The organism is Brevibacillus sp. AG (assembly GCF_028369215.1).
Taxonomy (GTDB): Bacteria; Bacillota; Bacilli; order Brevibacillales; family Brevibacillaceae; genus Brevibacillus; species Brevibacillus porteri.
Map to the genome: position 1 here is coordinate 1 of NZ_JAQMYO010000007.1, position 57,671 is coordinate 57,671.

The 57,671-nt window shown below is 47.4% G+C and carries 58 protein-coding genes (1 of these 58 running past the window's edge); 15 read left to right on the plus strand and 43 right to left on the minus strand.

Annotated elements, in window-relative coordinates; translation table 11 throughout:
- Positions 1 to 45 precede the first annotated feature (45 nt).
- Positions 46 to 1,320, minus strand: coding sequence for a cation:dicarboxylate symporter family transporter (locus tag POF51_RS18740; RefSeq protein WP_069845751.1), 1,275 nt, complete (start codon positions 1,318 to 1,320; stop codon positions 46 to 48).
- Positions 1,321 to 1,583: 263 nt separating this feature from the next.
- Here POF51_RS18740 and ytvI point away from each other — a divergent pair, with 263 nt between their 5' ends.
- Both ytvI and POF51_RS18750 read left to right on the plus strand, forming a co-directional pair.
- The gene (gene ytvI, locus POF51_RS18745; protein ID WP_069845753.1) at positions 1,584 to 2,615 is read left to right on the plus strand and encodes a sporulation integral membrane protein YtvI; all 1,032 of its coding nucleotides are present in this window, start codon (positions 1,584 to 1,586) and stop codon (positions 2,613 to 2,615) included.
- Between the two features lie 92 nt (positions 2,616 to 2,707).
- Positions 2,708 to 3,934 carry a pyridoxal-phosphate-dependent aminotransferase family protein gene (locus tag POF51_RS18750; protein ID WP_069845755.1) on the plus strand — a complete coding sequence of 409 codons (1,227 nt, stop codon included), beginning with the start codon at positions 2,708 to 2,710 and terminating at the stop codon, positions 3,932 to 3,934.
- 66 nt (positions 3,935 to 4,000) lie between these two features.
- Here POF51_RS18750 and POF51_RS18755 read toward each other — a convergent pair whose 3' ends face one another.
- From POF51_RS18755 to POF51_RS18875, 25 genes are all read right to left on the minus strand, one after another.
- A complete protein-coding gene (locus POF51_RS18755) occupies positions 4,001 to 4,237 on the minus strand; it encodes a DUF4275 family protein (protein ID WP_271755888.1) in 237 nt (78 codons plus the stop codon).
- A gap of 27 nt (positions 4,238 to 4,264) precedes the next feature.
- Positions 4,265 to 5,284 carry an ATP-grasp domain-containing protein gene (locus tag POF51_RS18760; RefSeq protein ID WP_069845757.1) on the minus strand — a complete coding sequence of 340 codons (1,020 nt, stop codon included), beginning with the start codon at positions 5,282 to 5,284 and terminating at the stop codon, positions 4,265 to 4,267.
- Positions 5,285 to 5,399: 115 nt separating this feature from the next.
- Entirely contained in the window at positions 5,400 to 6,095 is a 696-nt protein-coding gene (locus tag POF51_RS18765; protein WP_017250924.1) for a TerC family protein, read from the minus strand.
- Between the two features lie 55 nt (positions 6,096 to 6,150).
- Complete coding sequence (locus POF51_RS18770; protein ID WP_069845759.1) at positions 6,151 to 7,389, minus strand: TerD family protein; 1,239 nt, start codon at positions 7,387 to 7,389, stop codon at positions 6,151 to 6,153.
- Positions 7,390 to 7,459: 70 nt separating this feature from the next.
- Positions 7,460 to 8,044, minus strand: a complete 585-nt coding sequence (locus POF51_RS18775) for a TerD family protein (RefSeq protein WP_069845761.1) — start codon at positions 8,042 to 8,044, stop codon at positions 7,460 to 7,462.
- A gap of 36 nt (positions 8,045 to 8,080) precedes the next feature.
- Positions 8,081 to 8,662 carry a TerD family protein gene (locus tag POF51_RS18780; RefSeq protein WP_017250921.1) on the minus strand — a complete coding sequence of 194 codons (582 nt, stop codon included), beginning with the start codon at positions 8,660 to 8,662 and terminating at the stop codon, positions 8,081 to 8,083.
- Between the two features lie 45 nt (positions 8,663 to 8,707).
- The gene (locus tag POF51_RS18785) at positions 8,708 to 9,316 is read right to left on the minus strand and encodes a TerD family protein (RefSeq protein ID WP_017250920.1); all 609 of its coding nucleotides are present in this window, start codon (positions 9,314 to 9,316) and stop codon (positions 8,708 to 8,710) included.
- 160 nt (positions 9,317 to 9,476) lie between these two features.
- A complete protein-coding gene (locus POF51_RS18790) occupies positions 9,477 to 10,283 on the minus strand; it encodes an HAD family hydrolase (protein ID WP_017250919.1) in 807 nt (268 codons plus the stop codon).
- On the minus strand, positions 10,280 to 11,377 hold the full coding sequence (locus tag POF51_RS18795) for a cysteine protease StiP family protein (protein WP_069846574.1): 1,098 nt from the start codon (positions 11,375 to 11,377) through the stop codon (positions 10,280 to 10,282). Before POF51_RS18795 ends, POF51_RS18790 begins: the two co-directional genes overlap by 4 nt.
- Before the next feature lie 60 nt (positions 11,378 to 11,437).
- On the minus strand, positions 11,438 to 12,814 hold the full coding sequence (locus POF51_RS18800; RefSeq protein WP_271755892.1) for a phosphoribosyltransferase family protein: 1,377 nt from the start codon (positions 12,812 to 12,814) through the stop codon (positions 11,438 to 11,440).
- Positions 12,747 to 13,952: an HpcH/HpaI aldolase/citrate lyase family protein gene (locus tag POF51_RS18805; protein ID WP_069845763.1), complete on the minus strand. Its 1,206-nt coding sequence runs from the start codon at positions 13,950 to 13,952 to the stop codon at positions 12,747 to 12,749. The genes POF51_RS18800 and POF51_RS18805 overlap by 68 nt, the downstream gene beginning before the upstream one ends.
- 348 nt (positions 13,953 to 14,300) lie before the next feature.
- Positions 14,301 to 14,756 (minus strand): tellurite resistance TerB family protein, encoded by a 456-nt coding sequence (locus POF51_RS18810; protein WP_069845765.1) that lies wholly within the window; start codon positions 14,754 to 14,756, stop codon positions 14,301 to 14,303.
- A gap of 459 nt (positions 14,757 to 15,215) precedes the next feature.
- Complete coding sequence (locus tag POF51_RS18815; protein WP_271755893.1) at positions 15,216 to 16,511, minus strand: (Fe-S)-binding protein; 1,296 nt, start codon at positions 16,509 to 16,511, stop codon at positions 15,216 to 15,218.
- On the minus strand, positions 16,504 to 17,919 hold the full coding sequence (locus POF51_RS18820; protein WP_069845768.1) for an FAD-binding oxidoreductase: 1,416 nt from the start codon (positions 17,917 to 17,919) through the stop codon (positions 16,504 to 16,506). Before POF51_RS18820 ends, POF51_RS18815 begins: the two co-directional genes overlap by 8 nt.
- A gap of 27 nt (positions 17,920 to 17,946) precedes the next feature.
- Complete coding sequence (gene murQ / locus POF51_RS18825; RefSeq protein ID WP_069845770.1) at positions 17,947 to 18,855, minus strand: N-acetylmuramic acid 6-phosphate etherase; 909 nt, start codon at positions 18,853 to 18,855, stop codon at positions 17,947 to 17,949.
- A 44-nt stretch (positions 18,856 to 18,899) separates the two neighbouring features.
- Complete coding sequence (locus POF51_RS18830) at positions 18,900 to 19,868, minus strand: ABC transporter ATP-binding protein (RefSeq protein ID WP_271755894.1); 969 nt, start codon at positions 19,866 to 19,868, stop codon at positions 18,900 to 18,902.
- Positions 19,865 to 20,839: an ABC transporter ATP-binding protein gene (locus POF51_RS18835; RefSeq protein ID WP_026043275.1), complete on the minus strand. Its 975-nt coding sequence runs from the start codon at positions 20,837 to 20,839 to the stop codon at positions 19,865 to 19,867. Before POF51_RS18835 ends, POF51_RS18830 begins: the two co-directional genes overlap by 4 nt.
- Positions 20,840 to 20,857: 18 nt before the next feature.
- Entirely contained in the window at positions 20,858 to 22,078 is a 1,221-nt protein-coding gene (locus tag POF51_RS18840; RefSeq protein ID WP_069845772.1) for a serine hydrolase domain-containing protein, read from the minus strand.
- Positions 22,079 to 22,103: 25 nt separating this feature from the next.
- Positions 22,104 to 22,937, minus strand: coding sequence for an ABC transporter permease (locus POF51_RS18845; RefSeq protein WP_069845774.1), 834 nt, complete (start codon positions 22,935 to 22,937; stop codon positions 22,104 to 22,106).
- Between the two features lie 15 nt (positions 22,938 to 22,952).
- Positions 22,953 to 23,894, minus strand: coding sequence for an ABC transporter permease (locus POF51_RS18850; RefSeq protein WP_017250910.1), 942 nt, complete (start codon positions 23,892 to 23,894; stop codon positions 22,953 to 22,955).
- A gap of 72 nt (positions 23,895 to 23,966) precedes the next feature.
- Positions 23,967 to 25,502 carry an ABC transporter substrate-binding protein gene (locus POF51_RS18855; protein WP_271755895.1) on the minus strand — a complete coding sequence of 512 codons (1,536 nt, stop codon included), beginning with the start codon at positions 25,500 to 25,502 and terminating at the stop codon, positions 23,967 to 23,969.
- Between the two features lie 27 nt (positions 25,503 to 25,529).
- Positions 25,530 to 26,750, minus strand: coding sequence for an anhydro-N-acetylmuramic acid kinase (locus POF51_RS18860; RefSeq protein WP_069845778.1), 1,221 nt, complete (start codon positions 26,748 to 26,750; stop codon positions 25,530 to 25,532).
- A 315-nt stretch (positions 26,751 to 27,065) separates the two neighbouring features.
- Positions 27,066 to 27,443 (minus strand): VOC family protein, encoded by a 378-nt coding sequence (locus POF51_RS18865; RefSeq protein WP_017250907.1) that lies wholly within the window; start codon positions 27,441 to 27,443, stop codon positions 27,066 to 27,068.
- Positions 27,444 to 27,454: 11 nt separating this feature from the next.
- Complete coding sequence (locus POF51_RS18870; RefSeq protein WP_069845780.1) at positions 27,455 to 27,814, minus strand: MmcQ/YjbR family DNA-binding protein; 360 nt, start codon at positions 27,812 to 27,814, stop codon at positions 27,455 to 27,457.
- A gap of 79 nt (positions 27,815 to 27,893) precedes the next feature.
- Positions 27,894 to 28,727, minus strand: coding sequence for an AraC family transcriptional regulator (locus POF51_RS18875; protein WP_069845782.1), 834 nt, complete (start codon positions 28,725 to 28,727; stop codon positions 27,894 to 27,896).
- A gap of 166 nt (positions 28,728 to 28,893) precedes the next feature.
- Here POF51_RS18875 and POF51_RS18880 point away from each other — a divergent pair, with 166 nt between their 5' ends.
- The gene (locus POF51_RS18880; RefSeq protein WP_069845784.1) at positions 28,894 to 29,667 is read left to right on the plus strand and encodes a YheC/YheD family protein; all 774 of its coding nucleotides are present in this window, start codon (positions 28,894 to 28,896) and stop codon (positions 29,665 to 29,667) included.
- A gap of 36 nt (positions 29,668 to 29,703) precedes the next feature.
- On the opposite strand, the gene mscL is transcribed toward POF51_RS18880, so the two are convergent.
- Genes mscL through POF51_RS18895 form a run of 3 tightly spaced genes read right to left on the minus strand, consistent with a single transcriptional unit; the run spans position 29,704 to position 31,963 of the window.
- Entirely contained in the window at positions 29,704 to 30,165 is a 462-nt protein-coding gene (mscL, locus tag POF51_RS18885) for a large-conductance mechanosensitive channel protein MscL (RefSeq protein WP_017250903.1), read from the minus strand.
- Between the two features lie 12 nt (positions 30,166 to 30,177).
- A complete protein-coding gene (locus POF51_RS18890; protein WP_069845786.1) occupies positions 30,178 to 31,110 on the minus strand; it encodes a nucleoside hydrolase in 933 nt (310 codons plus the stop codon).
- Positions 31,111 to 31,114: 4 nt separating this feature from the next.
- The gene (locus POF51_RS18895; RefSeq protein WP_069845788.1) at positions 31,115 to 31,963 is read right to left on the minus strand and encodes a nucleoside hydrolase; all 849 of its coding nucleotides are present in this window, start codon (positions 31,961 to 31,963) and stop codon (positions 31,115 to 31,117) included.
- A 216-nt stretch (positions 31,964 to 32,179) separates the two neighbouring features.
- Between POF51_RS18895 and POF51_RS18900 the strand changes: the two genes are divergently transcribed.
- Positions 32,180 to 32,521: a hypothetical protein gene (locus tag POF51_RS18900; RefSeq protein WP_069845790.1), complete on the plus strand. Its 342-nt coding sequence runs from the start codon at positions 32,180 to 32,182 to the stop codon at positions 32,519 to 32,521.
- Positions 32,522 to 32,890: 369 nt separating this feature from the next.
- Here POF51_RS18900 and POF51_RS18905 read toward each other — a convergent pair whose 3' ends face one another.
- Genes POF51_RS18905 through POF51_RS18920 form a run of 4 tightly spaced genes read right to left on the minus strand, consistent with a single transcriptional unit; the run spans position 32,891 to position 36,688 of the window.
- Positions 32,891 to 33,106: a hypothetical protein gene (locus POF51_RS18905; RefSeq protein WP_017250899.1), complete on the minus strand. Its 216-nt coding sequence runs from the start codon at positions 33,104 to 33,106 to the stop codon at positions 32,891 to 32,893.
- A gap of 52 nt (positions 33,107 to 33,158) precedes the next feature.
- Complete coding sequence (locus POF51_RS18910; protein ID WP_069845792.1) at positions 33,159 to 34,370, minus strand: ABC transporter permease; 1,212 nt, start codon at positions 34,368 to 34,370, stop codon at positions 33,159 to 33,161.
- Complete coding sequence (locus POF51_RS18915) at positions 34,357 to 35,088, minus strand: ABC transporter ATP-binding protein (RefSeq protein WP_069845794.1); 732 nt, start codon at positions 35,086 to 35,088, stop codon at positions 34,357 to 34,359. The genes POF51_RS18910 and POF51_RS18915 overlap by 14 nt, the downstream gene beginning before the upstream one ends.
- A gap of 4 nt (positions 35,089 to 35,092) precedes the next feature.
- Positions 35,093 to 36,688 carry an efflux RND transporter periplasmic adaptor subunit gene (locus POF51_RS18920; protein WP_069845796.1) on the minus strand — a complete coding sequence of 532 codons (1,596 nt, stop codon included), beginning with the start codon at positions 36,686 to 36,688 and terminating at the stop codon, positions 35,093 to 35,095.
- 232 nt (positions 36,689 to 36,920) lie between these two features.
- Between POF51_RS18920 and POF51_RS18925 the strand changes: the two genes are divergently transcribed.
- Entirely contained in the window at positions 36,921 to 37,895 is a 975-nt protein-coding gene (locus tag POF51_RS18925) for an ABC transporter substrate-binding protein (protein WP_069845798.1), read from the plus strand.
- A gap of 80 nt (positions 37,896 to 37,975) precedes the next feature.
- Here POF51_RS18925 and POF51_RS18930 read toward each other — a convergent pair whose 3' ends face one another.
- Together POF51_RS18930 and POF51_RS18935 are read right to left on the minus strand one after the other, a co-directional pair.
- Positions 37,976 to 39,409 (minus strand): HAMP domain-containing sensor histidine kinase, encoded by a 1,434-nt coding sequence (locus POF51_RS18930; protein WP_069845800.1) that lies wholly within the window; start codon positions 39,407 to 39,409, stop codon positions 37,976 to 37,978.
- Positions 39,375 to 40,058, minus strand: coding sequence for a response regulator transcription factor (locus POF51_RS18935; protein ID WP_069845802.1), 684 nt, complete (start codon positions 40,056 to 40,058; stop codon positions 39,375 to 39,377). Before POF51_RS18935 ends, POF51_RS18930 begins: the two co-directional genes overlap by 35 nt.
- 137 nt (positions 40,059 to 40,195) lie before the next feature.
- Here POF51_RS18935 and bluB point away from each other — a divergent pair, with 137 nt between their 5' ends.
- Complete coding sequence (bluB, locus tag POF51_RS18940; protein WP_007727497.1) at positions 40,196 to 40,849, plus strand: 5,6-dimethylbenzimidazole synthase; 654 nt, start codon at positions 40,196 to 40,198, stop codon at positions 40,847 to 40,849.
- An 80-nt stretch (positions 40,850 to 40,929) separates the two neighbouring features.
- A complete protein-coding gene (locus POF51_RS18945) occupies positions 40,930 to 41,511 on the plus strand; it encodes a Crp/Fnr family transcriptional regulator (protein ID WP_069846580.1) in 582 nt (193 codons plus the stop codon).
- A 16-nt stretch (positions 41,512 to 41,527) separates the two neighbouring features.
- Here the strand turns inward: POF51_RS18945 and POF51_RS18950 are convergent, their stop codons facing one another.
- Both POF51_RS18950 and hrpB read right to left on the minus strand, forming a co-directional pair.
- Complete coding sequence (locus tag POF51_RS18950) at positions 41,528 to 42,214, minus strand: DUF4386 domain-containing protein (RefSeq protein ID WP_069845804.1); 687 nt, start codon at positions 42,212 to 42,214, stop codon at positions 41,528 to 41,530.
- 265 nt (positions 42,215 to 42,479) lie between these two features.
- On the minus strand, positions 42,480 to 44,984 hold the full coding sequence (hrpB, locus tag POF51_RS18955; RefSeq protein ID WP_271755896.1) for an ATP-dependent helicase HrpB: 2,505 nt from the start codon (positions 44,982 to 44,984) through the stop codon (positions 42,480 to 42,482).
- A 138-nt stretch (positions 44,985 to 45,122) separates the two neighbouring features.
- Here hrpB and POF51_RS18960 point away from each other — a divergent pair, with 138 nt between their 5' ends.
- Together POF51_RS18960 and POF51_RS18965 are read left to right on the plus strand one after the other, a co-directional pair.
- The gene (locus tag POF51_RS18960; RefSeq protein ID WP_271755898.1) at positions 45,123 to 45,953 is read left to right on the plus strand and encodes an MBL fold metallo-hydrolase; all 831 of its coding nucleotides are present in this window, start codon (positions 45,123 to 45,125) and stop codon (positions 45,951 to 45,953) included.
- A 36-nt stretch (positions 45,954 to 45,989) separates the two neighbouring features.
- Positions 45,990 to 46,850 (plus strand): S-layer homology domain-containing protein, encoded by an 861-nt coding sequence (locus POF51_RS18965; RefSeq protein ID WP_271755899.1) that lies wholly within the window; start codon positions 45,990 to 45,992, stop codon positions 46,848 to 46,850.
- Between the two features lie 34 nt (positions 46,851 to 46,884).
- On the opposite strand, the gene POF51_RS18970 is transcribed toward POF51_RS18965, so the two are convergent.
- Positions 46,885 to 47,595 carry a DUF421 domain-containing protein gene (locus tag POF51_RS18970; protein ID WP_069845812.1) on the minus strand — a complete coding sequence of 237 codons (711 nt, stop codon included), beginning with the start codon at positions 47,593 to 47,595 and terminating at the stop codon, positions 46,885 to 46,887.
- A 154-nt stretch (positions 47,596 to 47,749) separates the two neighbouring features.
- Between POF51_RS18970 and POF51_RS18975 the strand changes: the two genes are divergently transcribed.
- On the plus strand, positions 47,750 to 48,142 hold the full coding sequence (locus POF51_RS18975; RefSeq protein ID WP_017250885.1) for a VOC family protein: 393 nt from the start codon (positions 47,750 to 47,752) through the stop codon (positions 48,140 to 48,142).
- Positions 48,143 to 48,183: 41 nt separating this feature from the next.
- Here POF51_RS18975 and POF51_RS18980 read toward each other — a convergent pair whose 3' ends face one another.
- Both POF51_RS18980 and POF51_RS18985 read right to left on the minus strand, forming a co-directional pair.
- Positions 48,184 to 49,698, minus strand: a complete 1,515-nt coding sequence (locus POF51_RS18980; protein ID WP_271755900.1) for a PH domain-containing protein — start codon at positions 49,696 to 49,698, stop codon at positions 48,184 to 48,186.
- A gap of 2 nt (positions 49,699 to 49,700) precedes the next feature.
- A complete protein-coding gene (locus POF51_RS18985) occupies positions 49,701 to 50,192 on the minus strand; it encodes a PH domain-containing protein (protein ID WP_017250883.1) in 492 nt (163 codons plus the stop codon).
- Positions 50,193 to 50,501: 309 nt separating this feature from the next.
- Between POF51_RS18985 and ahpC the strand changes: the two genes are divergently transcribed.
- Positions 50,502 to 51,065 (plus strand): alkyl hydroperoxide reductase subunit C, encoded by a 564-nt coding sequence (gene ahpC / locus POF51_RS18990; protein WP_007727513.1) that lies wholly within the window; start codon positions 50,502 to 50,504, stop codon positions 51,063 to 51,065.
- Between the two features lie 13 nt (positions 51,066 to 51,078).
- Positions 51,079 to 52,608: an alkyl hydroperoxide reductase subunit F gene (gene ahpF / locus POF51_RS18995; protein ID WP_069845816.1), complete on the plus strand. Its 1,530-nt coding sequence runs from the start codon at positions 51,079 to 51,081 to the stop codon at positions 52,606 to 52,608.
- 48 nt (positions 52,609 to 52,656) lie between these two features.
- Here the strand turns inward: ahpF and POF51_RS19000 are convergent, their stop codons facing one another.
- Both POF51_RS19000 and POF51_RS19005 read right to left on the minus strand, forming a co-directional pair.
- A complete protein-coding gene (locus POF51_RS19000) occupies positions 52,657 to 53,487 on the minus strand; it encodes a prohibitin family protein (RefSeq protein WP_271755902.1) in 831 nt (276 codons plus the stop codon).
- A 95-nt stretch (positions 53,488 to 53,582) separates the two neighbouring features.
- Positions 53,583 to 53,789, minus strand: a complete 207-nt coding sequence (locus POF51_RS19005; protein ID WP_069845820.1) for a hypothetical protein — start codon at positions 53,787 to 53,789, stop codon at positions 53,583 to 53,585.
- 288 nt (positions 53,790 to 54,077) lie between these two features.
- On the opposite strand from POF51_RS19005, the gene POF51_RS19010 reads away from it, so the two are divergent.
- From POF51_RS19010 to POF51_RS19020, 3 genes are all read left to right on the plus strand, one after another.
- Entirely contained in the window at positions 54,078 to 54,344 is a 267-nt protein-coding gene (locus POF51_RS19010) for a CD3324 family protein (protein ID WP_106832903.1), read from the plus strand.
- 83 nt (positions 54,345 to 54,427) lie between these two features.
- Positions 54,428 to 55,186, plus strand: a complete 759-nt coding sequence (locus POF51_RS19015) for an MBL fold metallo-hydrolase (protein WP_069845824.1) — start codon at positions 54,428 to 54,430, stop codon at positions 55,184 to 55,186.
- Positions 55,183 to 55,920, plus strand: a complete 738-nt coding sequence (locus tag POF51_RS19020) for a class I SAM-dependent methyltransferase (protein WP_271755903.1) — start codon at positions 55,183 to 55,185, stop codon at positions 55,918 to 55,920. Before POF51_RS19015 ends, POF51_RS19020 begins: the two co-directional genes overlap by 4 nt.
- A 57-nt stretch (positions 55,921 to 55,977) precedes the next feature.
- On the opposite strand, the gene POF51_RS19025 is transcribed toward POF51_RS19020, so the two are convergent.
- Positions 55,978 to 57,671 carry the 3' portion of an ABC transporter ATP-binding protein gene (locus POF51_RS19025; protein ID WP_271755904.1) on the minus strand. The gene runs 148 nt beyond the window's last position, so only the last 1,694 of its 1,842 coding nucleotides appear in the window; the start codon falls outside the window, past its right edge; the stop codon is at positions 55,978 to 55,980.

Sequence of the window (57,671 nt, forward strand, 5' to 3'; positions counted from 1 at the left end):
TCATTCACTGACAGGAGGCTTCTTAAAAACTTTTTGTTGCTTCTATTAAGCAGCAGTCGGATCGGCTTTTACTGCCTGAACATAATCGTCTGCTTTCTTTTTGTCGAACTGACCTTCCCAACGAGAGATCACGATTGCTGCCAACGCATTACCTACTACGTTAACAACTGTACGAGCCATATCCATCAAACGGTCTACACCGGCGATGAAAGCAAGACCTTCTACTGGGAGACCTACAGAGCCGAGCGTAGCCAACAGTACTACGAACGATACTCCCGGTACACCAGCGATCCCTTTGGACGTAACCATCAGTACGAGCATCAGCGTGATCTGTGTGCTGATTGGCATGTGAATACCATACATTTGCGCAATGAACAGAGCAGCCAGTGCTTGGTACAGTGTGGAACCATCCAGGTTGAAGGAGTAGCCTGTCGGAATAACAAAAGACGTGATCGCCTTCGGACAGCCCATTTTCTCCATTTTCTCCATAATTTTAGGCAATACAGTCTCGGAGCTGGAAGTGGAGTAAGCCAACAACAGCTCGTCCTTCAGTACACGCAGAATGGAAGTGATTTTGACTCCGCTGATACGTGCGATGATGCCCAATACCACCAAAATGAAGAACAACATGGCAAAGTGAACCAAAATAACCAGTTTGCCCAATGGAATGAGCGATGACAAACCAAACTTGGAAACGGTAACACCAATCAGTGCAAAAACACCAAACGGAGCAAAACGCATGATTGTGTTTACAACCCAGAACATCGCGTCTGCAACCCCATTGAAGAAGTTGAGAACGGGCCTTCCTTTTTCTCCTGCTGCTGCTACACCAAGTCCAAACAGAACGGAGAAGAAAATAATGGCTAACATGTCGCCACGAGCCAACGAATCAAACACATTGGTTGGCACAATATTGACGAATGTTTCCACCATACCGTGGCTTTGTGTCGTTTCTGCCGTGTCTACATACTTGTGGATATCGGTCTTGGTAAGAAGGGTTCGATCCACACCGACACCTGGTTGAAAGATGTTCGCCGCCAAAAGACCAACGATAATGGCAATCGTGGTAACGATTTCAAAATACAGAATTGTCTTACCACCGATTTTGCCCAGCTTCTTCATGTCACCTACGCCTGCTACGCCCACAATAAGCGTGGCAACAACGATCGGAACGACAATCATTTTAATCAATCGGAGAAAAATATCACCGATAGGCTGTAAATAGGTCGCCACTGCCGGGTTGCCGTAAAAAATAGCACCCACCAGGATACCCAGAATGAGACCGACGACAATCTGCATCGCTAATCCAAACCGCTTCATTCTGACACCTCGCTATGAAAGATTAAGATGTGACTCTCAAGTCGATATGCTTACACGCATCAAACTTGTGTGGTATATAGGTGAGAATCATATCATGACTTTTTGTGTTTTCCCCTTTTTTATATTCTTTTCATTTCTTTATTTTTTCTGATAATACGCTATCGAATCGCGATATTACTGGGCTCATTGTGTTCGCTTCTGGAAAAATGATAAAATAAGGGAATCAATTTTCAGCGATTCTTCATTAAGAATGGAGCGCAGTCATGACGATTCGGAAAATGATTATCCTGCTACTGGTTCTGGCAGTCGGGTTGTTTCTTTTACCTTACTCCGTTCCCTTTTTGCTAGCACTGTTAACAGCAATTCTGGTTGAGCCGCTCGTCTTGTTTCTTATCAAAAGGCTACGAATGAACCGGATGAGTGCGGTAATCGCATCCTTTTTCCTGTTCCTCATTTCTTTTGGAATCGTGCTGTACTGGATCGGTACGCAGATCGTGATTCAGGGAATTGATTTGGCTCAGCGATTACCAGCTTTTTCGCAGCATATTTTCGAGTTGGTCGAATCCTATTTGATGAGCTGGGAAACTTACTATGAGTCGCTACCTGCCGAAACCGTCTCGGAAATCCAGAGTGTCTTCGCTGGTCTCAAGAGCTGGGCGCTTACTTCAGCCTCCACGGTTGCCAAAGGTATTCTCGGTGTGGCAGCCATCGTTCCGGGCTTTTTGATCTCCACGATTATTTACTTGGTTGCCTTGTTTTTGATCAGTCTCGATTTACCGAAATTGCGTGCGGGCTTCATGAGAATGTTCACGGTATCTGCTCGTGAAAAGGTTGAGGTGGTTATCTCTCAATTGAACCGTGCCACCGTTGGATTTCTACGTGCCCAAATCATCTTGAGCCTGATGACGTTCACGCTGTCCTTTTTGGGATTGCTCATTTTGCAGGTCAAGTATGCAGCCGTCATTTCGCTCATGATTGTTTTCGTCGATATTCTCCCCATATTGGGCGCAGGCTCGTTCCTCGTTCCATGGGCCATATACAACTTCTTGATGGGCAACTCTTCTTTGGCAATCGGCCTGATCGTCATCTTCCTCGTGATTACGGTCGTCCGCCGCATTATTGAGCCAAAGGTACTCGCATCTAATCTGGGAATTAGTGCTCTTGCCGCTCTTGTCAGCTTGTTCCTCGGATTTCAGGTGATGGGATTTTTCGGGCTGATACTCGGTCCAGCGCTCGTCATCATCTATGAGGCGCTGCGGAAAGCTGGATTCTTGAATTTCAAAATAGATTTTTGAAGGGCACAAAAGATAGGTAGTGCTACGGCCGTTTTTTCCGGTGATGAATCGGAAAAGCGGCCGTTAATATAGAAAGAGCTGGGGGAGCGCTTATGTGTGCATACAAAGAACTGACCACCTCACAACGGACGATCATGACGCCAGGGCCCGTCGAGGCCGAGCCTAGTGTTCTTCGCGTGATGGGTTCACCCATTTTGGGACAATTCGATCCAGAATTCACGAACATTATGAACGAAACAATGGAAATGCTTCGGAAATTGTTTCAGACATCCAATCATTGGGCATTCCCTATTGACGGAACTTCCCGGGCGGGCATTGAGGCCGTTTTGTGTAGCATAATCGAACCAGGCGATCGGGTGCTTGTGCCCATTTATGGACGCTTCGGGCACTTGCTCACGGAGATTGCGGAAAGGTACGGAGCAGATGTAATTACGATGGAAACGCGCTGGGGAAGTGTCTTTGAACCGCAGGACGTCATTGCCGAAATCGAGCGAGTTCAGCCGAAAATCGTAGCAATGGTTCACGGCGAAACATCCACCGGATGCGTTCAGCCTTTGAAGGAAATCGGAGAAGCTTGCCGCCGGATGGATGTCCTATTTGTCGTCGATGCTGTCGCTTCGATCGGCGGGACAGAAGTGAAGGTAGACGATTGGTATATCGACGCATGCATTGGCGGCACGCAAAAATGCTTGTCTGTCCCCTCTGGGATGGCTCCTATCACGTTTAATTCTCGTGTCGAAGCGCTCTTGCTCCAGCGGAAAAAGATCGAGCGTGGACTCGCTGATCCCTCTACTCCAAAATCTGCTCAAACCCGAACAATCCGCAGCAACTATTTTGACTTGAGCCAGCTCATGGATTACTGGGGACCTGCACGGCTGAACCACCATACGGAGGCGACAACGATGCTATACGCCTTGCGCGAGGGAGTGCGCATTGCCCTCACGGAAGGTCTGGCAGCAAGATTCGCCAGACATCGCTTGCATGAACAAGCCTTGGTCGCTGGTGTATTGGCGATGGGATTGCAGCTCTACGGCGATCCGGCTTGCAAGCTTCCCGTCGTGACCTGCATCAAAATTCCTGAGGGACTGGACGGAGAGTCAGTCCGCGCTATGCTGCTCGAGGATTTTCATATTGAAATTGCCAGTTCCTTTGGGCCGCTAAAAGGGACAATCTGGCGGATTGGCACAATGGGCTACAGCTGCCGCAAGAAAAATATTTTGCATGTGCTAGGGGCGTTGGAAGCGGTTCTCATCCGACATGGAGCGCGTGTGCATGCAGGACGGGCTGTACAAGCTGCTTTAGATATTTATCATAGCTAAAAACAAAGGCCGCCGGGTCAATATAATACCCGAGCGGCTTTTATTATGTTCACAACTGATTGCGAATTACCGTGCACTGGTCACATTTGTAAGACGCCCATCTGACACGGTGATCTTCCCGTTGACCAGCACATGTCGAATACCCATTGGCTGCTGCATCGGTGCCTCATATGTTGCCCGGTCTACGATCTTGTTCGGGTCAAATTTATTTGTGTTCTCCCATTCCCTTCGAAGGTACGTTCCCCACTGAGGGATGGGACGGAACTTGATTTTTTTGTTTATTAGCATATCCATTAAATCCATGTAGACTCTCCACTTTGTTAGTTTTCTCTATAACAATTGTCGTAATACAATCTCTTTTTCAATATGAGTCGCATACACCCCGAATTTTGGTGCAGCTACCTCAACCTTCCCCGACAGTAGAAGTTTCACAGCAAGATAAGGGAAGTTCACACCTGATAAGCATGAAGAATGCAAACCGCCTGACGCTCGCGGATTAATCTCTAATAATTTGGGCACACCATTTTTGTACTTTACTTGAACGTTGAAAAGGTAAGGAAGTCGCAGCTGTTCATGGACTGCTTTTGCCAGATCTATAAGTGCTTGATTTTCCTCTAGCAAACGAATTCGTCCTTCTACTTTTTTCCGTGGTACGATCGCAATTAACTCCTCTTCTGTTGCCAGGCAATCAATACTGTATTCCCAATCATCCAAATACTCCATGACCATGATGTCATCTACGGTTTGATCCCCTATGATGCTCAGAACTTCATCGATGGCGATCGTTTGGTTGCTTGATCCGAGCAGCTTGTCTAGGGGATTCATGTGTTCTTCGATGATATGAAAACCCGCTCCTCCTTCGCCACTAGCAGGTTTAAAGCAGACCTTATGACCTTTTTCTCTTAGCTTCTCATAGGCAATCTTAAATTGCTCGCTTGTGTTGACAATGAAATAATCAGGTATGTGTAATCCCGGGGTATCCCTCAAGGCTTGAAAGAGCTTTCCTTTGTCTGATACGGTTTCTAATAAGTCGGCATCTTTGCATACTAGAACAGATGTGCCTACTTGTTCAAACCGATCTAAATGCTTTGCAATTTCCACCAGTCTATAATTCGGGAAAAAGATATCGATCTGATGCTTCTGACAAAACTGCACGCAGTATTCAATATACTCTGGAATTGGCAAGCTTGGTTCAATCTCTGCAACATCAGCATTTTGCAGCATCACGCTATACCGTTTTGGGTGAGTGACATAAAACTCAAAGTCTAAACCGTCCGGATTTGTACGAATCATATCAATAAAATGATACGCTGTAGAGAAAGTACGATTAAACCAAATGCGTTTCTTCATGAGAAGTTCTTCCCTTCAACTCTTCATTATTTATAAAGAAAAGCGAAAGTCGCAATGACCTCGCTCTTATCATGTATCTTCTTTATGGACTTACCACTTTTCACACAATCAAAAACTAGGCAACAGCTTTTTCTGATTTTTCCTCTTTGCTTTTTCTACTTTTCAACCACCCAGCCAGAATGACAGCGACCGTTAAAACGATGGTAATAATCAGACCCACTGTGCTAGAAATATAATTTTGAATGATTTTGTCTTTCACAATCATATCGCCAGCAGTCCAAGCCAGAATTCCCGATCCAATGTAAGCGATGATTGGGAATCTTTCCAAAGCCTTCAAAATAAATGCCGATCCGATCAGGATAATCGGAATCGAGACAAGTACACCAATTGCGATTAACGTAATACTTCCGTGACTCACACCTGCAACCGCGATTACATTGTCCAAACTCATCAACGCATCTGCGTATATGATCGTCCCTACTGCACCCATTAAGGTCGTTCCACTCTTGATGTTGTCCTCGCCTTCATCAGCAGCTAACAGCTTGTAGGCTACCTGAAGAAGCAGTAAACCACCGATTGCTTTTAAAAGCGGAATTTGAATCAGCCAGACCACCATCGCAGCAAAAACAATACGTAGCGCAATCGCACCAAAAGTACCAATAAAAATGGCCTTCTTCTGTTGTTGTTTCGGGAGATTTCTCGCTGCCATTGCAATTACAACAGCATTGTCTCCGCTCAACACGATGTCAATCAGGATGATCGCTAGTAGCGCGCTCCATGATTGAACTAAAAAATCAGCTATCATTTCCATAAATACAGTTCACTCCATTTCTAATGATGTCCGCAAATAGTAACTGTATCTTTTGCTATTTCGAACCGACTGTCCAGCGCATATTCCACCCGTAGTAACGATCCATCTCCTGATGACCGGAGAAGTATTCAACCAATCTCCTGATATTGAACGTATCACCTTGTCTCTCAATCATCGCTACGGCACACACCCCTTTACGCGGGTCATGCACATCCATTTTCACTTCGATGGCTGGATTGTCAGCTTGCGTAATCGTTACCACACCATCGGTTTCTGCCCATTTGGCAACACCTTCGTAAATAAAAGCGTAGATTAGGATTCGTTCGAATTCCTTGACATTATTTCCGTTGATACGTAGATTCTCTCCTTCTGATCGGGTGCCTGTGCGGTCATCCCCATCTAATGCAATATAAGGAAAGTCGCGGTAGTTGCCAAGATTTCCACCTAATGCTTGTATACACCCTTTATATCCATCTGATAATTCATAAAGGCAGCCAAGGTCTAAGTCAATTCCTTTGCTTCTACCAAAAAAGCCCGTGTTCTGCTTTGTGCCTTTATTCCAGTTGAGGTTAACTAAGAGCTGCCCCAGGTTTGCTGAGGTTTTCTTTAAACTAATTGCCTCTCCCTTTTTCTTCAACTCAATTTTTGTGATCGAAATAGGGGGAGAAGTAGACACGACGGGTTCGGGTTTCGGTTCGGGTTTCGGTGCAGGTTTTGGTTCTGGCGCTTTCGACTCCGGCGTTTTTTCTTGGGATACCTCGATCCCAAAGTTTCCGCACAAAGCTGCCAGACCGCCATGAAAGCCACTGCCAATCGCATTAAATTTCCATTGTCCTTGATGTCTGTATAGCTCTCCTGCCACAATTGCATTTTCAATCGTAAAACTATCGAGCGGAAATTGAATAATTTCAGAGTTAGTAGAAGGATTTAGAATACGAAGACAAAGACTCGAAACACGATTAAATGAATGATTACGTGCAACCGCATCATAAATGGTAAGAGTAAAAGCGATCTTTTCTACATCAAGTGGTACATTCATTAAATCAATGTCAAAACGCTGTCTTTCGCTCGATCCTGTTAGAAGAGATACAGAGCCATTCGTTGATCTGGGGTTGCTGTAGAAAATAAAATCTTCTTCTTTATTAACTTTACCACTTTTCCCGATTAAGAAAGCCGAAGCATCCAGGTCAAGCCCATCGTTAGCAGTCCAGCTCAGTTCCACTGTAATTTTGGAAAGTCCAGGATTTGACTTCGTTACATCGATTTTTTGTCCCTTAATCGTCGTCATTCCCATTTCGATCACCCTTTATTTCAAAGGTCAGAAAACAGGTGCTAGCGCAATTACTAGCACCCATTTCTGGAAATTATGAAACTTGCAAACCAAAGTTATTGGCTAACGCTCGTAGACCACCGGAAAAACCGCTACCCACTGCTGCAAACTTCCACTCGCCTTGATGGCGATACAATTCACAAACAACAATTGCCGTTTCTACAGAAAAATCTTCTCCAAGATCGTAGCGCAGAACTTCTCTGCCTGTTGTTTCATCTATAATTCGAACAAACGCATTTGATACTTGTCCAAAGTTTTGGTTTCTGATATCAGCCTCATGAATCGTAATCGTGATCGCTACTTTTTCAATGTCAGCTGGAACAGCCTTCAAATCCACTTTGATTTGCTCATCGTCGCCGTCACCCTCACCAGTCAGGTTGTCACCAGTGTGAACCACCGATCCATTCCCGCCTTGAAGGTTGTTGTAAAAGACAAAATCTTGAATCCCGGACGCTCTTCCACCTGTACGCAAAAGGAAAGCAGCTGCGTCGAGGTCAAAAGCTTGTCCGCCACTGTATTTATTTGTGTCCCAACCAAGACCAACAACGATTTTTGTTAAATTCGGATTGCCTTTTGTAAGATCAATTTTCTGACCTTTAGTTAAACTAATAACTGACATAAAAATTCAATCCTTCATCTGTGGTTTGTATGCTTCTTATCCGATGTTTACTCCGAAATCGCGAGCGAGTCCTGCCAATCCATCTTTGTAACCAGAACCGATTGCACTGAACTTCCATTCGCTACCGTTACGATACAGCTCTCCAACTACAATCGCAGTTTCGATAGAGAAGTCTTCGCCCAAATCATAGCGGAGTAATTCTTCGTTGTTTGCAGGATTTACCACGCGTGCATAAGCGTTGGAAACCTGTCCAAAGTTTTGGTTACGAGTTTGCGCATCATAAATCGTGATAGCAAAAGAGATTTTTTGAATGCTAGCCGATACTTTGGACAAATCAATATTGATTACTTCATCGTCGCCTTCCCCTTCGCCAGTGCGGTTATCACCAGAGTGCACAACGGAACCGTCAGGGCTAGTTGCATTATTGAAGAAAATAAAGTGTTGGTCATCCAGTACTTTTCCTGCATCATTCAAGAGAAATACAGAAGCGTCGAGGTCGAAGCTTTGTCCTCCGTCATACTTGTTTGTATCCCAACCAAGACCTACCTGAATTTGAACCAGACCAGGATTCGTTTTCGTGAGATCTACCTTTTGACCTTTTTGCAAAGATACTGCCATGTTAAAAAACCTCCTTATATTTCATTCATTTTAAAAATTTTCAAATTAGCTATATCTTCTTACAAGTTGGGAGATAGCTGTGTCTGTCGTCCCTTCGCCAATCGCAGAAAACTTCCACTCACCATCGTAACGGTATAGTTCTCCTATAATTAACGAAGTTTTTCCCGAATAATTATCGGTTAGATTAAACTTGCACAAATTCTGATTGTTCGAAGCATTGACTACGCGAATATACGCATTGCCGATCATCCCGAAATCTTGGCGACGACTCACACAATCGTAAATATTCACAACGAACACCAATTTATGTACATCATTGGGTACTCGGCTCAAGTCTACGTTCACTTGCTCATCATCACCTTCACCATCTCCGGTGAGATTATCTCCTGAGTGTGATACGCTGCCGCATTGACTTTTTTTGTTGCCGAAGTAAACAAGGTTCTTCTCTTTAGTTATTTTCCCGTTCTGGTCGAGCATAATTACGGAAGCGTCACAATCGATGTTTGCGTTACTCCCGCCACCAAAAATGCCTCCAAGCAACCCGCCACTTTTCTTGACCGGGTCCCAGCCTAGACCAACTAACAATTTAGTTAATCCTGCATTCCCTTTTGTCAGGTCGATCTTCTGACCTTTTTGCAAACTGACTACTGACATGTTCTACCTCCCAACCTCATTAAAATTTTACAGATTCATGTAATGAAGTAAAATTTTTTAGACATCACTATTATTTCATAAATCTACCAAAATATCTACATGAATCCCGTAAAATCGACGATATGTGCAATATTTTGACAAGTAATAACGTTTTACAGATTTAACGTGTTATCTTTATTTGCTCAATTACCCAGTCAAGAATTTCCTCTGACGCTCGTATTCCATTCTTAGCTGTAAACTGAAACGGTGTGTCTTGTGCTGATATTTGAGCAAGATGATAGATTTCCCCATGAGAAGGAATCAGAGAGTTTTTCGTGCAGGACACCAAAGGCAAATCGAGCAAAGAGTCTCCCGATGCGAAAATCTCTGTCCTCTTTTCGATGTCTTTTACATAGAGGACTGCATCGCGTTTATTCACGGCTCTTGGCACAAAATAAAGCTTTCTCCCCTGGATGGATACTGTCCAATTGCCTTGCTCCATCCATTGCACAAAACCGTCCCATTCGCTTGTTGGCATATTTTGGCGATCGATGATGAAATAATGAAACAGATCTTCTGCCGATTTTCCATTGAGAATCCAGCTTGAGTCTTTTATGTCTTCAAAACGCGCCAAAATATCCGTGATGGATATGCACTCATCCTCTATACGCTCACGAATTTTTTTGTTCCACGACTCATCGACAGCCCCATTACGGATGATATTCCCACCATTGCTCGTGACCGCATACGCAGGCCGCAGCTCGTTCTGAAATACCGTAATTCTCCTATATTGCTCGATCGTTCTCGTAGTCACTGGAATAAACAGCATGTGCTTATGGATCTCTTGCAGTAGCAATAGTGCCCGCTCTGTCATATACGAAATTGGCTTTCCATCCAGTTGCTCGATTAAGCGTACCTGCAGCGTCGGGTCCGTTAAGAATCGCTCCGAATATATCAACGTCTGGTCAAGATCACTGGCAAAGATCATCGGTTATCCTCCCCCTGTGGACGAATGATCCCACAACAAGAGTAGGAAAGGTCTGAACGTTCTTCAACCGGTACACCGCGATCATGGGCCAGCAAAAGAATGTGGGCTAAATAAGGATTATCCATTCGATTCACAAGGATTTTCCACGGAACTCTTCGCAAAAGGACACGAGTGGTCTCTCCCACTCCAGGCTTGATTAGATTGATATCATTTATCTTGTAATCCTGTTGTATTCGCTGGATATCACGTTCGCCACTCCATGTGATCCATTGCTCCTCATCTTGAATCAAGTGCATGCTGCACTGTTGCTTCGCTGTGTCTGCCAGCTCGTGGAAATGTTTAGCGATGGTATCAACAAAAAGATTGGATACGTCCTCAGACAACCATTCACGATAGTATTTCGCCCCGTGAAAGTCTGTAGGTCCGATTAAATCCTGGCGATGAACAGTCCGACTGACCAAGCCTGATACCGTAGAATTGAGACATGCACTCGGGATAAGAAAATCTTCCCGTGTTCCAAACTTGCTCACACAATGACCTGGATCAGCCAATACTGCCAGATCGTCATCAAGATGCGTTCCCAGCTTTTCATTAAAGGATTTGATCGCTTTTTGCAGCACCCGCGTAATCGCACCTTTTCCCGTCCATCCATCCACAAACTGAATTTTGGCTCCTGGATGCTTGTCTAGCATATACAAAAGAGCATTCTCATCGATGCCCTTTCCACGGATAATAGAGATGCTATAGTGTGGAATATGTAACCGATGAATGGATTCCAGATACCTTTTTATTAAAATGCCAATTGGCGTTCCTGCCCTGGCAAGTGAGGCAATCACTACATTATTTCCCTTCGTAGCCTTAATCAGCTCTGCTACGATGGCAACTGCCAATGCAACCTTTTTGGCTGATGTTTGTAAGGTTTGATGGAACAATTCAATATATTCTTTTGTTGGACGGTATTCGATCGGTAGCATCTCTGAGTAATGGTGTCCCGTCTGAATTAATTCCTCACGATCCTCTGTCTCTGTCTCCCTTATCAATCCGTTTATCTCTTTAAGCAGAAATGTCACATCACCTGGAGGGTAGCTGCCCATTGGTGAAGGTTCTTGGATTACGCGTTGTAAAGACTGTAAATTCAAGAGTCTACGCCACCTTTATCCGAAAAATACGATATATTTATTGGGGATGGAAAGATTATTCACCACGTCATAAAAGGAGCGCAATCGCTCTCCCGTCGTCCCTCGCTCAAAAAATACGAATACATCTGAATAGTAGTTATCAGGGATGTTGTAACAAAAATTCGGTACAAGCGGGTCATCAGGAGAAGAGAAGGCGAATGCATTTTTCACTGCGTACTTCTCCATCTCAGAAGGATGGATCGGGCTTCTTGTGGTCGACTGGTACCAAACGTCATCACCCATATGCGCCGCAATCATCATTGGGATGTACATAAATTCGCCTGTCCCCATGCATAAAGTTTTTCCGCTCCTATACGCGCCTAATTCGATTCCCGTTTTTTCGCAGTACGTATTCAGCAAGTTTTGATCCGAGCTTATCATCCCAAAACGTCCCGTTTGCAACAAATACGGCCGTTGATTAGGAAAGTCGCTTGAATCCATAGAGGTATAGCTCAAACGGGGCCATTCTGCCCCATCCATTTGTATAATTTTAGGGAAGCTGCTGGTTCGCTCAACAATACTCTTTTCTTCATTATCATTCTTTTCAACCGGTGCTCCCTCCACTTTGATTTGTCCTTTCACGAGGGATACGTTAGTAATTGTGATGTTTAATTCCTCTTGTAACTCCCTGAATCGCTGACAATCCTCATCAGATCGCCAGTCGAGCAAGGAAGCCACAATGTAATGACTACGAGGATACTTCTTTTGTATTTCTCGAATGATATTGAGCGCAGTTTTGCCTGTAGTGATCTCATCATCTACCAAAACAATCGGCGCATCTGTGGATAACAAGTGGTCCTCACGAGGGTACATAAGATGAGCCACTGCGTGAGAATGCTCCTCTTCAAACGTAATTGATGGCTGTATATCCTGAATCATTTCTCTTGTCGTATGGATATAGTACGCGTTGTTCTGAAAGCAGCTAAACATGGAATGACCGAGGCCCGTTGCAGTTTCGGCAAAGCCGATAAAAAGCACCTGCTCAGGCAGTTCAAATCGCTTTTGCATCAGTTGCTGGAAGACCTCTTGACTTCTCTCTTGATTCATCAAGCCTTGAACGAGTGGAGCAGTATCCACCTGCTGACCATAGTAGGCTTCTAAAAAACGCGTACCTAGTAAAGCACCACTCACCAACGATACAGCCGGAATGACTGGAATATGCTTTCCTAGTACCTTACTTACGAACAAAAAGCCTCTCTTCTTATTAATCCGACCTGCCATTCCGAAAAGAAGCTCTAGTGGAAGCTCAAATGGATTCTTCTCCACAATCACTTCCACTTCCAAACTATCGAGAATATTGAAGCTGTATCTTGGAGGATTTTGCCAAGAGGTTGATAAAGTTGTTGTGTCCATGATACACCCCATAAATTTTTGATTTCACCAAAACTCTTTTTGCCCAATTAGTATGCGGCTTTACTTCATTCATTTTGTTGGAAAAGTGACTTTTCAGTACTCCGTTGGAATTGCTTTGCAGGATGCTCATGGCATCCTCGTATTCTTCATGGCTAACAACAGAGAGAGAATGAATGATTTTGATATGACTTGGATGAATGATGGTCTTGCCCGTCAATCCATTCTCTTTATCTAGGAGCACTTCTTTTATCAGTCCGTCTTCGAATTTATTTAAAAGCTTTAATCTCAGTTTTCTTCCTTGTACGCCACCAAGCTGTTTTTCAAAAGGCGACTCTCTTAGCTGCGGCTTGAGCAGTCGATCCCCATTAGTGAAGTACTCCCAAACCGGTCCAGAGAGAACATACCCCTTTTCGGTTCTGGTAAAAATATTGACCATGTCACTAATACAATCCCGAATCGTAGAAATGTCGTAGATAGTCACATCGGGTCCCCTTCTCAACCCAAACAGGCTGGAAAAATCAGTAGCACCCATCCGGACGTTCAAAACGAGATCTTCATATTTATCTAAAATTTGACGAATCGAAACAAGCTCGTCCACTCGCGTTTCTTTATAAATAACCTCAGCAGATTCCAGAATAGGCATACCGTAAACCGTAAAAGAAAGAGGGGCGTTAATCGAATGGAGAATGGAAAAATATTCTTCGCCATTTCTGCTCGTGAATTTTGGGAAAACAAAACCAGCGAGCACATATAGATCTTCACCCAGCGTATCTGCTATACGTTTCATTTGGGCTGCGTCCCGAACCCGAATAAAAATAAGAGGAACATCATTGATATCCAGTTCACCGAGTCGCAGCTGGTGTGCCAGGGTAGCAAATTGTTTAAGCAAGCTTTGCTCCGCTTCCACAACTTCGTGATCACCGATTGCATCTTCCAGACAAGCCACCATCGAAACAAGACCTTCATGCTTCTTTCGAACGATATCTTGAGAAATCGTTGCCTTCGTTGCAGGCATGTATAATGTGGCTCCCAGACTACAGGAAAGGATTTCCTTCTCCGTGTTTCTATTAAACGAAACCGGTTTTCCATAAAATAATTCATCGCGTTCTTCTGCACTCAAATAATCGAAATGTCTCATGAATAAACGTTTTTACTACAATAGTAAAAACCCCGCCCCTTTCCTAATCTATCCATACCATTATCATTTGGAAGCAATACACATTTAAATAACATTACATCCAATAGAGAAAACAACTGTAAATATAACTTACTCTTTCCAGTATAATAAAAATGTCGATATGAAACGAATTAAATTTCGACAAAAATTACGAAAACAATGTCATTTTTTCTTGTTTTTTGATGACGCTGGAATAGGAAGTTTTAAAATGGATGTTGGACCTGAAGAATTTAAGTCTCCCTCTATCTTTAATCTATTTGGAGCGAAAAAGTAAAAAAAGAAGGGCTACCGATCAGGCGCCCTTCTTTTTTATAGCTGAAACTCTGCTGGATTGAGATTAACAACCCCACAAATCTCTCGAACAACGGATTTTTCCTGTTCATCAAAATGACCATCCGCGGAACCAATTGCGCAGCAAACACTGACAACAATACGCGCAGCCTCAGCATTATTTTTATATTTTCCTATCACTTTCAATGCCTCCATCTTGCCGACACCGTGATCGAATTCAAAGCCAGATACAAAGTGATTAAATCTCGCAATGACATCATTCATGTTAAATACCTTTAACTCTTCACTTCTTCCAATATAAGCAGCCATCTTTTGTTTTTCTGCGGAATCAATACTGCCATCGGCAGCCGCTACCAATGCGCAGCCTGCTACCACTGCATCTAGAAAATCTCGGTTTTGAAACTTTTTCACTTGCTCTTGCAAACCAACTTTTGTCGATTTCAACCAGTTTGTGAACGTACTCGTCATTGACATCCTATTACCTCCATTAAAAATTTTACATTATTTCCTTCTATTATAATACATTATTCGACAGCGATTAACAAAATCTGTTATCCCGCTCTCTCGCAACAACTGAAAGAACATCCGAAAGAGACTCGTGCCATTGTAAGGCAGGTACACCATCGGTTTTGGCGCATCAACATAGTTGTTTGACATCCTGAAGGGGGCGCAACGTTAAGGCTGGAAATGTTGCTGCCATACGCAAAACCTCATCAAGCAAATCGTAAGGACCTATAACTGCGACTTTGATTTCCATCGCTCCCTACCACTTCCTCTCCGAATTTTTACTGCCATGCATTTGGCCATTCTTACATGCAATTTCCGTTAATAGTCCTTTTATTTTTATCCCCTTTTTCTATGAAAAAAACGTGCAAGGAACCACTCCGTCTTGCAGAATGATTCCCTACACGTTTTCTCGACTATACGATTCTATTATTTCTGACTGACACGCGCCAGCAAATCGACGATATGCACGGCCTCCATCTTTCCTTCCAGCCCAGCTCGATGAATGCCTGCTTTCATTTGCAACAGACAGCCCGGATTCGAGGTCACGAGAATGTCTGCTTGGGTAGCCGCTACATGACCCATTTTTTCATCTAAAAGGCTTCCGGCCATCTCAGGCTGCACCAGATTGTAAATGCCCGCTGAGCCGCAGCAGCGATCTCCCTCGCGGAGCTGTACGTATGTGGCTCCCGGAATGGCTTGCAGCAGGTTCACTGGCTCTTTGGTCACCTTCATCCCGTTGCGCAGGTGACAGGAGGATTGATAAGTGATCCGTTGGGGCAATGACTGCCATTCTGTTGGTTCCACGAGGAGTGCAAGCAACTCGCTAATATCCTTCACGCGTGAAGCGAACCATTGTGCCTTCTCCTGCCATTCTGCATCTTCCCCCAGCAAATGGTCGTATTCCTGTAGCATCGCCCCGCAACCGCCTGCATTGGATACAATGATATCCACATCAGCCTTGTGAAAAGCAGCCACATTTTTTCGCGCCAGATGGCGAGCCTGTTCACGCTCACCGCTATGTGCATGGAGAGCACCGCAGCACACCTGGTCTGGAGCGATGATTACCTCGCAGCCTGCCTCACTTAGAAGCCGCACGGTGTTGCGATTCGTCTCATTGAATAAGACATCCATGATACAGCCGTGAAACATTCCTACGCGATACTTGCGCTCGCCTACGGCTGGAATAACCGTGCCACCGAAAAAGTCCACGATCCCTTTTCCAGTTGCTTCAGGCATGATTGCTTCCATTTCCCGCATTTGCTTAGGCAGGATGGATAACACTCTTAGCTTGCGAACGGCTTTTTGCACTCCTGAGCGCTGATAGAAGTGCAAGAGTCCACCGAGCTGGTACATGCGTTTCTGATGAGGGAACAGGTGGAAAAACGCGAGCTTGCGGACGGCTTTGACCCACCATGGATGCTCCTGCACTTCTTCGATCGCTTCTCTCGTCTGCTCGATCAGTTGACCGTACGGAACACCTGCTGGGCATACCGGCTCACATGCCCGGCAGCCTAGACACAGATTCATTTGATCGACGAAATCTTTGTCCGGCTCCATGACACCGTCTGCTACGGCTTTCATCAAGGCGATGCGACCTCGTGGAGAAGCTGCCTCATAGCCTGTTTCCCGAAAGGTCGGACAGGCTGGCTGACAGAAGCCGCAGCGCATACAGTTGGACAGCTCGTCGTAATCGAGTTTATTCACCAAGGCTTCTTTAAGCACGCTGGACCACCACTCTGTTCCGGGACTGTTTGGCAAACATTTTGTCAGGGTTCAGGAGATTGTGAGGATCGAAAGCGTACTTGATGCCTTTCATGATCTCCATACCTGCGGCCCCTACTTTCCACTCCAAATACGGTGCCTTGACGATTCCTACGCCATGCTCTCCCGTAATCGTTCCCCCCAAATCGATTGCCGCTGCGAAAATTTCCTCGAAGGCATGCTCGACACGCTCGATCTCTTCCGTGTTGCGAGCGTCTGTCATGCAGGTCGGATGCAAATTGCCGTCTCCTGCATGACCAAAGGTACAAATTTGCAGTCCGTAACGCTCCGTAATCTCTTGAATCGCAGCGACCATCGGCGCAATCGCGGCGCGGGGAACTGTTGCATCCTCCAAAATGGTCGTCGGACGCATCCGTGACAATGCGGCGAGCGCACTGCGTCGGGCGGTCATTACCTCATCAGCTTCCTCGGCTGTCTTCGCTACCTTAATTTGGACGGCATCATTCTCCTCGCAAATAACAGCGATCTGCTCCATGTCCCGATCAACCGTCTGTGGCTCTCCGTCCTGACCGATCAGGAGGATCGCCGCCACATCTGTCGGAAGCCCGATCTTTTTGAAATCCTCGACAACACGGATCGTGCCCTGATCAAGAAATTCAAGCGTGCCAGGAATGATACGATTGGCAATGATAGCAGAAACAGACCTCGCCGCCTGTGCCATATCTGCGAACATCGCCAGCATAACCCGCTGTGTCTGCGGCTTCGGAATCAGCTTGAGAATAGCCTCGGTAATGATCGCCAATGTGCCCTCGCTACCGACCAAGAGCTTGGTCAGATCATAGCCCGCCACATCCTTCATCAGCTTGCCCCCGGTACGGATGACCTCTCCGTTCGGCAACACAGCTTCGAGACCCAGCACGTAATCCTTGGTTGTTCCGTACTTCAACCCTCGCAGTCCACCCGAATTAAGCGCAATATTCCCGCCAATCGTGGAGATGACCATGCTGCCTGGATCTGGTGGATAAAACAAACCAAGCGCTTCTACCGCCTGATGGATGTCGACCGTTCGAACCCCCGGCTGTACCGTTATCGTCAAATTTTGTTCGTCAATCTCTACGATCTGATTCATCCGGCTCAATACCAAAACAATTCCGCCACCGACTGGTATCGTTCCGCCGCATAGATTAGAGCCTGCTCCACGCGTCACAATCGGGATGTGATGTCGTGCTGCAACTCGCATGACCTGCTGGACTTCGGCTGTGCTCTTCGGCATGACGACCACATCCGGCAATGCTTGCTGCATCGGCGTCGCGTCATACGAATAGGCGACTAATGCTTCCTGTTTGTCGAGACAGTTTTTCTCTCCGACGATGGCACGCAGCTCTTCGCGAATGGATTCTGGCAACATGGAATCTCTCCATCCTTTCCCAAAAACTTAGTCCAACTGCTGAATGGCTTCCCTGATTCTTCCATTGGTAACATTCAACAAACGAGTGGCCTCTTCCCTGCTCGATCCCGTCAGCTTCATGATAATAGCTGTCTTCGCATCACCATCTGCCTGATCAGCCAGTTGCTCTGCTTCCTCGTAACTCGCTCCGGTCACTTCCATGATGATCCGCTTTACTCGTTCCTTCAGCTTGAGGTTGGTTGCTTGCACGCTGACCATCAGATTTCCGTACACTTTGCCCAAACGAATCATCGTCGCTGTCGTCAGCATGTTTAGCACCAGCTTTTGGGCTGTTCCTGCCTTGAGTCTCGTCGATCCGGTCAATACTTCCGGTCCTACGACCACATTAATCGCGACATCTACGCCTTCATTGATGTACGAAGGCTTGTTGCAAGAGACAGCAACCGTCTTGGCTTCGATCTTCTGTGCCTCTGCCAAAACACCGAGAACATACGGAGTCCGTCCACTGGCTGCGATTCCTACGACCACATCATTTTTGGTCACGCCGTATTTATGCACATCTTCTTGACCTAATTCAAAAGAATCCTCTGCGCCTTCTACCGCGCGTACCATTGCAGATGGTCCGCCTGCAATCACACCCTGAACGAGCTCAGGCTGTGTACCAAAGGTCGGCGGGCACTCGGACGCATCCAAGATCCCTAAACGTCCACTTGTTCCAGCACCAAAGTAAAACAGTCTCCCGCCCTTTTCCAATGCGTGTGAGATGACCTCTACCGCATCGGATACTTGATCGAGGACGCGCTCTATCGCATAAGGTACCTTCTTGTCCTCATCGTTCATCATTTGCACGATGCCTCGGGCACTCAATTGATCCAAATCACTGCTGCTCTCGTTTTTTCCTTCAGTCGTCAATGCTTGCAAGTTCTCCAGATTCATGCTCTATCGAACCTCCTTTTCAATCTTACTGCCCCATGCTCACTTCATGACTGCTCCAGATGGCAAGTGACAAAATGCCCTCTCGATACCTCGCTAGCCACAGGAGCAACCGTTTTGCAAATGTCCATACAGTGGCGGCAACGCGGATGGAATGTGCAGCCAGACGGCGGATTTGCTGGACTAGGCAGGTCTCCCTCCAAAATGATCCGCTGGGTCGTCAAATGGGGATTCGGTACAGGCACCGCTGATAACAGTGCTTGTGTATATGGATGTGTTGGTTTCTCATACAACGATTGTTTATCCGCTACCTCCACCACTTTTCCGAGATACATCACCGCTACCCGGTCCGAAATATGGCGGACGACACTCAAATCATGCGAGATGAACAAATACGTCAGATTGAACTCCTTTTGCAAATCTTGCATCAGATTCAAAATTTGCGCCTGAATCGACACGTCCAGAGCAGACACAGGCTCATCAGCCACAATCAGCTTGGGGCGCAATATCAGTGCCCTTGCTATGCCGATCCGCTGGCGCTGACCACCGGAAAACTCATGCGGAAAACGATCCAGCTGCTGCTTGGAGAGACCGACGATCTGGATCATCTCCTCTACTTGCTTGCGACGTTCTACTGAATTGCCGATGCCGTGGATGATGAGTGGGTCCTCCAAAAGCTGCCCGATTGTTTTTCGCGGGTTCAGCGAGGCAAACGGATCCTGAAACACGAGCTGCATGTTGCGTCTTGCCCGGCGCAGCTCTGTTTCATTGAGCTTGCGGATATCCTGTCCTTCAAAAAACACTTCTCCGTCAGTTGGTTCAATCAGGCGTAGGATGCAGCGTCCTGTTGTGGATTTCCCACAGCCTGATTCGCCAACGATGCTGACGGTTTCGCCCGGGTAAACCGTCAAGTTGACCCCATCGACGGCACGGACGACTTTTTCCTTGCTGAAGATTCCTTGCTTGCTCGTGAAATGTTTGGTCAATGATTTGACTTCTAGCAGTGGTTGCCTCATTGCACGTCCTCCTCGCGATACAGCCAGCAGCGGCACTTTTGGTTGTCTGCGACAGGCGTCAGTTCTGGATTTTTCTCGCGGCAAATATCCATGACCTGTGAGCAGCGCGGTGCAAAACGACATCCCGCAGGCATTTCGCTCAAAAGGGGCACCGAGCCCGGAATCGCATCCAAACGCTCTTGGTTAACACTGACAGAAGGCATCGATTTCAAAAGTCCTCTCGTATACGGATGCTTCGGCTCGTCAAACAGCTGCTTGACGTCGGCTTCCTCTACGATTTGACCTGCATACATGACGATGACACGATGACACATCTCCGCCACGACTCCCAGGTCATGTGTGATAAGCAGGATGGAAGTGCCTTGCTCTTGACGGACTTTTTTCATGAGTTCCAATATTTGCGCCTGAATCGTCACGTCCAAAGCCGTCGTCGGTTCGTCGGCAATCAAGAGCTTGGGCGCACAAGACATCGCCATCGCAATCATCACACGCTGACGCATCCCGCCTGACAATTGGTGCGGATAGTCGGAAATGATTTCATCGGCACGCGGAATCCCGACTTCTTTCAAAAGCTCGATCGTTCGTCGCTTGGCTTCCTGTTTGGACAGTCCGAGATGCCGACGCAAGGGCTCGCTAATCTGTTTGCCGATCGAATGCAATGGGTTGAGCGAAGTCATCGGCTCCTGAAAAATCATCGCGATCTGATTGCCGCGAATCGTCTGCATTTGTTTATCCGTAAGTGAGAGCAGCTCCTTGTCTTGAAAACGGATGCTCCCGGTCATCTCTACATTCCTTCCCAAGAGCTGCATGATGGACATGCTGGTCACGCTTTTTCCACATCCGGATTCACCGACCACACCGACAGTTTCACCAGGCTCTACAGAGAGACTGACACCCTCGATCACGGTCAGCTTTTTGCCTGCTTGGATAAAAGAAGTTCGCAAATCATCAATCGTAAGCATTGCTGCCATGAGTACTCCCCCTTTTCATCAGGATGTGTGGTCAGGTTTGATTACAGAAAATAATCGGTTATGGTGAGCGGTCCGCCACGCCCCGATCAACGGGTTCGCGACAGGATGCACGCGGTTTGTCAATGTAATCAGCGTCACGTCTCTCGCCGGGTCCGACCAGATAGACGTTCCTGTAAAGCCGGTATGCCCAAAGGCGCATTCCGAGACAAGGTCTCCCCCACTACAACCTGCGGCAAGCTGTTCTAAGGAGCCGCCTGTCGGGGAAATGATCCACCCCAATCCTCTGCGATGAATCGAATGGTCTGTGAGTGAGCGAGTAGCCAAGGCACACAGCGTCGGATCAAGCTGCACGGAAGCCTTCCCACTCGTCCAAATGTGCATGTAGCGCTCTGTATCAGCCAAGGTAGAAAAAAGTCCGGCGTGCCCACTGACACCTTCCAAGCCATAGTGCGCGTTGCAATCGTGAACCGTGCCACTAATCACTCCTTCTCGCCAACCGTATCCGGTCAAAGCCTGCTGCCATTCCCGCGCCAAAGGATGTCTGGCTTCTGCCAGCTCCGACAAAAAAGTCACTGCCATCTCTTGTTCAAAGGCATTGCCCTTCTCCGTAGCAGCTATGTCCATTCCTTGCATACGTGTTTGTTCCAGCGGCAAGTAGCTCGTATGAAACATTTGGCTCGGTTGAAAAATCAGTCGCATCGCCAGCGCGTCCAATTCCTCGTCCCAGATGCGCTCCAGTAAAAAGCCCAACAGCATGAATCCCGGATCACTGTACACAACGCTTCGTCCCGGGGCGTCCAGCATCGACTCGTTTGCGATGAGCCGCAAATAGTCCTCCCGATTTTTCCCTAGCAAAAAGTACGGACGCCATGCAGGAAGTCCCGATGTATGTGTGAGCAGGTGAATGATTTTGATCTGCCCTTTGCGTTCCTGATCGTGGACGCTCGCCAATTCTGGCAGGTAGGTCGTCACAGAGTCAGTCAATGAGAGCTTGCCTTCCTGCACACTAATGAGAATGAGCGGCAAGGTCACCATCACCTTGGTCAAAGAGGCCATATCGTATATCGTTTGACTATGAACCGACCTTCCATCTTGTCCATAGCTTGTTTTTCCCATGCAGACTGTCAAAGCTGGCGCGCCTTTTCGCAGCATACTGACAGCGCCTCCCGGAAAAATGCCCTGATGAATCCCTTGCGTCAGACTGAACTCCATTCGTTCTCTGATCTGTTGCACGTTCATTCGTTCTCACCTCTGCCTATCGTTCCTATTTCCCACGATGACGCGGGTCGAGAATATCACGGACAGCATCTCCAAACATGTTGCAAGCAAGAATCGTCACCGTCATGGCCACACATGGCCAGATAATCATGCCCGGAGCCAACTCCATGTAGCGACGCGCCTCTGAAATCATCCCGCCCCATGACGGGTCTGGTGGCTGAATCCCCAAGCCCAAAAAGCTGAGGGCCGATTCGGTCAGGATCGCGCCTGAAATCGCCAGAGAGGATTGAACCAGCAGCGGTGCCGTTACATTCGGAAAAATTTCTTGAAACAAGATACGCGGTGTACTCGCACCGATGGCACGAGCGCTTTCTACGTACTCCAGATTTTTGATAGAGAGAACCGCTCCCCTCACCGTCCGGGTGAAGATCGGAATGTTCACGATTCCGATGGCCATGATCGTGTTAAAGGTTCCCGGCCCTAATACTGCGACAATCGCCAGCGCCAACAAAATTTCCGGAAAAGCAAACAGAACGTCCATACAGCGCATGATAAAACCGTCAATCCAGCGCCCGAAGTAGCCAGCGATCAAGCCAAACAGCGTACCGAAAACGACGCTGACAAGAACGGCAGAAAGCCCGACCACCAGCGATACGCGCGCACCGTAGATGATGCGGCTCAAAAGATCACGACCAAACTGGTCCGTACCTAGCAAAAACTCACCTGAGCTGCCTTCCATCCGATGATCCTGAAACATTTGTGTCGGGTCATGCGGAGCCAACACTGGAGCCAGCACTGCCGTCAAACAGAGCAACGCCAGCAAAATGGAGCAGAAGACGGCTGTCTTATTCGCCAAAAAACGCTTTCGAAATGTGCTCATGTCGCATTCCCCTTGTCAATACTTGATACGCGGATCAATCCAGGTATAGATCAGGTCGATGAGCAGATTGACCAGGACAAACACCAGAGCGACGAACAAAACGCCTCCCTGTACAACCGGATAATCCCGCTGATAAATTCCCTCCAGAATGTACTGGCCCAAACCAGGAATCGAGAATAGCTGCTCGACGATCACAGACCCGCCCAACAGGTAACCGATCTGCATACCTGCGATCGTGACAATCGGAATCGAAGAGTTGCGGAACGCATGACCTATGACGATTGTCCACTTACTGTTACCTTTGGCCCGTGCTGTCCGAATAAAATCTTTGTCCATGGTTTCCAAAAACGCTGAACGAGTCATCCGCATCACACCAGCAGCCACTACAATCCCCATCGTTGTCGCAGGCAGTATGAATACCTTGAACGCCTCGATCGGATCTTCCCAGAAGTTCACCACATCAATGGGCGGGAACCAGTTGAAATAAAGGGAAAAACCGAGCAATAGCAGGGTCCCGATGGCAAAGTTCGGAACAGAAATACCAAGCAGCGTAAACACACGAACCACGATGTCTGTTTTGGAATGAGCGCGAATCGCCGAAAGAATCCCGAACGGAATCGCGAGCACCCACCCAATCAGAACGCCAAATACAGTCAGTTGCATGGTGATGGCAAAACGCTTGAGAATTTGGGGCAAAATCTCTTCTCCTGTGTGGACCGACACACCAAAATTCCCTTGCAGGATTCCTGTGATCCAATGCAGATACTGGTTAATCAACGGCTGATCCAGCCCCATGCTTTTATTCAACGCCGCAATTGCTTCCGGTGTGGCATTCGTTCCTAGCATGATGGAAGCTGGATCGCCCGGCACCAGATGCAGGATCGTGAAGATCAAGACGGATATGCCAAACAGGATGGGAATCAGGCTGGCGACACGTTTGATTAGGTAAGATCCCACGAGTTTCCCTCCATATTTAGAAACTTGGCTCCGCCTAACCTCTGGCGGAGCCTTCCTCACACGTATGCTACATTACTTGATCGAAGTTTTGATCAGCGAGTATACTTCGCCCGCTGCCGACGGCGTGAAATCAATGTTGTCACGTACCGCGTGGTAGTTTTTCGGAGATGCCAGGAACAGGTTCGGTGCATCTGCTACCAGCATGGTTTGTGCTTCGTCATACAGCTTTTTGCGCTCTCCTTGATCTACTGTCGTCAGTGCCTTTTGCACCAGTTCATCGTAGGCAGGATTGGAGTAGTTCCACACGTTAGCAGAACCAGTTGTCGAGAAGAAGAAGCGCATGGAACGGTCAGCATCTACACCAGAAGTGTTGCGGCCTACCATCAAGTTCATGTCCTTGGATTTCCACGTTTCGATGTAGTTCCCCCACTCAAGCTGGTTGATCTTCGCATTGATGCCGATTGCTTTGAGCTGTTGTTGAATCACTTGTGCCGTTTCCACCATATCTGGGTAAGTTGCTGCTGTTTCGATTTGAGTCTCGAAACCGTTTGGATAGCCCGCTTCCGCCAGCATTTGCTTCGCTTTTTCTACATCTGTTTTGTAGGTCGGATAAGTAGCTGGGTCCAAAGCCGAGTTGGTCAAAGCAGGAGCGATCGGACCAGTCAGAGTCGCTTCCCCTTTCCAGACAGTCTGGATAATTTGGTTACGGTCAACGGCATAGCTGATCGCTTCGCGCACTTTTGGATTGTCAAAAGGCTTTTTGTTTACGTTAATGCCCAGGTAACTGTACTCCAAGGATTGGTAGTTCTTGATCTGTACCCCTGGCTTGCCTTCCAAGAGCTTCGCAGAATCAGCAGACACCATGCTGATGTCGACTTTACCAGAGCGAATCGCAGCGAGACGCTCAGCCTCGTCCTTCATGATTTGGAACTTGATGGACTCTACCTTTGGCAGTTCTTTATTGAAGTAATCCGCATTTTTCTTCAAAAGGACATATTGTCCCGACTCACTTTTTTCCATTTTGAAGGGACCGGTACCGATTGCTTCCTTGGTCAGGTCAGTGGAGCCTGTTGGCACGATGGAAGCATAGGCGCTTGCCGTATTTGCAACGAATGAGGCATCCGCATTTTTCAGCTTGAAGACAACTGTCGTTGGATCTTTCACTTCAATTGCTTCTACGCTGGAAAAATACGATTTCGCGATCGAACCTGTGTCTGGATTCATGATTCGTTCAAAGCTGAATTTTACATCCTCTGCCGTCATGTCTTTGCCATTGTGGAATTTGACGCCTTTTTGCAGGAACATGGTGACGGTTTTGCCGTCTGGCGCAATCTCCCACTTCTCTGCCAGGTTCGGTATGATGTTCATGTTCTCGTCCAGCTTGGTCAGGCTATCGTAAATGAGCGCATAGACACGAACACTGGATGCCGCTGGAACCTTGTGCGGGTCATAGCCCACTGGCTCTTGCTCGGCTGCCACGATCAGTTCTGTTTTTGTTTGTCCTTCCGCTGACTTGCCTTGCTCTGCGGGTGCTGTTCCTCCACCAGAACAAGCGGAAAGCACGAGAGACAATGATAGGAAAAAGCCTGCCAATACTCTTTTTTTCACGATGGTACCCCCTCTGTTGATCTCATGTTAGAAGCATATATTTCCTAACGGTACGGCCCTCTTCGCCCCTGTTACGGATGGCACATTGGATGGTCGTCCCATTAGTGTCTCATGACCCAAAATGGCAAAAGCGACGGCTTCCTTCGCATCGTCAGGCATCCCAAACTGCTGCGCCGTCATCACGGTCATTCCTGTCGGCAATTGACGCTGCAGCATGGCGAGAAGCGCCTGGTTATGAGCGCCTCCCCCTGAGACGATCACTTCCTCCACTTTGGTTGTTGGTAATACGAATTGCACATAGGCGTTCGCAATTGTCGTGGCAGTCAATGCTGTCACGGTTGCTAACAGATCCGTCTGACTAATCCCGAGTTGATCCGCATCATGGAACAGCTCTTGGGCAAAAGCTTTGCCGTATACTTCGCGGCCTGTGCTTTTCGGTGGCTTGATCTGGTAATACGGGTCCTGCAGCCATTTTTCCAGCAGCACCGACGAGACGGTGCCACCTGCGGCCAGCTTGCCACCCTCGTCATATCTCATCTGTCCGTTGGTCATGAGCTGGACGATTTGATCCATGATCATATTGCCAGGGCCTGTGTCAAAAGCGACGACCTGATCAATCGCTGCGCTTGCAGGAAGTAATGTGACATTGGCGATTCCACCGATGTTTTGCAGTAGTCTGCCTTTTTGCGGATGGCGGAACAAAATATAGTCTGCATACGGTACAAGCGGTGCTCCTTCTCCATCAGCAGCCAAGTCTCGAGCGCGGAAGTTCCCCACTACCGGAATACCCGTACGTTCTGCCAGTGTGGACAGCTCGCCGATTTGCAAGGACGCCCTGACCTCTGTCATTCCTTGTGGTCCTGGAAATGGCGTGCGCCCGGCAATATGCCAAATGGTTTGTCCGTGCATACAGACTGCGTCTACTTCGGCTGTCGTGACACCAGCTTTCTGCATCAATTGCTGTACCGCATAGGCATACCATTCAGATAAGCCGTAATGAACCGCAGTCAACTGATCTACTCTCGCTGTTTCGACACTGCACAGATTCATGACCCACTCACGCAATTCATCGGAGTAAGGCATATAAAAAAAATCGCGGAGAGTCACCTTTTCGATCTCGCCCTGTTCATCTGTGCGGATCGTTACGAGTGCGGCATCAACGCCATCCAGCGAAGTTCCCGACATGAGGCCGATGAGTACATGCTCATTTTTCGCACGATAATCGAGCAATTTTGCAGGTTGATCCATGTCAAAAGCCCCCATTTAAAAATCGAGAATCGTTGAAAAATTCGTTCCTGTTATCGCTTTCATTATATGTAGTAAAATTACACAAGTCAATCGATTATTAGTAAATTTTATTTCTTGAAATAATAACCATGGACAAGCCTCTCCCCGTTCAAGCTGTCACAGCACTAACCCGTTATAGTGAGGAAAACCAGTGAAGTTATGGGTATGTTTTCCTATTAAAAAGTTTTATATATCAGCCAATGATTCGGTCCAAAACGCAAACAAGCCGAACCTTTTTCACATAGGCTCGGCTTGTCTTCTTATGTAAGGTTCGTATTACGCAAACAAACTGATCAGGTTCCCATCCGGGTCTTTCACAATGGCATACCGCTGGCCCCAGAACGCATCCCACGGCTCACGGTGACTCTCGTAGCCATGTGAAACGATTTTCGTATACAACGCATCAAGTGCCGCAGCATCCTCACACAAAAAAGCCAGCTCAATTCGATGCCCAACAGGTGCTTCCCATCCTCCATACACACCCTTGGCAACTTCTATTGTATCAAAGGCCAGACGAACACCCTCCTGCGCTACTTCCACATGTGGCTCTTCATTTGCTCCCTCGGGAATATCGAAACCGAGAACCCGATAGAAATCCAACGCTTTTTTCATGTCCTGTACAACAATCCCTACCATATCAAGCTTGATTCCCATATCATTCACTCCTATTCGCTCTTGATTTCTTGCTGGACGCGCTTAGGCAGTTTTTGGAGCACCGTTTCGTACGCATGCTCGATCATCCTTTCCCATAAACCTTCGGGAATGGCAGCGTCCAAGTAGACAGAATTCCAATGGGATTTATTCATGTGATAGCCGGGTACGATCCCTTCATAGGTCTCGCGCAATTCCTCCGCACGCATCGGATCGCATTTCAAGGTGAGGATGCGAACACCTTTGGAATCGCCTCCGATCATGGCAAATATTTTGCCTCCGACATGGTAGCGATCGCATTCCCAATCCATCTGATAGTCATGAGTGGCACCGGGCTGCTTCCGGCAGTATGTATCTAATGTTTGTTCATTCACATGAATTCACCATCCTTTCTATAGGGTAACGCGTCTCGCAAAAAGAAGATTGTAAAAAACGGACAACTTTTCAAGACTATCAATTCGTACGATCTGGCGAGACAATCTTACTGGGAGCTACACCGTAAAAAGTGTGAAAGCTCTTGATCAAGTGCGACTGATCGTAATAGCCACATTGGAGAGCTGCATCTGTAAACGAAGTGCGTGTTCCTTTAGCCAGCATTTGCAGTAGCCCTTGAAATTGAATGATTCGGCCCAGTTCCTTCGGGCTCATACCCAACTGTTGTTGAAACGTCCTGCGCAAGGTTCTCTCACTGTAATTCACTTTCTCGGCGAGCGCAGCCATGGAAAGATTTCCTCTGTATTCATATAAATAGTTCATGCTTGTCAATAGCAACTGGTCTGCTGGATCATCCATCCATAATCGTTTGATTAGCTCCTGCTCCAACCAAGCGATCCGCTCCGCCGTGTCGGAAGCTTCGAGCAAGCCCTCTATCACCTCATCCGCCTCTTTGCCCCAGATGTCTTGCAGATGGGGATGATGGCCGTTGATCATGGCGACGGGGTAGCGCAAAAAGCGAGCTGCTCCCTCAACGTAAAACCGAATGCCGATCAAGGATTGTGGTTCGGTTACTAGCATGTCTTCGTACGTCCGCATCAGTCCCGTTAGAAATGCCCCCTTCTTTACAGAAGTAGCTCCGAGATTGAAAATGATATCGACGCATCCATCCGGAATGACTCGGCTCATACGTGCGATACCCTCCCCGTTGTACTCTGAGGTCCAGTAGCAGGCGATATAGTTCGCCAGACTTTTGCTGGGCATGTATTCTCGGTAACGGTACTCATTTTGGACGTTCGCTCGTTCCAGAGTCGGAGGTTGCACTGGGCGATATTGCCGCATGATTTTCGCCATCCTTGTCCAATGATTAGAACATATATTCCCCCACAACTTTCTAAATCCTTCTCACTCCTCGGCATTTTTTGAAAAACGCCAGTCTCATCGAGAGCCAGCAAAAACGGTCGTGAATGTAGTTGCATATGTTAGGACGAATGGATTTTTCGAAAGTGAGGTGCATGGTGTGATCTCTTCTTCCAAGTGGAAACTTCATCAGTTCTTTTCAAAAAGTCCGCACATTCGCCCTTACCTCCCGCCTACTTCCTTGTATCAGCCTGCACATTTGGACTCGTATGTAGCGAAGTATTCTACCGTCTATATCAAACCGACGCGAACCCATATGGGAAAAGGCATTATCCGTGTCTGGAAAACGGACGACGGGGGCTACCAGTTCGTCAAGGAACGTGGAGAGCCGATGCACGCTATGACCTTGGCAGACTTGAAGCAACAGCTCACCAGCCTGTGCACAGAAAAAATTTATGTCATCCAAAAAGGGCTGGATTTAGCTGAAATCGACGGCCGCCCCTTTGATATTCGCGTCATGATGATGCGCAATGGATTAGGCAAATGGCAGTATGCCGGCATGCTAGCCAAGGTAGCCGGTTCCGACAGTATTATTACCAATGTCGCTCGTGGCGGCGGATATGTCGTCACAGTCCCGCATGCCTTGAAAAAATCTGGAGCAGTCGAGCTGGCCAAATTGAAAAGTGTCATCTCTGATTTGATCCAAATCAGTCACCGTGTATGTGCCCACTTTAATAAATATCGGCACAGTGCGCAAATCGGCGTTGATTTTGCCATTGATAAAGCCGGAAGCCTCTCCATTATTGAGGTCAATTACGACTTTCCATCCCATGGGTTGTTTGCCAAGCTCAAAGACAAGACCTATTACCATACGATTAAAAGACTTCACTCTCAGTATAAAAACCGCGTGAAACGAAAACAGAGGAAGGCATAATCGCCCTCCTCTGTTCGTTTGATTCGTGTATTTGTCTTATTCGTGTGCCAATGTTCCTTTTGTCTCCAGCATGGAGGTGCAGTTCGGGCAACGTGTAGCCTTGATCGGAATAGCCGAAATGCAATGCGGGCACTCTTTCGTTGTCTCAGGTGCTTTCTCCACTTCTTGTTTGCGCTTGAAGCGGTTGAGCTGCTTGATGACGATAAAAATAGAAAAAGCGATAATGACAAAATCAAGGACGGAATTGATGAACAACCCGTAGTTCAGCGTTGCAGCTTTAGCTAATTTTGCTTCAGCGATCGTCTTATAAGGAACTCCGCTCAAATTGATGAAGAGACCGGAGAAATCGACCTTGCCCAAAAGCATCCCAATCAATGGGGTAATGATGTCATTAACGAGGGAGGTAACAATTTTACCAAAAGCCCCACCGATCACGACACCGACAGCGAGATCCATCACATTTCCTTTTAAAGCAAACTCTTTAAACTCTTTTAACACAATAACTACCTCCTAATTTCCTAATACATTCTGTAAAAAATGGCTGACAAAGCGCTCATGGTCAACCTCCAGGCACACGTCCACATTCGGCGGCTGCGCTGGATGCTCCCGTCTGTCTCCAATCGTACGGGCATCACTGACTCCCCCGGACGTATCTACCGCAACATGCATCGGGACTGCCTTCACAAACGTCGGATCAATGACGACACCTACCGCCAATGGATCATGCAGACCGCAGCCGCGCAAATTACCCACTGTGGCGTAGGCATTCATGTACACCTCGCACATATCCGAGAAAACATGGCTCAAGCGTGTATCCTTCGCTCTCCATTCCTGCAAGTGCTCGCGGGTAAGCAGCGTTTGCATCGTCACATCCAGGCCTACCAACGTCACTGGAATACCAGACTGGAAGACATACGCTGCGGCTTCCGGATCGGCGCAAATATTCGCCTCTGCTACAGGTGTGCGATTCCCCGGCACTGTTACAGCTCCTCCCATCACGACCACTCTTTTGACAAGGGATACGATTTCTGGAGCAGCCATAATCGCCTGCGCCAGATTGGTCATGCTCCCGACGGTCACGAGTGTCACTTCGTGAGGATGTTCCTTTATCGTAGAGATGAGATATTGTGTGGCACACTGTGGCTGATCCGTTGTGGATGGCTCAGGAAGGACGACATTGCCTAACCCGTTTTCACCGTGGAACAGCCTTGCTTTTCCTGTGAGGTCGCGAACAATCGGCTTCGATGCCCCCTGGTAGACAGGAATCGCAGAGGCACCCAGCAGCTCTAGCACCTGTAAGGTATTGCGTGTTGCTTCCTCCACCGTAATATTGCCAAAAGTCGTGGTAATCCCACACACTTCAAGAGCAGGCGAGTGAACGGCATAAGCAATCGCCAGCGCATCATCAATCCCGGTATCGACATCCAAAATGATTTTTTCCATGCGCTTATACCCCTCCCTGATCCAAAACGGTTTGCAGCCAGCGCTCTGCCTCTTCTCTCTCAACTTCAACACATACGGCCGTATCGGTTCCTACACTCGGTTTCGCCCGTAGATCGGCTAGAATAGCACCGCGTGACCATTCGCTTTTGCATTCGACTGAGAGCTTCATCTGCTCCATCCGCATCTTTTCTGGAGAGAGAGCTGCGAGCATCGCTACCCATGCATGGAGCGCACGAGCGGAAGCGGCGAATTGCATGTCTGACATCGTCGTTCTATCGATCAGGCCAACTGCTTGTGCGAGACTTCCCAGCATATGTACTTGCTCTTCCGTCAAACGAAACGAGCTGGTTGTATCTAATGGAACAAGCACCAGCGGCAAGCGGGCTGCCAAAACGAACGCAGCTGCTTCTGGATCACCATGCATGTTTGTTTCAGCAATGGCCGTAACGTCTCCTGGTACGCGTATGGCTCCACCCTGCACCACAATTCGCGTAAATTTACGCGCCAACAATGGATCACGCGTGACAGCCAAAGCTAGCGTCGTCAAACGGTCAAATGTCACGAGCGTCAAGTCACTTTCCTCATCCTGCGTGTTTTCTGCAAGGAGCCGTACACCTTCCGAGGTGGTCGTCTCTATCGTTCCCGAGAAAAGCGGTTGCTTGGCACCTGTAGCGATTGGAATTTCATAGCCTGGCTGTGCAAAATCAATCAGCTTGCTAGCCAAGCTTGACTGCGTGTCGCTGCAAATGATTCCTGCCACTTGAACATCAGGCGACCGCAAAGCATACAGCAAGGCCAGCCCTTGTCCAAATCCACCGCAAAACTCGATGATCAATCGGTGTTTTTTTGCCACAATCTCATCTCCCGCTTCTCGCTATTGCCATTTGTCAAAACCGCTTTTCCTATGCTATCCAAATCAGCAGCAACCGTCAAATATCCAAATACTCATCTCTACCTTCTCTTCTCTTGCATCGAACTGATAACTATTTTACACTTATTCATAACTTCGACAAAAATCGCCATCACACAAGACTAATGCGCCAAGCCATGCAAAAGGAGTATAACGGTCATGCTTTCGTTGAACCACTCAACCATGGATGCTATTTCTCTCGTGAAAAACCTACTGATTCAAGCGATTGTACAGCACCAAACGAAGCCTTATCTGCCTGTATGGGGAGAACTATTTACAGCGTTGCGGGAAATCCAGAAAGCAGGCCAGCATTCACAGAAAAATATACACGTCTATTCCATTGAGCCGACAGGCGATCTTTGGTATTTGTACCGAGGGAATGTTTTTTCTGTCGATCTACCTGGGATGGGCATCACGATTTCTCTCACACAGGAGCAATTGATTGATGCCTTGCTAAAAGGAAGCTTTCAACCTACTCTATCGATAACAGAGCCGTTATGAGAAACGGCTTTTTTTCATGCATTTTGACAAAAAAAAACCCCAAGATCAAATCTTGGGAGAGAGTAGTACGTTGTATTCACGTGAATACGCTCATTTTATATCCAACTACTCACTCGTTCTAGCTGTATATTCAGGTATTTGTACCTAATATATCCTATGAGTAAAAATGCTGTCGAAAACGAACATTTGTACATTAGCAAAAAAAGAGGCGGCCCTTCTGCACAGATTGGGTGCCGCCATCCCGAACTTCCCCAAGTTCGTTCATATTGGAATTGTACTATGAAACAGTCCTATCGAAAAGTGTCAGGTTTTGTTTTCCTGTGAATTATTGCAAATCCCTGACGCCTGCTCGGGCCATCAGGGATCATTCTATTTGCTATCGTTGTTGAGCACATCAGCAGCTCTAGGTCCAAAAATGATATACAAATAGACATATTGGCTGACGCTAACTCGAGGAAAGACGAACGCAACACTGGTCTTGCCCTCTTGTTGTCTGACAAAATAACGCAATTTGCTTGTTTTGATCCTTTTCACAATGCGTGTCGCTTCTCGCCATGGTACGGAAAATTGAACGCTTTTTTCCATCAGCACCAACACCTCTCACGGCTAGTATGCCCGGATTGGTAAAATTACACACTCACTCATACCGCAGTGCGTCAATTGGTTTGAGCTGTGCTGCTTTTCTCGCCGGATACACACCAAAAATGACACCAACCAATGTGGACGTCAAAAATGCATACATGATCGGCGACAGACTAATGGAGGTCGCCATCTGACCGAGCTTGCTAACCAATAACGCAGCCCCTACCCCTAAGGCAATACCAATCACCCCGCCAATCAGGCTAAGCGTAACCGCTTCGATCAAAAACTGGCGGAGAATATCTCCCCGCTTGGCTCCAATCGCCTTGCGAATCCCGATCTCCCGTGTCCGCTCCGTGACTGATACAAGCATAATGTTCATTACGCCGATCCCGCCAACAATCAGCGAGATAGCAGCAATGCCAGATAAGAGCGCGGTCATCGAGCTGGAGACTGACTGTGCTGTGCTTAAAATGTCTGATTGAGACGTAATGCGGAAATCATCGGCAGCTTGAGGCCGTAGCTTGTGATTGGCACGAAGGGCTTGCTGAATATCTTGTTGTGCCTTCTCCATCAAGTCCGACGATGCTGCCGAGACGTAGATCGAGCCTACATTTTTATCTCCGGTCAACCTGTTCATCGCAGTGGTAATCGGAATGATGATCCGATCGTCGTTGTTTGTCATGCCTGTACTTCCCTGGCTCTGCAATACGCCGATGATCGTAAAGGGAATACGGTTGATCTGAACGGTTTGCCCCACTGGATTCGCTCCTTTAAACAGGTTGCTGACCACCTCTGTCCCCACGACAGCCACGTTGTATTGCATCTTCACTTCAAAGTTGCTAAAGAAACGCCCTTGTCCTATTTCTACATTCCTCACCTGAGGGAAATCGGCTGACGTCCCCTCGAGCGTACTGGAATAGTTATTGCTTCCCCAGACAATCTGGCCCCGCGCATTGACGCTGGGAGCCACACCCGATATGGACTCTTTTTGCATCATGGTTTCTGCATCTGCCATCGTCAACGTATTCAGAGAGCCAGCCCCAAGGCTTACCCTACCTTGTGTCGCCTGACCAGGTGAGACAATCAGCAGGTTGCTCCCTAAACCATTGATCTGTGATGTAACAGACGTGGAAGTCCCTTCTCCGATCGCCACCATCGCGATAACAGCAGCCACACCGATGATGATTCCCAGCATCGTGAGAACGGAGCGCAAGCCATTTGCCCTGATGCTGCGAAATGAAATGCGTACACATTCAATAAAGCTCATCTGCTCTACCCTCCATCGACACCCTCCTGCGATCCTCCACCACTTCATCCGCGATGATTTGCCCATCACGAAATCGGACGATCCTCTTGGCATACTCCGCAATATCAGGTTCATGTGTCACCAAAATAACCGTTTTACCTGCATCGTTCAGCTTTTGAAAAATACCCATGATCTCTTCACTCGTATTTGTGTCCAGCGCCCCTGTCGGCTCATCTGCCAGCAAGATGACGGGATCATTGACGAGAGCTCGCGCGATCGACACGCGTTGCTGCTGTCCACCTGACAGCTCATTGGGCTTGTTGTTCAATCGCTCTGCCAGCCCGACACTCGTTAATGCCCGGATGGCTTTTTCTCTTCGTTCCCGTGCAGGCGTGCCTCCATATAATAGAGGCAGCTCTACATTTTCAACTGCGGTTGTACGTGGCAACAGATTAAAATTTTGAAAAACAAAGCCGATTTTTTGATTGCGGATGACCGCCAATTCATCGTCATGTGCTTGTGATACAGGATAGCCGTCTAAAAAAAATTCTCCCGAGGTGGGCTTATCCAGACAGCCAATCACATTCATCATGGAAGACTTGCCTGAACCGGAGGGCCCCATGATGGCCACGAAATCCCCTTCCTCAATCGACAAGCTGACACCTCTGAGCGCATAAATCTCCTGATCTCCGATGACGTACTGTTTTTTGAGCTCTTCTATTTGAATGACCGGTTTCATCTGCCTACCGTCCCCTTATCTGGACGCCCATTCCGCCGAATCCCGGCATACCGCCGCCGCCCATTCGATTTCCATTTTGACTCGTTCCAGATGAGGTCTGTGTATTCACGAGGATAACGACACGCTCTCCTTCGGTAAGCCCCTCCGTCACTTCTACCTGATCGGCAGTGAAGTACCCCATTTTGATCGGAACAAATCGATACGGCATATTTGCTCTGCCTTCCCTGCCTCCACTGCGGTTATTCGCTTGCTTCGCCTCAGCCTGATTCCCTTCCGCTCCTTCACCGGCTTGTTGTGCAGCAGCATCTCTTAGCACATACACGCCATCTTTGCCATTTTGCGTTTGCAGCGCTTGCGCAGGTACCACAAGCACATTTTTATGAGTACCTCTTTCGATCGCGACGTTCATCGTCATCCCGATCTTCAATTTGTTATCCTGATTTGCCACAGACAAAAGCACATCGTAAGTGGTGACTCCAGCGTCGGTTTTCGCTTCTGGATAGATCAGCTTAACTTTTCCACGGAACGTCTCGTCCGCATAAGAACTAGTCGTAAACGTCACAGGCAAGCCTTCCTGCACTTTTCCGATGTCACTCTGGCTAATCTGGGCCAATACCTCTAAGTCTCCGCTATTCGAATTATCCATGATAATGAAATCATTGCCGGGTATTTCGCCTACATTACCATTCACTTGGACGATCACTCCGTCCATCGGTGCTTTCAAGGTGACAGCCCTCCATGCCTTTTGTGCTTGTTGCAGCCCCGCTTTTGCCTGTTCCACCGCTGCTTTGGCCGATAATACTGTAGCGGCATCGGGTCCTTCATTCGCTTCCTGCAACGCTTCTTGCGCTGTTTGATACGCAGCCAATGCCTGCTCTACCTTCACACTGGCCTGCCCTGTCGTCTGTCCGGCTGTCAAGACTGCCGAGTTGTAATCGCGCTGAGCTTGGTCCAACGAGGACTGGGCACTGTCGAATTCACTCTTGGCAATCGCACCTGCCGCAAACAGTGCTTTCTGGGAAGTGTATGTCTTTTGGGCACTCTCCAAATTTGCCTTTGCCTTCTCCACGTCATTCGTCGCTTTTTTCCCGTCAATGTTTTGCTTTGCGAGCTCCCACTCGTTCTTGGTCTGATTGACGGTGGCTTGCAAAGAAGTGATTTCAGCAGGACTCTTCCGCTTTTGTGCCTCTTCTAGCTTGGCTTGTGCCGATAAAAGATTGGCTTCCGCATTGGTCACCTGGATTCTCGCTACGGAATCGTCCATCGTCGCCAGAACTTGCCCTGCCTTCACAGCATCACCAACGCCGACCTGAATGGTAGAGATCGCATCCTTGGCTTCTTCTGCATCGGAAAACGAGAGAGCCGAGCGCTTGGAAGCCTGGACAGTGCCTGATGCCTGCACGACTTCTGAGATGTCTCCCCTTTTTACCGTCTCCACTTGAAAAGCGGCCTGCGCCGTTTGTGAGGGAAAAAACGACTGGTAGCCGAATATTCCACCTGAAATGACCACGGCTCCGACAGCCAATATACCAACCATCCGTCTTTTCTTGTTGCTTCCTACCTTCGAAAACAACGTTCGCTTTTTCTCCATTTGTGTCACTCGTAGTCCTCCTACCGTCTACTTGATTGAAGACTTGTCATTTTGGTTGCGATCACTATACGGAACGAATACGTCAGGGAAAAGTCAGATGAATTCATACTGGACACAATAAAAGAGAACGATTCTCAGTAAATATTGACGATCGAATAAAGTCACCCTATAATTAGCTCGAATTCAATTGATAATGATAATCAATATTGATTCCAACATTTTTCATTAGGAGGTTATTCCCATGTATCGTACATTCCAGTTGAGGCTATTTTTTCTCCTCCTCCTTTTAGCAGTCATTTTACATATTTCAGGATGTGGCTCTACTGCTTCGCCAAAGGAACAAAGCGCCAACGAACAGACAGAAAGTCAGTCCCTGCTCACTCGAACCTATAAAGATGCTTATTCGGACGTGGAGATCCCAGCCAGCCCCAAAAAAATTGCCGTTTTGCTCGACTATTTCTCTGATCCGTTATTAACGCTTGGAATAAAGCCTTACGCAGCCACTACTTCCTTAGTGAATGATCAGTTTTTACCCTATATCGCCAAAGAGATGGAAGGTGTCATTCCCATTGGCAGCTCAGAGTCGTTGAACATGGAGCGCCTGCTAGAGTCTGAACCCGACCTGATTATCGCTTTTGGACCTTCCCATGAAAAAGTTGCCGACCAACTGCGCCAAATTGCCCCTACGATATTCATAAGTAGTGAACTGCAAGGAGACTGGCGTCAAATGCTTCTAGAGTTCGGTAAAATCGTAGGAAAAGAGAAGCTGGCACAACAAGAACTGAAGAAATATTTGGACAAGGTAGAGGCTGCCAAAATAGAATTGGATAAGCGCGCGGGCAATGAAGTATTTGTCGTCATGCGTGTCATGCCAAAGGAGCTTCGAGTATATGGGGTCGACGATACACGTATCGGGAGAATCATTCATCAGGAACTGGATCTACAAGGGGTGAAACTGGAAGGTAACAAGCCGATGATGCCGATTTCTTTTGAAGAGCTGCCAGCCTTGAATCCAGACCATATCTTTTTGATGGAGAATGTAGAAAAAGAAGCAAAAGATAAATTGGCTGAAATGAAAAACTCAGCGGTATGGAAAGGACTCTCCGCTGTTCAAAAAAATCAGGTTTATATCGTGGAACAACAACTGTGGAATCGTGGCGTTACTCCGATTGGGGCCAATCACATCATTGATCAGGTCTTGGAATTTGTAAAATAACGTATCGCGGTCTTTGGGTTGTCCATGATGTATAAAAAAGCGACCGGAGCTAACCTGGTCGCTTTTTGTCCATACGTATGTTATTTACGCAAAATCAAGGTGAATGTGCTTCCCGACGAGGTACTTTCTGTCAGGGTCAACCTACCCCCTAACGCTTGGGCAATCATTCTGCTAAAAGACAGACCAAGCCCAAGCCCACGGATGATGTGCTTCTTGTCCTCGCCTCGGTAGAATCGCTCGAATATCAAAGACTGTTCTTCAAGCGGTACCCCACGTCCATTGTCCTTCACGTCAATGCGAATCTCATCTGTTGTTGCAGATAGCGACACGAGAATCTGCCCCTCCGATTCCATCGCTTGTGCCGCATTGTTTAGGAGATTGTACATGATTTGCTGCACACGCAGTGGATCGGTCTCTATCCAAATCGGATCAGAGGCATTTTCGATGTGCAAGCTTAGCTTCTCTTCTTCCTGCACAATTTCCCATTGGTGCGTAATTTCCCGGATCAGCTCTTGTATGTTTTGAGGTTGCCTGCGAATGCGAATGTCACCGACAGCAAAAGAGTTAAAATCGAGCAAATCCTCTACCATCTTTTGCAAACGTGCCGTTTCATTCGTACAAATATCCAAAAACTCCTTGGCTTCCTCACCGCTCACAACCTCTTCCCTCACGGCTTGTACCAGCCCACTGATGGATGTAACAGGTGTTTTGAGTTCATGGGTTACCCCTGCCAAGAGCTCGGTACGCATCATTTCCAGCTGCTTCAGTCGTTCTGCCATTTCTTCAAAGGAATGGATCAGCTCATACACTTCTTGTTCGCGCTTGTTTTTATCCAATTGAATCTCGTAGTTCCCCAGCACGATTTGCTTGGCAGCGTCCGCCACATCCTTAATCGGCTGAGACAGCTTTTTCGTCAGCAAATAAATGACGAGCCAGCCAAGTAAGCCGAGACCCAGAAGCATGATCGCGAGCAACTGGAATTCCGTCATGCTTCGAATCACCTGTTTTTGTGGGGTGAACAGCATGACCCAGCCAACCACTCGCTCATCAACCTTAATGCTTTCCTTCACGAAAAGCACTTCTTCGCCCCGCGCAAGCTCAAACCGTGACAGGCTGTCATCCGCTTCCACCAAATCAGGCGCGATGCGCTTCAGCTCCCCAGAAAAAGGACCTGGTACGCCAAATACTGGTTGCTTGTGTTCATCTAAAATCATCATAATAGGCTTGTAATTGACTCCGAGTGACTCCTGGCGACTGTCCACTATACGAAACAAGAACGGAGCCATTTTTACCTTGCCTTCCACATCAACGACCCGATCCGCTACTTCCGCCGCCATCAGTCTCATAAAATCAAGGCGTTTTTGAGTTTCGCTATAAGAAATCCAATAACTGGAGGCAATCCCGATCACGAAAAGGCCGATACACAAGATGATCAGGTATCGCGTCGTCCAATACCGAAATAAAGAGGTGCGTTTTTTATCACTCATATACACACAGCTTGTAGCCCAAGCCACGATAGGTACGGATTTCCCCTTCGGATGTCGGCCAATTCTCCAAGGATCGCCGGATGCGTTTGATCGCGAGGTCTACTGCGCGATCACTTCCTTCGTAATCCATCCCCCACACCTGCTCGATGAGCTGTTCTCTGGTGAATGTCTGGTTTTTGTACTGTGCCAAAAAAAGAAACAGGCACAAGTCCTTAGGCGTAAACGCCAGTTCGATGCCGTGCAGCATGACAGAATACGCCTTGAAGTCGACTTTCAGACTACCGAACTGCTTCACATGATCGCCTTCTATCAATTGTTTCGGACGACGTAATACCGCATGTACGCGAGCGACCACTTCGTCGGCAATAAAGGGCTTGGTGATATAGTCATCGGCGCCTTTGTTCAAGCCCGCCAGCTTGTTATCGATTTGTCCCAACGCTGTCAGCATGATGACGGGACACGAGCTTTTCGCCCGAATATATTCGAGAATACTCCATCCGCTTCGTCCAGGCAGCATCACATCCAGCAAGACGAGCGCAGGATTGAGTGAATCAAACTTCCGCTCTGCTTCCTCGCCGTTAAATGCCTGTTCGACCTGAAAATTGTTTTTTTCCAAGTACGCCTTCAATACCCGAGAGATGGGTAACTCGTCTTCCACGATTAAGATGTTTTGCATGCTCGTACTCTCTCCCCTCTGCTCGGACTACTCTCCCCTTTAGCGTAGGACATGAATATGTCAAGCAGATGTCTGGAAGGAAGCATACTTTGTAAGTAAAATAAAGAGACCTGAATGCAAATAGGGAGGTTTTTCTCATGAAACGCTTAACCGCGGAAGAAAAAAACGGTTTGTATAAAGCCATCAGCAATCGTCGCGATATCCGTAGCTTTCGTCAAGACCCTGTCGCCCCAGAAAAGCTCGCCATGATCTTGGCTGCTGCCCACCATGCTCCTTCTGTCGGATTCATGCAGCCTTGGAATTTTGTCCTGGTAGAAGATGACGCAACCAAACAAGCTCTCGCAGAATGTGCGGATAAAGAACGCCGGGCGCTAGCCATCCACTACGAAGGTACGGGACGAGAGTCGACCTTTTTAGAGTTGAAAATTCAAGGGATCAAGGAAGCGCCTGTCACCATCTGTGTCACTTGTGATCCTACACGTGGCGGAGACCATGTACTTGGACGCAATTCCATCCCGGAAACAGATATCATGTCTGTCAGCTGTGCGATCCAAAACATGTGGCTGGCTGCCTACGCAGAAGATTTGGCGATGGGCTGGGTCAGTTTTTACAAGAAGGCCGACGTGCGTCGTATCCTAAACATACCGCCGCATATCGATCCAGTCGCATTGCTGTCGATCGGCTACACGGATCACTATCCGGAACGTCCACTCTTGGAGCTACACCAATGGAGACAACGCGAGGATCTGCAACAGTTGATTTATCGGGAGCAGTGGGGGAGCAAGGCGTAAGCCGCGACGAAAGACTAACAAAGAAAAAAGGTTCCCGTTTCGAGCATGGGAGCCTTTTTCTTTCAGGAAAGGAAAATGAAATGAAAGAGATTCTATTGAAATACCTAACTAGATTTACAATCCTTTCTGAAAAAGAACAACAGGCAATCGTTGAAGAAATCGTTACGGAGGAATATAAAAAAGGAACCATACTCCTTCGACAAGGAGATGTTCCCACGAAATGTTATTTTGTACTAAAGGGATGTGTCAGACAGTATTCGATAGATGAAACGGGGAAAGAAGTTACCTCCCAATTCTACACGGAAGAACAAACCATTGTGAATCTGGGGCAGCGTAAGCTGGATCAGTCATCTGCGTATTTTTTAGCTTGTCTCGAAGACTGTACATTGGTTGTCGGCAATCTCGAAACCGTCAGCGACATGTTCAACAAATACGCACAATTGGAAACCATGTCACGCAAGATGTTAGAAGAAAACCTTGGCGAGATACAAGATGAGTTCGCTTCCTTCATCGCTTCCACACCTGAAGAGCGGTATAAAACCGTTTTGCAGAAACGTCCCCACTTAATCGATCGGGTGCCTCAGCATCAATTAGCGAGCTATCTTGGCATGACGCCAGAGTCGTTAAGTCGGATCAAAAAGAGGGTCTCTGTCGATAAATAGCAGCAAGTCGTCATCTTTAACTGGGTGCTTTCCCGCCCTTGAACAGTAACCAGATCCCAAAGCCCAGCTCTCCTGAGATCATGGGTATTTGAAAGATGGTGGTCAGAATTGAAATGATCTCGATATTTTGCAAATCAAACAAGTTGCTTACGTTGATGAAAATATAGCCGATGGAAGCCAGCAACAATAACAGGCCAATGACTTTCGGGATACTCTCTGATTGAAATACCATATACCCGATCATCATCAGATGCCCACCAAAAATAAGTAAGCCAATCGACCAAATGGATTGAAATGCCTCCAAGTAAAGCATCATTTGTCCTGGAACCTGCTCGATTGGCAAGTAGGAATTCGGAACAGCACTTTTCGCGAGAAGTAAGACAACGAGTAGGTTCAGTATGGCCATTCCCAAAACAGCCGCATAGATAAGACGGAACCACGCAGCGAGTAAGGACAGGTATTTATTCGTTGGCTTCAAAAAGAGATAGAAAGCCCAGGCGACGAGTATGTCCGTGATCAGGATCATGAGCCATCCCAAAATTTCCGCTTGGAAAAGCACAGTGGATGTCCGGATATTGTGGAAGGTTGCGTTGGGATCTCCTTCTACGACAAGATTTCCATGAACAAAACCAAAAGAAAAAAAGGAAGCAAACACCATGATGAGAAGTGAAACACCAGCAATCAGACCCCTCCTGTTTTGCATTGTTTCGTATTATTGTAGGAGGAAGGTTAGAGACGGTCATTGACTTAAATCAAGTCTGCATTTTTTCAAAAAAAAACCGCCTGATCAACAGGCAGCATAATAAAGGTAGAGGGGGTAGTACGTGATTCACGGTATCTTCCTGACGTGCCCGAACACGAAGAAGGTTTCACAATTGACGTGACTCACGAACATGGAACTAGCAAAATGGGAAATTTCACCTGACGCCGAGTCCCTCCCTATGCCCGAATATACCTAGCGAATCGATTTATATGCGTGGACGCGTTCGGTTTGTCGGAATTGCCGCTAGCGGATCATCTGGCCAATAATGCTTGGGATAACGCCCCTTCAAATCTTTTTTCACCTCAAAATACGCATGTGCCCAAAAGCTCGCCAAGTCCCGTGTCACTTGTACCGGACGATGAGCTGGTGAAAGCAAGTGCAATGTCAGTGGTACTCTGCCTCTGCCTATTCTCGGAGAGTCTTGCCAACCAAACAACTCCTGTAACCGGACCGAAAGCACCGGTGCCGCTGGATCACTGTAATCGACAGGAATTTTGGAACCGCTTGGGACGATCACATGAGTCGGAGCGTATTCGTCTAGTTGTCTGCGCTGCTCCCATGACAGCATACTCTCCAGCAACGTCGTCACTGTCAGCGACTGCAAGTCTTCCTTTCTTTTGAAACCATACACATGGGGAGCGAGCCATTCCTCCAAGGAAGTAAGCAGTGCCTCCTCTTCCACATTCGGCCAGTCCTCCTCCAGACGATGCATAAACAACAAACGCTCCCGATACTGTCTCGCCTGCCGATTCCACGGCAAACTCTCCAAGCCTTCTTCTTTTATTCCGTCCAAAAACGCGGTTAACACCTCATCTGTCGAAGCCTCCGCAGGTATATCCGCCAACAGGATCGCCCCCAGCCGTTTTTGCTTACGGCTGCGAACTGCCCCTGCTGTATGCTCCCACCATACGTTCATTCGTTCGGTAATCTGCATCGTACAATCATTCAACAGCTCGCTTTCTGCCACGCTAGCCGCCAGTAATATCCGACTGTCTGCGCCCTGGTCATCGAGTTCTGCTGCCACAATATACGGCGAAGCAATCAGTGGCTGCTGCACGGAAAAAGCTGCCCCACGCCCATTGCGAAGCAAATAACGTCCATCTGCCCTTCGCTGGGCAATCCGATCCGGGTACGCAAACGCCAGCAGTCTTCCCGTCGCTTCTGTACGAGTGGAAGTGTCACTAGGCTTGTTGTTTATCCATACCCGTTTGAAGTACGCCGCCTCTTTCCAAAGTCTTTTGCATGCTCCTACATCAATCGGAAGCTCCACTGCCCCACTCTGTTTGTTCGCTACCTGACGAAGCAGTTCAACACGCGTACGCATATCCGCATCTGCTAAAGCATGGCGCCCCCTCACAATATCGCGTTCTTCCAAGAGGACAGCGAGCTCGCAAGCCAATTCACCATGCCCCAGTTCATTCGCTTTCTGAATCATGTGGCCCAATCTCGGATGTACCCCCATCCCAGCGAGCACTCGTCCATGTGGTGTGATCTGCTTGCTCTCATCTAATGCGCCCAGTTGATGCAGCAGCTCTTGAGCCTGTGCCATCGCTGCCTTCGGCGGGGGATTCAGCCAATCCAACTCGTCCGACGACCCGACTCCCCATAGAGCCAGCTCCAAAGCGAGCACAGCCAGATCCGCTTCCATGATTTCAGGTGCCTGCTGTGGAATGAGCATGCGATCTTCTTGCTCTGTCCACAGTCGAAAGCAGACCCCTGGCGCAAGTCGTCCAGCCCTTCCTCGGCGTTGGTCAGCAGATGCTTTCGATACCTTTGCAGTCTCCAGTCTCGTCATCCCTGTTCGTGGAGAAAAGCGCGGGACCCGTTTTAATCCACTATCAATCACGATGCGCACACCCTCGACCGTCAAGCTCGTCTCGGCAATAGTGGTAGCGAGGACAATTTTGCGCTCCCCTGTTTTCCCGGGCTGGATCGCCTTATCTTGTTCCTCCTGCGACAAATTTCCGTAAAGAGGCGCAATCCGTAAGTTCGTGCCCACACCGCTTTGTTCAAGCAACTCTTGCACGCGGTGAATTTCTTTGGCTCCCGGTAAAAAGACGAGCATATCTCCCTCTTCTTGTCTCAACGCTTGGAAGATCATCTGGACAACGACCTCTTCCAGACGCCCCTCCATCGGGGAAGTCAAAAAGTGCGTCTCCACTGGAAACATCCTGCCTTTACTATTGACAACGGGAGCATTCCCCAGCAAGGCTGACACGGGTTCGGCATCGAGCGTAGCGGACATCACGAGAATTCGCAGGTCTTCCCGAAACAAGCTTTGTGCCTGAAGACTAAGGGCCAGCCCTAAATCTGCGTGCAAATTCCGTTCGTGAAACTCGTCGAAAATAACAAGACCGACATCAGATAGCTCCGGATCATCCTGTAGCATTCTCGTTAAAATTCCTTCTGTAATCACTTCAATCCGTGTGTCTGGACCTACTCTTGATTCACGCTTGACCCGGTATCCGACCGTTTGTCCAACTGCCTCACCCAGCAAGGCAGCCATGTAGGTAGCAGCTTGACGTGCGGCCAGTCGGCGTGGGACCAGCATGACAATTCGTCGATTTTGTAACCAAGCTTCTTCACGCAAGGCCAGTGGTACCCGCGTCGTCTTCCCCGCACCCGGAGCAGCGACCAACACTGCGTTTGTCTCTTTGCGCAGCGTGTTTACCAGCTCTGGCAATACTTCATTTATCGGCAATGCATTCATGTTTTCACCTCATACGAGCAATCATCCCTATTCATCATACACGATACAGAGATATAGGATGAGTGTAGATCGCAATCAAAAATGACTGAATACTCATTCAATAGTATAATGATTCCATTACTATGGGAGGTGTGCGGTATGATTCACATTCATCATCATGAAGACGTGGCATGTCTGGAAGGGATTGTTCGCGTAGGGGATTGGGAATCAGGGATTTATGGTTATGTGACGGATGGCATGCTGGTTGATACTGGCCCGAAAGTACTTGAGCAAGCTCTCGTTCACAGGTTTCAGGAAGCCTCGTTTGATTCGGTCGTACTGACGCACAGCCATGAAGACCATGTCGGTACCGCCTCGTGGATTGCCCAGCACAAGCAGGTCCCTCTTTTCATTCACGAAAAAGGAGTCGATATTTGCTCACAAAAAGCTCAGTACCCTTTCTACCGTAAGCTTACTTGGGGGATTCGTGATCCGTTTGTGGCCCAACCTTTGGGTGACGTCCATCACTCTCGCTCTACGGAATGGAAGGTGCTTTATACCCCCGGCCATGCCCAAGACCATGTAGCCTTATTGGACGAAAGGACTGGCCGCTTGTTCTGTGGCGATCTTTTTATGGGGGTGAAAACGAAGGTCATACTACGAGAAGAATCGATCCCCACCTTGATGAATTCCCTTCGTACTGTACTGGCTTGTGACTTCAAGTCGATCTTTTGCGCCCATTCCGGCTATCATCCAGACGGGAAAATACGCTTGCAACAAAAGCTGGGGCATTTGGAGAATCTGTCTGGGGAAATCCTGCATTTGCATAGCCAAGGGCTTTCTCCCCATGAAATAAACAAGCAACTGTTTCCTTCTAAACCACCAATCATCGCGGCTTCGTCTGGCGAGTTTGACTCGCTGCATATCGTCACATCTGTTCTTGCAGAGCGCATTCCTTTTCCATCGCCGGATAGTATACTAGAAGGATAATCCTTACCATTTCATAGAAAAAAGAGAGGAGAACATATGAAAGTCATCACAGTGTTACTTGCACTCATTCTCGGATTATCTGGTATTTATCCTGCAGTTTCTCATGCTGCACCGAAATTTAATGATGTCGATCCGAAGAAATACGGTTGGGCCATGAATTCGATCTCCTTCATGGTAGATAAGGGTGTGGTTAGTGGTTATCCTGACGGTCGCTTCCAACCTGACAGATTGGTCGACAAGGCAGAAATGACTGTCATGATTTATCGCCTGTTTGATCAATATAGACCGTACAAGGCTAACAAAAAAACAGATTACAGCAGCTATCACATCGAGAAATTTGCAGACGTGCCCAAAAATCACTGGGCGTACACGGAAATCACATCAATCGTCACACAAGATTGGTGGAATGCCGTAAACGATTCACCTGCTGGTGCAAAATTTTTCCCGGATACCAAGCTGAATCGAATTGGTACGGCAAACATGCTGCCCGTTTTTATGTTAGATAACCAAGACATTCCAGCTGCAGAAGTTTTTCAAATCCTTTCTGCCATGCGGGATATTCCCATCGTCTTGAGTCCGTATTCGCTTGATCCAAATTCGCCTGAAGATACTTTCCAGGAGGATGGTCGGTACAACGAAGATGGGGCAGACAAGACGAATATCCTCTATCCCCTTCTCTTTGGGCACGACGACAATGAAATCTTGTTTACGGATGACTACAGTGGAATCATTGGAACTAATCTCGCCCTCTTGCAAAAAACAGGGATCATGACTGCCTGGAACGGCAAGTTCGAGGGTGGAGAAATGCTGACTCGTGCAGAAGCTGTCACTATTTTGCACAGATTTTATAACTATTTGAAGCAAACAGGGACACTCCGCCAATACTCGAGCAAGTGAAAAACCTCCACCTCGGAGGTTTTTTTGCGAATCCTTATTCTTTGTCGATCGGATTGGTGATACCGTCCTTATACGGATCGAAGTAAATTTGTCCATTGGAGCTAATCACGGCGTAATTCACTTCCGCGACGCTCAAGCCTTTTTTGCCCACCTGTGAGAGTAGCCACTCGATGGTCAGGCTATGTTGGCGTAAATTGCTCTGGATGATTTGGCCATCCATGATTAATTCAATCGGGAATGCCTGCCTATTCCCCGTTTTCAGCTTTAAGTCTCCGCGTGTGACAGGCAGAAACTGCGGCTTTCGCAGGACCGATACCTCTCCATTCAACTCCAGCACAGCATATTGAACTTCTTCGATATTAAAAATGTTTCTCTCCCTCAGCTCTTGATTCAGCGTATCCAAAGACAGCTTCAGCTTGCGCATGTTATCTTCGAGAATTCTTCCATTCTGGATGATCACCGTCGGCTGGCCCGAAAACCATTTTCGCATCTTCCGGCTTTTCAGAGAGAGGATCATGAGCGAATAGGCGATGCCACTAAAAGTGAGTAACACCACGATCATATGCGAGATTTTAATCATGTTGTTAAAGGCAAGATTGGCTGTCAACGCCCCCAAAGTGATCGCCGCGACAAAGTCGTGATACGTCATTTGCGCGATCGTCTGCTTCCCCAGCATCCGTGTAATGATCATCATGATCGCAAAAGCCAGTGCTACTCTCGCAACTATTTCCACAATTGACTCCATGCTCCACCCCGAGGATGACAAAATTTCCACTATATCCAAATTATAGCCATGTTTTTCAACGGAAAAACCATCCTGTCTGTTTGCGCATACAGACTTTTCCTACAAATTCTTCTACAATAGAAAAAATCATACCTGTGGAAAGGAACGAACGAATATGGCAATCAAAAAGCTGGAGCATGTGGGTTTGATGGTAAAAGATTTGGAGGCATCCATTGCCTTTTACACCGAAGTAATTGGGATGGAGCTAAAAGGAAAGCTCGCTCATTCCAACGGAGTCATTACCCTCGCTTTTCTTGGATTTCCGGGGAGTACAGAGACAGAGCTGGAGCTCATTCACGGATATAGCGATTCACTGCCGGTAGAGGGCAAGGTCCACCACCTTGCGTTTTCTGTAGACAACCTCGAAGCTGAAATCGACCGTTTGAAGCAACTACATGTATCCTTTATCGATCAGGAAATAACCACACTACCAAACGGTTCGCGTTATATGTTCTTCAAAGGTCCGGATGGGGAGTGGCTGGAGCTGTTTGAAAGCACAAGAACGTAGAGGGAAAAGATTCGCCTTTTCCTTCTACGTTCCCTCTTCTTCTACTCTACTTTAATCTCTTTTCTACGTCCCATATACCACTGATAAAACCCTTCCGCCAACTTAATCGGCACATCTGTTACCGCTTTATGACTCACTGGTTTGGCGCGATTGACCGTTTTGATAGAAGCGAGACCTAACTGCTTTTGAAGAAGGTCTCTTTTGACGTTGACCTCAATAATCTTTTCTCGTTTGGAGACAAATAATGTTGTGGTTAAGCTCCCTGTTTGGAACTGGATGAAGTGATCATTCAAGGTGTATCGCGTGTTGTAGAATTCAATGACCTCGAAGACCAGAACGAACAGTGTCAACGCAATGGATATGATCCACCATGCTTGCTCCCATCCCCAAATATTCGGCTTGAAGTAGGAAAGCGCACCTGTTCCTATCATCCAAATCCAGCATGATCTGACCAAGCGAACCCATAACGATTTGATTGGGAGACTCGTCATTTCTTCCGTCACTTCATACGCAGGCAATATTTCTGAGATCATCTCATACGCACGTTTTACCGGTAAAAATGGATAGAGTGAGCTGACATCCTGTTTATCTTTCTCCGAATCACTATCCCCGCCGACAACCGTCAGCTTGACTTCGGCGAGACCCAGCATGCGCTTTAACAAGGATTGCTTGATTTTAATCGCCTGCACTCTCTCTTTTGCGATCGAAAAAGCTGTTTCTTCGATAACTCCTTTGGCAATGTAAATTCGCTCATGATCCGACGATATCTCATATTTTCCGTAACGAATGTAAGTCGTGACCATACCGAATACGATGGATAGGACCAGAAGTCCAACGGCTGTCAGCGTAATCAATGTCCATGAGCTCGTAATAAGCGAATAAATACCTACTACCTGCTCCTCCACGTCGATATATTCGGTGAGTTTGAAATACGCCCATACCAGTAACGTAATCATCCCGAGGAAGCTGAGAGAAGTGAAGGAAGCCTTGATAATCTCTTTTTTCGTTGGCGTAAAGTGAATGATTCGCTCAGGAGTGGGATACGGCGTACCGATTTCCTCCAAAGAGGTCGCGTCTCCTTCTTTCCCTTCAGCTTCAGGCTCTTTCTCTACTCGCACTGCCTGTTTCGTGTAAGCCTCCAGTCGATCCGCTTCGTTTAAAGAAATCACCGCGAATTCCACGGTAGAATCATCCCCAACCATCCCTGTCTCAAATCGAATGGAAGTCACCTTGAAAATCCGGTGCAGCAACGTCGTATGTCGATTGACGTTTTGGATTTTGGCAAAGGGGATCGTTTGCTTTGTCTTTGTAAAAATTCCTTGGTAAAGATGGAAAGCCGTATCATCCAGCCTATATTTGTACGAAAGCCATTTCAAAACCAGATAGACCAGCATCCCTACTACATAGATGTAAAACACAATTCTCCCATACGTAATGAATGCATTAGTCGAATCACGATTGAACACAAACAGAATCAACGCAGGAAAAAACAGATGCTTTACTTGGGTGATGAGATCAAAAAGGATATTTAGTAGATGGTATCGTTTTGCTTCCATCACTACTCCACTTCCTTTAATTTGGCGTAGTGTGCAATCTGTTCTCTTAATTGAGAAGCGACATCCCCCGGCAGTCCTGGAATTTCGTGCGAGGACCCCATTGTTTTTATCGAGATGGTGTACAATCCGTACTTTCGTAAAATCGGTCCTTGCTTCGTTGAAACTGCTTGGATTTTCGTCATAGGGACAAGGAAATGTCTCTCTGTGATCACCCCGAATTTCAATTGCAAGAAATCTTCGTCGATATCATACCGCCAGCTTTTATATAAAAAATACGGCTCGACAAAAGACCAAATCATCGCGATCACACCGATCACGAGCAATCCGTGCAGACTCCATCCGATCCATTCCTTCCAGGCAAAACGATCATCTAGATAATAAAGGACGGCCAAAATAACCAACCCAATCACTGCCGTAATCCCCTCAGTAATCAGTTGTACTTTGAACGCATCCTTGGACAAGCATTTTTGCGGTGCGCTAATTGGAGATGGCATATCATCACTCCTGTATGTTTATTACGCTCTCAATTCGCTCTTTAATTCATACGTAAAACAATCCGCCCGGTTTCTACGGACGATTCGTCAATTTTTCATACAGCAAACGAATACTCTTATGCCGTTCGAATCATACTAAATGATGGAGAAAACGGCTTGTAAAAATTATCACATTATAATCATTATAAAAAACTTGACTTACTGAATCATTTATTAAATAATAATCATTGTAAATTATATTCAAGCATGCCTCGTTACGCATGTCCTGAATATGTACTATACAAAAAAACATATAAAGGAGCTAACACTATGTCACTCATCGGAACTGAAGTATTGCCTTTTAAAGCACAAGCATTCCAAAAAGGTAAATTCCTCGAAGTAACAGAAGCAAACTTCAAAGGTCAATGGAGCGTAGTTTGCTTCTACCCAGCAGACTTTACTTTCGTTTGCCCTACTGAACTCGAAGATCTGCAAAATCAATATGCAACTTTGAAAGAACTCGGTGTTGAAGTATACTCCGTTTCTACAGATACTCACTTCACTCATAAAGCATGGCACTCCAGCTCTGAAGCAATCGGTAAAGTAGAATACATCATGATCGGCGATCCTTCCCATGTTATCTCCCGCAACTTCGATGTATTGATCGAAGCTGAAGGTCTGGCAGATCGCGGTACATTCATCATCGACCCAGACGGTGTCGTTCAAGCTGTTGAGATTACTGCAGGTGGCATTGGCCGTGATGCAAGTGCTCTGATCAACAAAATCAAAGCAGCACAATATGTTCGCAACAATCCAGGTGAAGTTTGCCCAGCAAAATGGCAAGAAGGTGGCAAAACACTGAAACCAAGCCTTGATCTCGTAGGCAAAATTTAAGGTGTGATATAAAATGGCCCTTGACCAAGAAATCAAAGCGCAACTAGAACAATATCTCGAGCTCTTGGAAGGCGATATTGTACTCAAAGTCAGTGCAGGCACCGATGAGGCATCTTCTGAGATGCTTGCACTGATTGATGAGTTAGCCAGCATGTCTTTGAAGATCAGTGTGGAGAAAGCAGCATTAACTCGCACACCTAGCTTTAGCGTAAACCGTGTCGGTGAAGATACTGGCGTCGTTTTTGCTGGTACTCCACTTGGTCATGAATTTACTTCCTTGGTATTGGCTCTCTTGCAAGTTAGCGGAAGAGCTCCAAAGGTCGAGCAAAGTGTCATTGATCAAATCAAAGAACTTCGTGGTGAATATAAGTTCGAATCTTACATCAGCTTGAGTTGCCACAATTGTCCAGATGTTGTCCAAGCTCTGAACTTGATGAGTATCTTCAATCCTGGTATTACTCATACAATGATTGACGGTGCCGTATTCAAGGATGAGGTAGAGAGCAAAAACGTGATGGCTGTGCCGAGCGTTTACCTCAATGGTGAATTTTTCGAAAGCGGTCGTATGACTGTGGAAGAAATTCTTGCCAAGCTGGGTTCTGCTCCAGACGCATCTGAGTTTGACAATAAAGACCCTTATGATGTGCTTGTTGTGGGCGGTGGCCCAGCAGGTGCAAGTGCGGCGATCTATGCAGCACGCAAAGGGATTCGTACTGGCCTCGTTGCTGAACGCCTTGGCGGTCAAGTCAATGACACATTGGGCATTGAGAACTTCATCAGTGTGAAATACATTGAAGGTCCTCAGCTCGCAGCCAACTTGGAGAAACAAGTAAAAGAGTATGGCATTGATGTCATGAAGCTGCAACGTGCCAAGCGTTTAGAGAAGAAGGATCTGATCGAAATTGAACTTGAAAACGGCGCTGTTCTGAAGAGTAAGACAGTCATCTTGTCGACAGGTGCTCGTTGGCGGAATCTGGGTGTACCAGGTGAAGCAGAGTTCAAGAACAAGGGTGTAGCGTATTGCCCTCACTGCGACGGTCCTTTGTTCATAGGCAAAGATGTCGCAGTTGTTGGTGGCGGTAATTCAGGTGTGGAAGCAGCGATTGATCTCGCAGGTATTGTGAAGCATGTAACCGTTCTGGAATTCTCGCCAGAGCTGAAAGCTGACGCGGTATTGCAAGATCGTCTCTACAGTCTGCCGAATGTCACTGTACTCAAAAACGTTCAAACCAAAGAAATTACGGGTACGGATAAAGTAAACGGTATTTCTTACATCGAACGGGAGACAGGTGAAACCAAGCACATTGAATTGCAAGGTGTGTTTGTACAGATCGGTCTGGTACCGAACACAGATTGGTTGGGCGACACGATTGAGCGCACTCGCTTTGGTGAGATCGTGGTAGACAGCCATGGTTCTACAAACATCCCTGGTGTTTTTGCAGCCGGTGATTGCACGAACAGTGCTTATAAACAGATCATCATTTCGATGGGATCTGGTGCTACTGCGGCTTTGGGAGCTTTCGATTATCTCATCCGCAACTAAAAACAAAGCCACTCCTTATAAAGGGAGTGGCTTTGTTCATTTATTCGGTTATTGGGAACCCACGTTGATAAACGGAGTAGCTCCACCCGTTACGTTCGGCAGCTTTCCATCCCATTTGCGGATCGCTTCGAGTTGGGCCTCAATCTGTCTGAGCTGAATCAGCTCTGGCGTAACCTCTTGCTTTTGCAGGCGCAGTGCTTGTGCTTGTGCTTCTGCTCTCGTGATTTCCTGCTCTTTCTCGATCTTGATCCGCTCCAGGTCCAGCTTCGATTTGAGCGCTTGCTGCTCAGCCACCTGCTTGGATTCAATGGCGCGGTTGAATTCATCACTGAAAGTAAACTCGCGAATATTGATTTCGTCGAGGATGATGTTATAGTTTGCCAGCTTTTTATGCAGGACTTCTTTTACCTTTTGGCTGACCTCGGAACGTTTGGATACCAGTTCCTCTGCTGTGTATTGAGCGGTCACGGCTTTAAATGATTCGGCAATGGCAGGATCAACAATTCGGCTATTGTACTCTAATCCCACTTGCTGATACAGCTTATTGATATTTTCTGCATCCAAATGATGGTTAACGGCAATCGTCGTAGATACGGTTTGCAAGTCACGTGAAGCAGAAGTCTGGCTCATTTCTGATTTTTGCACTCGCACTTCCATCGGCACCACGGTTTGGATGAACGGAATTTTAAAATGCATGCCCTCTTGCAGCACTTTTGGCTGTACCGCTCCCAGTTGCAGTACAACTCCACTATGCCCTGCGGAAATAATCGTAAAAGATTGCGTGCCAAGTAAGACCAACACGACCAGTATCACAATCGTTGCGATTAGCTTTCCTCCAGCTTGAAAGGGACTCATTTTTACAACATTTTTGTCGCTCATACTCGTCCTCCCTCTATCTATACATGCTCATTCATTTATACGAGGGAGTGGGCTATAAGTTTCAAGAAATTTATGAAAAATACATGTCATGAGCGCTATGCTTTCGATGCTTCTAAAAGAACGCGTGCCATACGCTCTGCCTCGATTTTGCATAGCTCAAATTCGACTTCACCAGATACATGCGAAATCAATTGGATGACTTCCTCACACCCGTGATCGCATATTAAAAACTGTCCCCACCGCACTTCCGAACGTGGTACCTTGCGGGCGGAAAAGCCGCTCTGAAAACCTCCAAGACTCATTTTTTCTCATCCCCTATCCGAAAAACAAATCTACGCATCCCTCTCATCTTACCCTTTATTTCGCAATCAAGGAAAAGATGTTTATTGAAGGAACTCCCCTTTCTCACTACTATAGAATCAAGAAGGGAGATGATTCATATGCTAGACCCTTATGTACGAAGAGCCGAATGCGGCTCTGAGCAAAGAGTTCCGCTTTCTCTTGGTTCAGAGCCTTTCCACATATTGAGTTGAGGATCTCTTTGCTCATCTATATACGCACATCACGCTATATAGACAGGAGCAAAGCAAATGAAATACAAAAATGCACAAGACTTATTGCCAGACGATCTGCTGCGGCAAATTCAGCATTATGTACAAGGAAGTTATTTGTACATCCCGATCCACCACGAAAACAAACGACAATGGGGCGCCTCTACAGACACAAAGCAGTGGCTAAACGAGCGCAATCAAGCGATTTGGCAGGCATTTCACGAAGGGGCTTCTGTCAAAATGCTCGCCCGGAAACATTACTTGACCGAACACAGTATTCGGCGCATTATTCGTGGACATAAATGAGACAGAGAAAAGGTCGGCCGTGTGTCTGTTTCCCAATTGCGTTACACTCCTTTGTAAGATCAGTCAGTCAGGAGGAACAACGTATGAACCAGATTCACTTTCTCGACATTTCGTTTATGTACAATGGATCTGCACAGATCATTACCCCTGTGCTACTGCAGGATGAGCATGAAATGATCCTTGTGGACTGTGGTTATCCAGACTTTTTGCCACTGCTTCAGGAGGCTGCACACAAGCAACAGCTTACGCTCGACGACCTTACGAAGGTCATTGTGACGCATCACGATATGGATCACATCGGTTCTTTGGCAGCGTTAAAACGAGCCTATCCGCACCTCGAAATCATCGCCTACGAATCCGAAGCACCGTATATCGCCGGACAAAAAACTTCTTTGCGATTGGAGCAGGCGCAAGCGACACTGGATCATCTGTCGTCTGGTGAAAAGCAGCATGCTAAGGAATTTATTCGCTTTTTGCAGTCCATCGAGCCCACTGGGGTTGATCGAACCGTAACGAATCACGAACGTCTACCTTGGTGTGGCGGCATCAAGATCATTCACACACCTGGACATATACCGGGACATATTTCGTTGTATTTGATCGCAAGCAAAACGCTGATTGCCGGAGATGCTGTTGTGATCGAAAACGGTAGACTCGAAATCGCCAATCCGTCCTATACGCTGGATATGCAGGGAGCGATTCGCTCTGTCTACCACTTACTCGAATATGACATCGAGCAGTTGATTTGCTATCACGGTGGATCGTTTCAAGGGGACGTCAAGCAAGCGCTGCGAGAACTACTCCAAGCCTACGACCCGACCCAGGAGGTTTTGAACGGATGAAACAGAACAAATACGATGAGCAAGGCTTTTTCACCACATACAGTCAAATGGCTCGTTCGATTGAGGGACTGAACGCCGCGGGAGAATGGCACGCGTTTCGGGAGCTACTGCCTTCCCTTCGCGAGAAAAAGGTCCTCGATCTTGGCTGTGGCTTCGGCTGGCACTGCCGATATGCACGTGAGCAACAGGCCCGCTCCGTTGTGGGTGTGGACCTTTCCGAAAAAATGCTGGCTCGTGCCAGAGAGACTACAACTGATCCCGCCATCGAGTATCAGCGTCTTCCGATTGAAGACATCGATTTTGCTCCAGAGGCATTCGACGTCGTCATCAGTTCCTTGGCCATCCATTATGTGGAGCGCTTTGACTTGCTTTGCCAACGTGTTTATCACTGTCTTGCTCCTGGAGGTTCCTTCGTTTTCTCCGTGGAGCATCCCGTCTTCACTGCTCTAGCTGAACAGGACTGGCATTACGGACCTCAAGGCGAACGAATGCACTGGCCAGTGGACAACTATCAGCAGGAAGGCATCCGGCAAACCACCTTTCTGGATCATGAAGTCGTCAAGTACCACCGAACGTTTTCGAGCTATATGAACGATCTCCTTGCTGCCGGATTTCACCTAACAAAAGTCGCTGAACCTGGCCCTCCTGAAGAAATGCTGGATATACCCGGGATGCGAGACGAACTCCGTCGGCCGATCTTCTTATTGATCGCCGCCAGTAAACGAGCATCCTAACCGATAAAAAAGCACCCCGTCCTCCACGTCATTTCCGTGTTTGGACGGGGTGCTCTATTATTCCCCAGCAGCCTCTAGATTTTTAAACTGGTTGTAAAACAATTGATAATAGGTACCTTTCTGCCGGGTGAGTTCATCGTGACTGCCTTTTTCCACGATCTCTCCCCGATCCACGACCATAATCGTATCGGCATCCCGAATTGTATTAAGCCTATGCGCAATCACAAAGCTCGTACGTCCCTCCATAATGGTGAGGAGCGCATCTTGGATATTCAGTTCTGTCCGTGTGTCAATGCTGCTAGTCGCCTCGTCGAGTATGAGCAGCGACGGCTTGGCGAGTATAACGCGTGCAATCGCCAAAAGCTGGCGTTGTCCCTGACTCAGGTTGCCCCCATTTTCCGTCAGCATCGTATCATAACGCATCGGCAGCCGATTGATGAACACGTCCGCATTCGCCATTTTCGCAGCGGCGACTACCTCCGTATCTGTCGCATCGGGCTTGCCGTACATAATATTTTCCTTGATAGTACCCGAAAACAAGTACGTATCCTGCAAAACAAAGCCAAAGCTGCGCCGCAAGCTGTCCCGCGAATACTCCCGAATGTCTTTTCCATCCAAATAAATCGTACCTGAGGTCACATCGTAAAACCGCGTGAGCAAATTCACGATGGTGGTCTTGCCTGCACCCGTAGGACCGACTAACGCGATGGTACTCCCTGCCTGTGCCTCGAAGCTAAAATTTTTCAAAATCGGTTGATCCGGACGATAGCCAAAGCTGACCTGATCAAACACGACGTGACCCTTGGGCTGTGCAAGCACAGTGGCACCCGGAGAATCCAATGGCTCCTCTTGTTCATCCAATACCTCAAACACCCGCTCCGCCCCAGCAACACCGGATTGAAGCACATTGAAAATGTTCGCGAGGTCGTTCAGCGGGCGGACAAACTGTCGGGAATAGCTGAGAAAGCTCGCAATCACACCTACTGTGATCAGTCCTTTTACAGCGAGTACACCTCCGACAATCGCTACCATGGCAAAGCCGAGGTTGTTAATCACGTTCATGATCGGCATGAGAAAGCCCGTCCATACCTGTGCCTTGATCCCGATCTTGCAGAGCCGGTCATTGATCGTCGTAAAGTCCTCAATGGCCTTTTGCTCATAATTGAAGGCCTGCACCACCTGGATGCCTGAAATCGTCTCTTCAATGTGCCCGTTTAGCTTACCCAGCTCCATCTGCTGATTTTTGAACAGTACACTCGTTCGTTTGGCAATCGTGCGTGTGAGCAGAAACACGAGTGGCACCGTGATCAGGCATGCGAGTGTCAGGATCGGAGACAAGACGAGCATCATCACCAGCGAACCAAGTATCACGATCCCTCCTGACATCAACTGCGTTGTGGATTGAGAGATCGAGTTGCTGACGTTGTCGATATCATTCGTGAGCCTGCTCATTAACTCCCCGTGCGTACGCGCATCGAAATAAGCAATCGGCAGCTTTTGCAGCTTGTCAAAAAGGGCTTGCCTCAGATTCGTGACGATCCGTTGCGAGATGCCTGCCATCAACCAGCTTTGCAAAAACGTCAGTGCCCCATCCAAGATGTAGGAGCCGAGCAAGGCAAGAATGAAGATAGACAAAAAGCTAAGAGCTTCCTCGCCACCTGTCATCGTATCAATCGACTTTCCGATCAAATAAGGTGCAGACAGCATGAGTAGTCCATCGACAAAAACAATGACAAATACCACCGGCAGCA

Excerpts from the sequence above, each read along its gene's own strand:
- POF51_RS18740 (WP_069845751.1), bottom strand. The coding sequence starts at position 1,320 with ATGAAGCGGTTTGGATTAGCGATGCAGATTGTCGTCGGTCTCATTCTG.
- ytvI (WP_069845753.1), top strand. The coding sequence starts at position 1,584 with ATGACGATTCGGAAAATGATTATCCTGCTACTGGTTCTGGCAGTCGGG.
- POF51_RS18750 (WP_069845755.1), top strand. The coding sequence starts at position 2,708 with ATGTGTGCATACAAAGAACTGACCACCTCACAACGGACGATCATGACG.
- POF51_RS18755 (WP_271755888.1), bottom strand. The coding sequence starts at position 4,237 with ATGGATTTAATGGATATGCTAATAAACAAAAAAATCAAGTTCCGTCCC.
- POF51_RS18760 (WP_069845757.1), bottom strand. The coding sequence starts at position 5,284 with ATGAAGAAACGCATTTGGTTTAATCGTACTTTCTCTACAGCGTATCAT.
- POF51_RS18765 (WP_017250924.1), bottom strand. The coding sequence starts at position 6,095 with ATGGAAATGATAGCTGATTTTTTAGTTCAATCATGGAGCGCGCTACTA.
- POF51_RS18770 (WP_069845759.1), bottom strand. The coding sequence starts at position 7,389 with ATGGGAATGACGACGATTAAGGGACAAAAAATCGATGTAACGAAGTCA.
- POF51_RS18775 (WP_069845761.1), bottom strand. The coding sequence starts at position 8,044 with ATGTCAGTTATTAGTTTAACTAAAGGTCAGAAAATTGATCTTACAAAA.
- POF51_RS18780 (WP_017250921.1), bottom strand. The coding sequence starts at position 8,662 with ATGGCAGTATCTTTGCAAAAAGGTCAAAAGGTAGATCTCACGAAAACG.
- POF51_RS18785 (WP_017250920.1), bottom strand. The coding sequence starts at position 9,316 with ATGTCAGTAGTCAGTTTGCAAAAAGGTCAGAAGATCGACCTGACAAAA.
- POF51_RS18790 (WP_017250919.1), bottom strand. The coding sequence starts at position 10,283 with ATGATCTTTGCCAGTGATCTTGACCAGACGTTGATATATTCGGAGCGA.
- POF51_RS18795 (WP_069846574.1), bottom strand. The coding sequence starts at position 11,377 with ATGGGCAGCTACCCTCCAGGTGATGTGACATTTCTGCTTAAAGAGATA.
- POF51_RS18800 (WP_271755892.1), bottom strand. The coding sequence starts at position 12,814 with ATGGACACAACAACTTTATCAACCTCTTGGCAAAATCCTCCAAGATAC.
- POF51_RS18805 (WP_069845763.1), bottom strand. The coding sequence starts at position 13,952 with ATGAGACATTTCGATTATTTGAGTGCAGAAGAACGCGATGAATTATTT.
- POF51_RS18810 (WP_069845765.1), bottom strand. The coding sequence starts at position 14,756 with ATGTCAATGACGAGTACGTTCACAAACTGGTTGAAATCGACAAAAGTT.
- POF51_RS18820 (WP_069845768.1), bottom strand. The coding sequence starts at position 17,919 with ATGTTGCCAGAATCCATTCGCGAAGAGCTGCGTGCCATCGTCGGAGAG.
- murQ (WP_069845770.1), bottom strand. The coding sequence starts at position 18,855 with ATGAATCTGGAGAACTTGCAAGCATTGACGACTGAAGGAAAAAACGAG.
- POF51_RS18830 (WP_271755894.1), bottom strand. The coding sequence starts at position 19,868 with ATGAGGCAACCACTGCTAGAAGTCAAATCATTGACCAAACATTTCACG.
- POF51_RS18835 (WP_026043275.1), bottom strand. The coding sequence starts at position 20,839 with ATGGCAGCAATGCTTACGATTGATGATTTGCGAACTTCTTTTATCCAA.
- POF51_RS18840 (WP_069845772.1), bottom strand. The coding sequence starts at position 22,078 with ATGAACGTGCAACAGATCAGAGAACGAATGGAGTTCAGTCTGACGCAA.
- POF51_RS18845 (WP_069845774.1), bottom strand. The coding sequence starts at position 22,937 with ATGAGCACATTTCGAAAGCGTTTTTTGGCGAATAAGACAGCCGTCTTC.
- POF51_RS18860 (WP_069845778.1), bottom strand. The coding sequence starts at position 26,750 with ATGGATCAACCTGCAAAATTGCTCGATTATCGTGCGAAAAATGAGCAT.
- POF51_RS18865 (WP_017250907.1), bottom strand. The coding sequence starts at position 27,443 with ATGGGAATCAAGCTTGATATGGTAGGGATTGTTGTACAGGACATGAAA.
- POF51_RS18875 (WP_069845782.1), bottom strand. The coding sequence starts at position 28,727 with ATGGCGAAAATCATGCGGCAATATCGCCCAGTGCAACCTCCGACTCTG.
- POF51_RS18890 (WP_069845786.1), bottom strand. The coding sequence starts at position 31,110 with ATGGAAAAAATCATTTTGGATGTCGATACCGGGATTGATGATGCGCTG.
- POF51_RS18900 (WP_069845790.1), top strand. The coding sequence starts at position 32,180 with ATGCTTTCGTTGAACCACTCAACCATGGATGCTATTTCTCTCGTGAAA.
- POF51_RS18905 (WP_017250899.1), bottom strand. The coding sequence starts at position 33,106 with ATGGAAAAAAGCGTTCAATTTTCCGTACCATGGCGAGAAGCGACACGC.
- POF51_RS18910 (WP_069845792.1), bottom strand. The coding sequence starts at position 34,370 with ATGAGCTTTATTGAATGTGTACGCATTTCATTTCGCAGCATCAGGGCA.
- POF51_RS18915 (WP_069845794.1), bottom strand. The coding sequence starts at position 35,088 with ATGAAACCGGTCATTCAAATAGAAGAGCTCAAAAAACAGTACGTCATC.
- POF51_RS18925 (WP_069845798.1), top strand. The coding sequence starts at position 36,921 with ATGTATCGTACATTCCAGTTGAGGCTATTTTTTCTCCTCCTCCTTTTA.
- POF51_RS18935 (WP_069845802.1), bottom strand. The coding sequence starts at position 40,058 with ATGCAAAACATCTTAATCGTGGAAGACGAGTTACCCATCTCTCGGGTA.
- bluB (WP_007727497.1), top strand. The coding sequence starts at position 40,196 with ATGAAACGCTTAACCGCGGAAGAAAAAAACGGTTTGTATAAAGCCATC.
- POF51_RS18945 (WP_069846580.1), top strand. The coding sequence starts at position 40,930 with ATGAAAGAGATTCTATTGAAATACCTAACTAGATTTACAATCCTTTCT.
- POF51_RS18950 (WP_069845804.1), bottom strand. The coding sequence starts at position 42,214 with ATGCAAAACAGGAGGGGTCTGATTGCTGGTGTTTCACTTCTCATCATG.
- hrpB (WP_271755896.1), bottom strand. The coding sequence starts at position 44,984 with ATGAATGCATTGCCGATAAATGAAGTATTGCCAGAGCTGGTAAACACG.
- POF51_RS18960 (WP_271755898.1), top strand. The coding sequence starts at position 45,123 with ATGATTCACATTCATCATCATGAAGACGTGGCATGTCTGGAAGGGATT.
- POF51_RS18965 (WP_271755899.1), top strand. The coding sequence starts at position 45,990 with ATGAAAGTCATCACAGTGTTACTTGCACTCATTCTCGGATTATCTGGT.
- POF51_RS18970 (WP_069845812.1), bottom strand. The coding sequence starts at position 47,595 with ATGGAGTCAATTGTGGAAATAGTTGCGAGAGTAGCACTGGCTTTTGCG.
- POF51_RS18975 (WP_017250885.1), top strand. The coding sequence starts at position 47,750 with ATGGCAATCAAAAAGCTGGAGCATGTGGGTTTGATGGTAAAAGATTTG.
- POF51_RS18980 (WP_271755900.1), bottom strand. The coding sequence starts at position 49,698 with ATGGAAGCAAAACGATACCATCTACTAAATATCCTTTTTGATCTCATC.
- POF51_RS18985 (WP_017250883.1), bottom strand. The coding sequence starts at position 50,192 with ATGCCATCTCCAATTAGCGCACCGCAAAAATGCTTGTCCAAGGATGCG.
- ahpC (WP_007727513.1), top strand. The coding sequence starts at position 50,502 with ATGTCACTCATCGGAACTGAAGTATTGCCTTTTAAAGCACAAGCATTC.
- ahpF (WP_069845816.1), top strand. The coding sequence starts at position 51,079 with ATGGCCCTTGACCAAGAAATCAAAGCGCAACTAGAACAATATCTCGAG.
- POF51_RS19000 (WP_271755902.1), bottom strand. The coding sequence starts at position 53,487 with ATGAGCGACAAAAATGTTGTAAAAATGAGTCCCTTTCAAGCTGGAGGA.
- POF51_RS19005 (WP_069845820.1), bottom strand. The coding sequence starts at position 53,789 with ATGAGTCTTGGAGGTTTTCAGAGCGGCTTTTCCGCCCGCAAGGTACCA.
- POF51_RS19010 (WP_106832903.1), top strand. The coding sequence starts at position 54,078 with ATGAAATACAAAAATGCACAAGACTTATTGCCAGACGATCTGCTGCGG.
- POF51_RS19015 (WP_069845824.1), top strand. The coding sequence starts at position 54,428 with ATGAACCAGATTCACTTTCTCGACATTTCGTTTATGTACAATGGATCT.
- POF51_RS19020 (WP_271755903.1), top strand. The coding sequence starts at position 55,183 with ATGAAACAGAACAAATACGATGAGCAAGGCTTTTTCACCACATACAGT.